At 62.7% G+C, this 55,469-nt stretch carries 54 protein-coding genes and 1 tRNA gene (2 of these 55 only partly in view); 28 read left to right on the top strand and 27 right to left on the bottom strand.

The window, feature by feature from the left end:
- The 3 genes from fumC to ACN5AZ_RS02130 all read left to right on the top strand — a co-directional run.
- On the top strand, positions 1-135 hold the end of the coding sequence (gene fumC, locus ACN5AZ_RS02140) for a class II fumarate hydratase (protein WP_419427196.1). It extends 1,263 nt beyond the left edge of the window; the window shows 135 of its 1,398 coding nt (coding positions 1,264-1,398); the start codon falls outside the window, past its left edge; the stop codon is at positions 133-135.
- A gap of 130 nt (positions 136-265) precedes the next feature.
- Positions 266-442 (top strand): DUF4169 family protein, encoded by a 177-nt coding sequence (locus ACN5AZ_RS02135; protein ID WP_419427195.1) that lies wholly within the window; start codon positions 266-268, stop codon positions 440-442.
- Positions 439-666 carry a ribbon-helix-helix domain-containing protein gene (locus tag ACN5AZ_RS02130; protein WP_419427194.1) on the top strand — a complete coding sequence of 76 codons (228 nt, stop codon included), beginning with the start codon at positions 439-441 and terminating at the stop codon, positions 664-666. The genes ACN5AZ_RS02135 and ACN5AZ_RS02130 overlap by 4 nt, the downstream gene beginning before the upstream one ends.
- On the opposite strand, the gene ACN5AZ_RS02125 is transcribed toward ACN5AZ_RS02130, so the two are convergent.
- The 4 genes from ACN5AZ_RS02125 to ACN5AZ_RS02110 form a co-directional block, all read right to left on the bottom strand.
- Complete coding sequence (locus ACN5AZ_RS02125) at positions 663-1,754, bottom strand: ABC transporter ATP-binding protein (RefSeq protein WP_419427193.1); 1,092 nt, start codon at positions 1,752-1,754, stop codon at positions 663-665. The genes ACN5AZ_RS02130 and ACN5AZ_RS02125 overlap by 4 nt on opposite strands.
- A gap of 84 nt (positions 1,755-1,838) precedes the next feature.
- Positions 1,839-2,384, bottom strand: a complete 546-nt coding sequence (locus tag ACN5AZ_RS02120) for an RSP_2648 family PIN domain-containing protein (protein WP_419427459.1) — start codon at positions 2,382-2,384, stop codon at positions 1,839-1,841.
- A gap of 5 nt (positions 2,385-2,389) precedes the next feature.
- Positions 2,390-3,601, bottom strand: coding sequence for an RSP_2647 family RNA methyltransferase (locus tag ACN5AZ_RS02115; protein ID WP_419427192.1), 1,212 nt, complete (start codon positions 3,599-3,601; stop codon positions 2,390-2,392).
- A gap of 57 nt (positions 3,602-3,658) precedes the next feature.
- The gene (locus ACN5AZ_RS02110; RefSeq protein ID WP_419427191.1) at positions 3,659-4,393 is read right to left on the bottom strand and encodes a DUF6778 family protein; all 735 of its coding nucleotides are present in this window, start codon (positions 4,391-4,393) and stop codon (positions 3,659-3,661) included.
- A gap of 234 nt (positions 4,394-4,627) precedes the next feature.
- Here ACN5AZ_RS02110 and edd point away from each other — a divergent pair, with 234 nt between their 5' ends.
- Together edd and ACN5AZ_RS02100 are read left to right on the top strand one after the other, a co-directional pair.
- Positions 4,628-6,433 (top strand): phosphogluconate dehydratase, encoded by a 1,806-nt coding sequence (gene edd / locus ACN5AZ_RS02105; protein WP_419427190.1) that lies wholly within the window; start codon positions 4,628-4,630, stop codon positions 6,431-6,433.
- Between the two features lie 82 nt (positions 6,434-6,515).
- Entirely contained in the window at positions 6,516-7,160 is a 645-nt protein-coding gene (locus ACN5AZ_RS02100) for a bifunctional 4-hydroxy-2-oxoglutarate aldolase/2-dehydro-3-deoxy-phosphogluconate aldolase (protein ID WP_419427189.1), read from the top strand.
- Positions 7,161-7,215: 55 nt separating this feature from the next.
- Here the strand turns inward: ACN5AZ_RS02100 and ACN5AZ_RS02095 are convergent, their stop codons facing one another.
- Both ACN5AZ_RS02095 and ACN5AZ_RS02090 read right to left on the bottom strand, forming a co-directional pair.
- Positions 7,216-7,485 carry a hypothetical protein gene (locus ACN5AZ_RS02095; protein WP_419427188.1) on the bottom strand — a complete coding sequence of 90 codons (270 nt, stop codon included), beginning with the start codon at positions 7,483-7,485 and terminating at the stop codon, positions 7,216-7,218.
- Entirely contained in the window at positions 7,478-10,246 is a 2,769-nt protein-coding gene (locus ACN5AZ_RS02090) for a glutamine-synthetase adenylyltransferase (RefSeq protein ID WP_419427187.1), read from the bottom strand. Before ACN5AZ_RS02090 ends, ACN5AZ_RS02095 begins: the two co-directional genes overlap by 8 nt.
- Positions 10,247-10,310: 64 nt before the next feature.
- Here ACN5AZ_RS02090 and ACN5AZ_RS02085 point away from each other — a divergent pair, with 64 nt between their 5' ends.
- The 4 genes from ACN5AZ_RS02085 to ACN5AZ_RS02070 all read left to right on the top strand — a co-directional run bounded on the left by ACN5AZ_RS02085 (position 10,311) and on the right by ACN5AZ_RS02070 (position 12,969).
- Entirely contained in the window at positions 10,311-10,904 is a 594-nt protein-coding gene (locus ACN5AZ_RS02085; protein ID WP_419427186.1) for an NAD(P)H-dependent oxidoreductase, read from the top strand.
- A gap of 167 nt (positions 10,905-11,071) precedes the next feature.
- Complete coding sequence (locus tag ACN5AZ_RS02080) at positions 11,072-11,506, top strand: DUF2852 domain-containing protein (RefSeq protein ID WP_419427185.1); 435 nt, start codon at positions 11,072-11,074, stop codon at positions 11,504-11,506.
- A 68-nt stretch (positions 11,507-11,574) separates the two neighbouring features.
- Positions 11,575-12,018 (top strand): RDD family protein, encoded by a 444-nt coding sequence (locus ACN5AZ_RS02075; RefSeq protein ID WP_419427184.1) that lies wholly within the window; start codon positions 11,575-11,577, stop codon positions 12,016-12,018.
- Between the two features lie 138 nt (positions 12,019-12,156).
- The gene (locus ACN5AZ_RS02070) at positions 12,157-12,969 is read left to right on the top strand and encodes an arginyltransferase (RefSeq protein WP_419427183.1); all 813 of its coding nucleotides are present in this window, start codon (positions 12,157-12,159) and stop codon (positions 12,967-12,969) included.
- Here the strand turns inward: ACN5AZ_RS02070 and ACN5AZ_RS02065 are convergent, their stop codons facing one another.
- The 5 genes from ACN5AZ_RS02065 to ACN5AZ_RS02045 form a co-directional block, all read right to left on the bottom strand.
- The gene (locus tag ACN5AZ_RS02065; protein ID WP_419427182.1) at positions 12,970-13,266 is read right to left on the bottom strand and encodes a hypothetical protein; all 297 of its coding nucleotides are present in this window, start codon (positions 13,264-13,266) and stop codon (positions 12,970-12,972) included. It lies immediately after the preceding gene.
- A gap of 217 nt (positions 13,267-13,483) precedes the next feature.
- On the bottom strand, positions 13,484-15,844 hold the full coding sequence (locus ACN5AZ_RS02060; RefSeq protein WP_419427181.1) for a TRAP transporter large permease: 2,361 nt from the start codon (positions 15,842-15,844) through the stop codon (positions 13,484-13,486).
- Positions 15,845-15,858: 14 nt separating this feature from the next.
- On the bottom strand, positions 15,859-16,764 hold the full coding sequence (locus tag ACN5AZ_RS02055) for a TRAP transporter small permease subunit (protein ID WP_419427180.1): 906 nt from the start codon (positions 16,762-16,764) through the stop codon (positions 15,859-15,861).
- Between the two features lie 107 nt (positions 16,765-16,871).
- Positions 16,872-17,957, bottom strand: coding sequence for a TRAP transporter substrate-binding protein (locus tag ACN5AZ_RS02050; protein ID WP_419427179.1), 1,086 nt, complete (start codon positions 17,955-17,957; stop codon positions 16,872-16,874).
- 166 nt (positions 17,958-18,123) lie between these two features.
- On the bottom strand, positions 18,124-19,011 hold the full coding sequence (locus ACN5AZ_RS02045) for a LysR family transcriptional regulator (RefSeq protein ID WP_419427178.1): 888 nt from the start codon (positions 19,009-19,011) through the stop codon (positions 18,124-18,126).
- A gap of 141 nt (positions 19,012-19,152) precedes the next feature.
- On the opposite strand from ACN5AZ_RS02045, the gene ACN5AZ_RS02040 reads away from it, so the two are divergent.
- Positions 19,153-20,565 (top strand): cache domain-containing protein, encoded by a 1,413-nt coding sequence (locus ACN5AZ_RS02040; protein ID WP_419427177.1) that lies wholly within the window; start codon positions 19,153-19,155, stop codon positions 20,563-20,565.
- A complete protein-coding gene (locus tag ACN5AZ_RS02035; RefSeq protein WP_419427176.1) occupies positions 20,562-21,209 on the top strand; it encodes a response regulator transcription factor in 648 nt (215 codons plus the stop codon). The genes ACN5AZ_RS02040 and ACN5AZ_RS02035 overlap by 4 nt, the downstream gene beginning before the upstream one ends.
- Before the next feature lie 9 nt (positions 21,210-21,218).
- Here ACN5AZ_RS02035 and ACN5AZ_RS02030 read toward each other — a convergent pair whose 3' ends face one another.
- On the bottom strand, positions 21,219-21,425 hold the full coding sequence (locus ACN5AZ_RS02030; protein WP_419427175.1) for a hypothetical protein: 207 nt from the start codon (positions 21,423-21,425) through the stop codon (positions 21,219-21,221).
- Positions 21,426-22,026: 601 nt separating this feature from the next.
- Between ACN5AZ_RS02030 and ACN5AZ_RS02025 the strand changes: the two genes are divergently transcribed.
- Both ACN5AZ_RS02025 and ilvN read left to right on the top strand, forming a co-directional pair.
- Complete coding sequence (locus ACN5AZ_RS02025) at positions 22,027-23,781, top strand: acetolactate synthase 3 large subunit (RefSeq protein ID WP_419427174.1); 1,755 nt, start codon at positions 22,027-22,029, stop codon at positions 23,779-23,781.
- Positions 23,782-23,857: 76 nt separating this feature from the next.
- A complete protein-coding gene (gene ilvN, locus ACN5AZ_RS02020; protein WP_419427173.1) occupies positions 23,858-24,418 on the top strand; it encodes an acetolactate synthase small subunit in 561 nt (186 codons plus the stop codon).
- A gap of 55 nt (positions 24,419-24,473) precedes the next feature.
- On the opposite strand, the gene ACN5AZ_RS02015 is transcribed toward ilvN, so the two are convergent.
- Positions 24,474-24,884, bottom strand: coding sequence for a SufE family protein (locus ACN5AZ_RS02015; RefSeq protein WP_419427172.1), 411 nt, complete (start codon positions 24,882-24,884; stop codon positions 24,474-24,476).
- A gap of 117 nt (positions 24,885-25,001) precedes the next feature.
- Here ACN5AZ_RS02015 and ACN5AZ_RS02010 point away from each other — a divergent pair, with 117 nt between their 5' ends.
- Entirely contained in the window at positions 25,002-25,508 is a 507-nt protein-coding gene (locus ACN5AZ_RS02010; RefSeq protein WP_419427171.1) for a hypothetical protein, read from the top strand.
- A 72-nt stretch (positions 25,509-25,580) separates the two neighbouring features.
- Here ACN5AZ_RS02010 and rnd read toward each other — a convergent pair whose 3' ends face one another.
- The 5 genes from rnd to ACN5AZ_RS01985 all read right to left on the bottom strand — a co-directional run bounded on the left by rnd (position 25,581) and on the right by ACN5AZ_RS01985 (position 28,969).
- The gene (rnd, locus tag ACN5AZ_RS02005) at positions 25,581-26,735 is read right to left on the bottom strand and encodes a ribonuclease D (protein ID WP_419427170.1); all 1,155 of its coding nucleotides are present in this window, start codon (positions 26,733-26,735) and stop codon (positions 25,581-25,583) included.
- 85 nt (positions 26,736-26,820) lie between these two features.
- The gene (purN, locus tag ACN5AZ_RS02000; protein ID WP_419427169.1) at positions 26,821-27,411 is read right to left on the bottom strand and encodes a phosphoribosylglycinamide formyltransferase; all 591 of its coding nucleotides are present in this window, start codon (positions 27,409-27,411) and stop codon (positions 26,821-26,823) included.
- 1 nt (position 27,412) lies between these two features.
- Positions 27,413-27,601: a hypothetical protein gene (locus tag ACN5AZ_RS01995; RefSeq protein WP_419427168.1), complete on the bottom strand. Its 189-nt coding sequence runs from the start codon at positions 27,599-27,601 to the stop codon at positions 27,413-27,415.
- 11 nt (positions 27,602-27,612) lie between these two features.
- Positions 27,613-28,656: a phosphoribosylformylglycinamidine cyclo-ligase gene (gene purM, locus ACN5AZ_RS01990; RefSeq protein WP_419427167.1), complete on the bottom strand. Its 1,044-nt coding sequence runs from the start codon at positions 28,654-28,656 to the stop codon at positions 27,613-27,615.
- Between the two features lie 97 nt (positions 28,657-28,753).
- On the bottom strand, positions 28,754-28,969 hold the full coding sequence (locus ACN5AZ_RS01985) for a DUF2945 domain-containing protein (protein WP_419427166.1): 216 nt from the start codon (positions 28,967-28,969) through the stop codon (positions 28,754-28,756).
- A gap of 98 nt (positions 28,970-29,067) precedes the next feature.
- Here ACN5AZ_RS01985 and ACN5AZ_RS01980 point away from each other — a divergent pair.
- Both ACN5AZ_RS01980 and ACN5AZ_RS01975 read left to right on the top strand, forming a co-directional pair.
- Positions 29,068-29,144: transfer RNA gene (locus ACN5AZ_RS01980), tRNA-Ile, on the top strand.
- 216 nt (positions 29,145-29,360) lie between these two features.
- Positions 29,361-29,627: a helix-turn-helix domain-containing protein gene (locus ACN5AZ_RS01975; RefSeq protein ID WP_419427165.1), complete on the top strand. Its 267-nt coding sequence runs from the start codon at positions 29,361-29,363 to the stop codon at positions 29,625-29,627.
- Between the two features lie 61 nt (positions 29,628-29,688).
- On the opposite strand, the gene ACN5AZ_RS01970 is transcribed toward ACN5AZ_RS01975, so the two are convergent.
- From ACN5AZ_RS01970 to ACN5AZ_RS01950, 5 genes are all read right to left on the bottom strand, one after another.
- Positions 29,689-30,600 (bottom strand): nickel/cobalt transporter, encoded by a 912-nt coding sequence (locus tag ACN5AZ_RS01970; RefSeq protein WP_419427164.1) that lies wholly within the window; start codon positions 30,598-30,600, stop codon positions 29,689-29,691.
- A complete protein-coding gene (locus tag ACN5AZ_RS01965; protein ID WP_419427163.1) occupies positions 30,591-31,247 on the bottom strand; it encodes a DUF1007 family protein in 657 nt (218 codons plus the stop codon). Before ACN5AZ_RS01965 ends, ACN5AZ_RS01970 begins: the two co-directional genes overlap by 10 nt.
- A gap of 43 nt (positions 31,248-31,290) precedes the next feature.
- A complete protein-coding gene (locus ACN5AZ_RS01960; RefSeq protein ID WP_419427162.1) occupies positions 31,291-32,334 on the bottom strand; it encodes a zinc ABC transporter substrate-binding protein in 1,044 nt (347 codons plus the stop codon).
- Positions 32,335-32,583: 249 nt separating this feature from the next.
- Entirely contained in the window at positions 32,584-33,057 is a 474-nt protein-coding gene (locus tag ACN5AZ_RS01955) for a phosphoribosyl-AMP cyclohydrolase (protein WP_419427161.1), read from the bottom strand.
- A gap of 14 nt (positions 33,058-33,071) precedes the next feature.
- The gene (locus tag ACN5AZ_RS01950; RefSeq protein ID WP_419427160.1) at positions 33,072-34,283 is read right to left on the bottom strand and encodes a GTP-binding protein; all 1,212 of its coding nucleotides are present in this window, start codon (positions 34,281-34,283) and stop codon (positions 33,072-33,074) included.
- A 443-nt stretch (positions 34,284-34,726) separates the two neighbouring features.
- Here ACN5AZ_RS01950 and ACN5AZ_RS01945 point away from each other — a divergent pair, with 443 nt between their 5' ends.
- Genes ACN5AZ_RS01945 through ACN5AZ_RS01935 form a run of 3 tightly spaced genes read left to right on the top strand, consistent with a single transcriptional unit; the run spans position 34,727 to position 39,055 of the window.
- Complete coding sequence (locus ACN5AZ_RS01945) at positions 34,727-36,838, top strand: TonB-dependent siderophore receptor (RefSeq protein ID WP_419427159.1); 2,112 nt, start codon at positions 34,727-34,729, stop codon at positions 36,836-36,838.
- On the top strand, positions 36,838-38,049 hold the full coding sequence (locus ACN5AZ_RS01940; protein ID WP_419427158.1) for an MFS transporter: 1,212 nt from the start codon (positions 36,838-36,840) through the stop codon (positions 38,047-38,049). The genes ACN5AZ_RS01945 and ACN5AZ_RS01940 overlap by 1 nt, the downstream gene beginning before the upstream one ends.
- Complete coding sequence (locus ACN5AZ_RS01935) at positions 38,042-39,055, top strand: siderophore-interacting protein (RefSeq protein ID WP_419427157.1); 1,014 nt, start codon at positions 38,042-38,044, stop codon at positions 39,053-39,055. Before ACN5AZ_RS01940 ends, ACN5AZ_RS01935 begins: the two co-directional genes overlap by 8 nt.
- A gap of 76 nt (positions 39,056-39,131) precedes the next feature.
- Here ACN5AZ_RS01935 and ACN5AZ_RS01930 read toward each other — a convergent pair whose 3' ends face one another.
- Together ACN5AZ_RS01930 and ACN5AZ_RS01925 are read right to left on the bottom strand one after the other, a co-directional pair.
- On the bottom strand, positions 39,132-40,193 hold the full coding sequence (locus ACN5AZ_RS01930; RefSeq protein WP_419427156.1) for an ABC transporter ATP-binding protein: 1,062 nt from the start codon (positions 40,191-40,193) through the stop codon (positions 39,132-39,134).
- 19 nt (positions 40,194-40,212) lie between these two features.
- Positions 40,213-40,998: an IclR family transcriptional regulator gene (locus tag ACN5AZ_RS01925; protein ID WP_419427155.1), complete on the bottom strand. Its 786-nt coding sequence runs from the start codon at positions 40,996-40,998 to the stop codon at positions 40,213-40,215.
- Between the two features lie 155 nt (positions 40,999-41,153).
- On the opposite strand from ACN5AZ_RS01925, the gene ACN5AZ_RS01920 reads away from it, so the two are divergent.
- From ACN5AZ_RS01920 to ACN5AZ_RS01880, 9 genes are all read left to right on the top strand, one after another.
- The gene (locus ACN5AZ_RS01920) at positions 41,154-42,389 is read left to right on the top strand and encodes an ABC transporter substrate-binding protein (RefSeq protein ID WP_419427154.1); all 1,236 of its coding nucleotides are present in this window, start codon (positions 41,154-41,156) and stop codon (positions 42,387-42,389) included.
- 83 nt (positions 42,390-42,472) lie between these two features.
- Positions 42,473-43,399, top strand: coding sequence for a carbohydrate ABC transporter permease (locus tag ACN5AZ_RS01915; RefSeq protein ID WP_419427153.1), 927 nt, complete (start codon positions 42,473-42,475; stop codon positions 43,397-43,399).
- 1 nt (position 43,400) lies between these two features.
- Positions 43,401-44,249, top strand: coding sequence for a carbohydrate ABC transporter permease (locus ACN5AZ_RS01910; protein ID WP_419427152.1), 849 nt, complete (start codon positions 43,401-43,403; stop codon positions 44,247-44,249).
- Positions 44,246-46,330: an alpha-galactosidase gene (locus tag ACN5AZ_RS01905; RefSeq protein ID WP_419427151.1), complete on the top strand. Its 2,085-nt coding sequence runs from the start codon at positions 44,246-44,248 to the stop codon at positions 46,328-46,330. Before ACN5AZ_RS01910 ends, ACN5AZ_RS01905 begins: the two co-directional genes overlap by 4 nt.
- Positions 46,327-48,036, top strand: a complete 1,710-nt coding sequence (locus tag ACN5AZ_RS01900) for an IlvD/Edd family dehydratase (protein ID WP_419427150.1) — start codon at positions 46,327-46,329, stop codon at positions 48,034-48,036. Before ACN5AZ_RS01905 ends, ACN5AZ_RS01900 begins: the two co-directional genes overlap by 4 nt.
- Before the next feature lie 42 nt (positions 48,037-48,078).
- Positions 48,079-48,984, top strand: a complete 906-nt coding sequence (locus tag ACN5AZ_RS01895; protein ID WP_419427149.1) for a 2-dehydro-3-deoxygalactonokinase — start codon at positions 48,079-48,081, stop codon at positions 48,982-48,984.
- Positions 48,981-49,586 (top strand): 2-dehydro-3-deoxy-6-phosphogalactonate aldolase, encoded by a 606-nt coding sequence (locus ACN5AZ_RS01890; protein ID WP_419427148.1) that lies wholly within the window; start codon positions 48,981-48,983, stop codon positions 49,584-49,586. Before ACN5AZ_RS01895 ends, ACN5AZ_RS01890 begins: the two co-directional genes overlap by 4 nt.
- Positions 49,583-50,605: an aldose epimerase family protein gene (locus ACN5AZ_RS01885; RefSeq protein WP_419427147.1), complete on the top strand. Its 1,023-nt coding sequence runs from the start codon at positions 49,583-49,585 to the stop codon at positions 50,603-50,605. The genes ACN5AZ_RS01890 and ACN5AZ_RS01885 overlap by 4 nt, the downstream gene beginning before the upstream one ends.
- A gap of 13 nt (positions 50,606-50,618) precedes the next feature.
- On the top strand, positions 50,619-52,535 hold the full coding sequence (locus ACN5AZ_RS01880; protein WP_419427146.1) for a beta-galactosidase: 1,917 nt from the start codon (positions 50,619-50,621) through the stop codon (positions 52,533-52,535).
- A 59-nt stretch (positions 52,536-52,594) separates the two neighbouring features.
- Here the strand turns inward: ACN5AZ_RS01880 and ACN5AZ_RS01875 are convergent, their stop codons facing one another.
- Positions 52,595-53,380: an FAD binding domain-containing protein gene (locus ACN5AZ_RS01875; protein WP_419427145.1), complete on the bottom strand. Its 786-nt coding sequence runs from the start codon at positions 53,378-53,380 to the stop codon at positions 52,595-52,597.
- Between the two features lie 116 nt (positions 53,381-53,496).
- On the bottom strand, positions 53,497-55,469 hold the 3' portion of the coding sequence (locus ACN5AZ_RS01870; protein WP_419427144.1) for a xanthine dehydrogenase family protein molybdopterin-binding subunit. The gene runs 397 nt beyond the window's last position; 1,973 of the gene's 2,370 nt are visible here — the last part of the coding sequence; its start codon lies off the right edge, out of view; the stop codon is at positions 53,497-53,499.

Raw genomic sequence — 55,469 nt, 5'->3', positions numbered from 1 at the left:
ACCAAAGTTGCCAAAACCGCCCATAAGAACGGGACCACCCTGAAGGAAGAGGCCATTGCACTGGGCTTTGTCGATGCAGAGACCTTTGACGCGGTGGTCCGCCCCGAAGAGATGATCGGCCCCAAATCCAAGTGACGGACCGGGGGTGTCGCACCCCCGGACCCCCGCGAGGTATTTGATCCAAGAAAAAGCATGGCGCGCGTCCTGTTCGTGGGGCGCGCGTTTTGTTATGTTTGGCACTGTGTTGGCAGATCGGGCGAGGCAGATGTCAAAGATCGTGAACCTCAGACAGATACGCAAAGACAAGGCGCGTTCGGAGAAGCGTGCCTTGGGGGATGCCAATGCGGCCAAACACGGGGTCAGCAAGGTCCAGAAACTGGCCGCGCGGCAGACCAAGGACAAGGCTGATCGCCATCTGGATGGGCATAAGACCGAAACATGAGCGGCCGGCCCGTCAAACATTCCCTGACCTTGCAGGGGCATCGTACATCGGTGTCGCTGGAAGAGGTGTTCTGGCGCGAGTTTCGCCGCATCGCGCAGGAGGAAGGTATGGCGATCAATGCCTTGGCTGCGGCAATTGATGAGGCGCGTGACCCGGATGTGGGGCTTGCCTCATCTATTCGGGTGTTTGTGCTGAACCGGTTGTTGGAGCAGCGGCGAGCTTAAGGCTCTGACGGGAAGACGAAGCAGCGGTCACGGCGCAAGCTGAGCCACAGCGGCGTCCCGACTTTGGGCAGGAAAACGTTGGGCACGGTGGCTTTGATCACGCTGCCGTCGTGGTCCATGTCGAATTCGATGAGGCTTTCGGCCCCCATGAAGCGCGCGCGCCGGACCACGCCGCGGGCGGGTGTGCCGGCGATGGCTGTGGGATTGGGGCCACGACCGCCACGGTCGAAGTCGATGCCCACGTGTTGTGGCCGGAATACGATATCCACACGCGCGCCGTCAGGCACCCCCGGTGCGAGGAATTGGCCGAAGGGGGTTTCGGTCAATGCGCCATTCACTGTGCCGCTCAAGACATTGACGTCGCTGAAGAAAGCCATTGCGCCCTTGTCCACCGGCGCGTTGTAAATGTTGAACGGCGCGCCCTGTTGCACGATCCGTCCGCCCCGCATCAGCGCGATTTCATCGGCCATACGCATGGCTTCCTCGGGCTCGTGGGTCACCAGAAGGACGGCGGTGCCCTCTTCCTTGAGCAGGTCGAGGGTTTCATCGCGAATCCCGTCGCGCAGCCGATTGTCGAGCCCGCTGAACGGTTCGTCCATCAGCATGATTTTGGGCTGGGGCGCGAGCGCTCGGGCAAGCGCCACGCGCTGTTGTTCGCCACCGGAGAGGTGATGCGGAAAGTGGTCGATGTAATGAAGCAGCCCAACCCGATCCAGAAGACGTTGCGCTGTTGCACGTTTGTCGGGTCCGCTGCGGCGCAAACCGAAGGCCACGTTCTCGCCAACCGACAGATGCGGGAACAGGGCAAAGTCCTGAAACATCAAACCGATGGAGCGGCGTTCCGGCGGGATGCGGAACATCGTGTCGCAAATGAGTTTTCCGTCGACATGAATGGTGCCCGTGTCTTGTATATCGACGCCGGCGATCATGCGCAGAGTCGTCGATTTGCCGCAGCCGGAGGGCCCCAGAAGACAGGTCACCTGCCCCGCCTCGATTGACAGAGACACGTCGTCGACAACGCGCTGGCCGTCGAACTGGCGGGTCAGGTTGCGGATTTCGAGCCTTGGGGGGCGTTTGGCTGCGCTCACAGCGGCCTCTTTGTCTTTGGGAATTACTCAGGCTTCCGGCGGAGGTATCAGGACGCGCGCTGCCCCGCAACCCACAGCGGCGGCTTAGGCCTGCGACAAAGCCTTCGCCAGTCGGGGGAGACGCGCTTTTTTCAGCAAAGGACGGATTTCCCATGGGGCGCCAGACAGCTGTTGCGCCGTGGCGAGGACACGGTCTGCCACAGCGGTGACGGTTTCGGGCTGGGCCTGCCAGAACCCCAGCAGAAAGGCGTCCGGGTCGACACGTGACAGCCCTTCCTCGGCCAGAGTGCCCCGGGGGAAATCCGAGGCATTCAGGGTCACGATCACATCGGCACTGCCCGCGATGGCTGCGGCCAGAACATGCACGTCAGCAGGATCGGGCAGCCACAGCCGGTCCTCCAGCGATGGCTTCCACGTGATTTCCGCCTTGGGCCATGCGGCACGCAGCAGGGCGATTTCGCCCCGCGCCTGCGCCTCACCCGTCGGGCCGATCTTGCGCGCGGCGTGGGCCCATTCCTCGAGAATGCGGGCGGACCATTGCGGCGTGTACAGCCCCTGCCCCGCCACGCCCACCAGCATTTCGCGCATCACCGTGGGAAACAACACGCAGGTGTCGAGAACCGCGCGCATCTGCGTCACAGCCGGAACACCAGCGCCTTGAGGTAGCCGCTTTCGGCAAGCTGCGGCAGCAGCGGGTGGTCCGCTCCGGCAGCGCCCGTGTGCAGCAGTTGCGCGCGACGGCCCGACCGTCCGATGCCGCGCAGGCAGGCCCCGGTAAAGGATGTCAGATCTGCCGCGTGGGAGCACGAACACAGCACGAGGTAGCCATCCTCCGCCACCAAGGGGGCCGCAAGGCGCGCGATGCGTTCATAGGCGCGCAACCCCTTGTCCGCCGCCTGTTTCGACGGGGCAAAGGCGGGCGGGTCACAGATCACCAGTTCGAATTTGGCCCCTTCGGTTTGCAGGGCTTCAAGCTGGTCAAAAGCATCCCCCTGACGCGCCGAGAAACGGTCAATCGCGCCCATGCGCCGCGCCCCTTCGGCGGCGAGATCAAGCGCTGCGGCCGATCCGTCCACACATGTGGCATGGGCCGCACCACCGGCAAGCGCCGCGAGGCCGAAACCGCCCACATGGCTGAACACGTCAAGGACATTCACGTCCCGCGCCAGCCGTGCCACAAACCCGTGGTTGTCGCGCTGGTCAAAGAACAGGCCGGTTTTCTGCCCGCCGGTCAGATCCGCCATATAGGTCGCGCCGTTCATCTCCACCGCGATGGGGGCATCGGGGGCCGCGCCCACCAGAACCGCATCATCGGCGTCCAGCCCTTCGAGCGTGCGACCGCGTCCGCTGGCGTTTTTCAACACGTTCGACACGCCGGTGACCTCTGTCAGCGCGGCGGTCAGCGCCTCCAGATGGGTGTCGACCCAAGCGGCGTTGGGCTGGATGACACAGGTGTCCCCGAAGCGGTCGATGATCAGACCGGGCAGACCGTCGCCCTCGGCGTGGATCAGCCGGTAGTACGGCCCGGCGTACAGACGTTCGCGCAGGCTCAGCGCCTTTGACAGGCGGGTCGCGAACCAAGCGGTGTCGATCACCGCCTCCGAGTCGCGGTCCAGCATGCGGGCCACGATACGGCTGTTGGGGTTGACCGCCACGGTGCCCAGCGGCTTGCGTTCATTGTCTTCCAGCGTGGCAATGGTGCCGGGCGCAATGGCTTTGGACCGGCGATCCATCACCAGTTCGTTGTCAAACACCCAAGGCGAGCCATGGCGGATCGCGCGGGCGTTCGCCTTGGGTTTCAGGCGTAAGGTGGGGCGGGCACCAACAGGTGAGGCGGAGGCTGTCATACCCCCGCCTTAGCGTTCTTTGTGATCGGTGAAAAGCGGCAGAACGCGCGCTTTGGATCAGATTTGGTCGATCGAGCGGCTCAGCGCGATGTCGCGACGGGTCCAGCCGCCCGGCTCTGCCAGTTCGGCCCGGATCACGCGGTCCAGATGTGCCTGAATGCGGACCTTCTGGGTCAGCCCCTGACGCTCGGCCTCGATGGCGCGACGCCCGCCCAGACCGTTCAGATCGGCACGGACCACACGGTTCGCCACCAGAACCTCTCCTGTCGTGGCATCAACCAGCGAGATGTTGAACCGGATCTCGTGCCAACCGCCGATGGTATAGCGGGTCTTTTCGGTGAGCGAATGGAATTTCTCCAGTGTCACGATGGCCTTGACATCGGTGCCGCCGGTGGCACCGCCGCGCGCCTTGCTCAGGCTGTTTTGAAAGATCGCCGCGATCTGCTGTTTACGGTTGCCATGGGCATCCCCGCGCCAGACGATATCGGCCACGGGATAGTACAGATTGGCCTCGGAGACGGTCAACTCCTGCGGGATGAGGATCTCATAGCTTACCAGATTGTAAGGATTGAAGACCGCAGAGGGCAGCTCACCTTCAGCCTGCGGGGCGCTGCTCAGCGACATGGCGGCGCGCTGCACCTCGGCGGACGGTGCCGTTGGCTGCGCGACCTGTGCGGCAAAGCCCAGCTCCTGCGGGACGCTTTCATACGGGGCCTTGCCAGACACGGCGCCGGAACAGGCGCTCAAGGATACGGTCATCATCAGTCCGGCGGCGATATGTTTCAGGCTCATGCTCTTTTCCTTCTGTCCCCCGCCCACTGCTCATCTGGGCTTCTGTCCGGGGTGTGGTTTGTTAACCATTTATTCGCCTCCGACTGCGGCATGATTGCGGCAAGGACGGGGAGTTTCAGGGGAAACCATTTGACCGGACATCCGAAATAAGACGGTTTACTGTTAGCGGTAACGCCTTTATGTCTGGCACCAGCAAGCAACCGCGCCCACGCAACTGTGCCAAGGAGGCCTCGCATGCCCCTCAACGACACCATCGCCCGCGTCACAGCCCGCATCGAAGACCGATCAAAGGATCTGCGCGCGACGTATCTCGACCGTATGGCCCGCGCCGCCGAAGACGGCCCGCGCCGCGCCCACCTGACCTGCGGCAACCAGGCCCATGCCTATGCCGCTATGGAAGGTGACAAAGGGCGGCTCGCCACGGAACGCACCCCCAACATCGGCATCATCAGCGCCTACAACGATATGCTGTCGGCGCATCAGCCGTTTGAAAAATACCCCGATCTGATCCGCGCCACGGCCCGCGCCAACGGCGCCACCGCACAGGTCGCAGGCGGCGTGCCCGCCATGTGTGATGGCGTCACCCAGGGTCAGGTCGGCATGGAGCTGTCTCTGTTCTCGCGCGATGTGATCGCATTGGCCGCCGGTATCGGCCTGTCGCACAACGTCTTTGACAGCGCCGTCTACCTCGGCGTCTGCGACAAGATCGTGCCCGGTCTGATCATCGCCGCCGCCACCTTCGGCTACATTCCGGGGATCTTCCTGCCCGCAGGCCCGATGCCCTCCGGCATCCCCAACGATGAAAAGGCAAAGGTCCGCCAGCAATTCGCCGAGGGCAAGATCAGCCGCGACGAACTGATGAAGGCCGAGATGGCCTCCTATCACGCGGCGGGCACATGCACCTTCTACGGCACCGCCAACACCAACCAGATGTTGATGGAGTTCATGGGCCTTCACCTGCCCGGCACCTCCTTTGTGCAGCCCAATACCCCGCTGCGCGACGCGCTGACAGAGGCCGGAACCCGCCGCGCGCTGGAAATCACCGCGCTTGGCAACGACTACCGACCCGTGTCGCAGATCCTCGACGCCAAGGCCTTTGTGAACGGGATCGTTGGGCTGATGGCAACCGGCGGCTCGACCAACCTTGTCCTGCACCTGCCCGCCATGGCCCGCGCCGCCGGCATCGCGCTGGAGGTCGAGGACTTCAACGACATCTCCGCCGTCACCCCGCTGATGGCAAAGGTCTATCCCAACGGTCTGGCCGACGTGAACCATTTCCACGCCGCCGGTGGCCTTCAGTTCATGATCGGCTCGCTGATGGATGCAGGGCTGCTGCACGAGGACGTCAAAACCGTCGTCGGCGACAGCCTGAAACCCTACGCGCAGGAACCCGTTCTCAAGGACGGCACACTGACATGGCGCGATGGCCCGACCGAAACACAGAACGACAAGATCCTGCGCCCCGCCTCCGATCCCTTCCAGCAAACCGGCGGGCTGAAAGAGCTGACCGGCAACCTCGGCACCGGCATGATCAAGGTCTCCGCCGTGGCGCCCGAACGCCACATCATCGAGGCCCGCGCCCGCGTGTTCCAAGATCAGGACTCCGTAAAACAGGCGTTCAAGAACGGCGAAATCACCGAAGACACCATTTTCGTGGTGCGCTTCCAGGGCCCAAAATCAAACGGCATGCCGGAGCTGCACGGGCTCACCCCCACTCTGGCGGTTCTGCAAGACCGCGGCCTGAAGGTGGCTCTTGTCACCGATGGCCGTATGTCCGGTGCCTCCGGCAAGGTCCCTGCGGCCATCCACGTCTCGCCGGAGGCCGCCAATGGCGGGCCGCTCGCCCGCGTGCAGGACGGCGATCTGCTGCGCCTTGATGCGGTCTCCGGCACGCTGGCCTGTCTGGCCGAAGACTTCGACAACCGCGCGCCGGTCACCGCCGATCTGATAGACAACGGACACGGCGTGGGGCGCGAACTCTTCGCCGCCTTCCGCGAAAACGTCGGTTTGGCTTCCAACGGCGCGGCAGTCGTGGTTTAACCGCTCACGGCGCGCGCACGGCCAGCCCGCGTGCGCGCCAACTCGCTTTTTCTTGGTATAAATACCTAAAAGGACACTTCCTATGACGCCCCAAGACGCCAGCATTCAAAGCGAAAAGCTGTGCCGCCTCGCCCCGGTCATTCCCGTTCTCGTCGTCGATGACGCAGCCAAGGCCAAGGGCCTCGCCCAAGCGCTGGTCACAGGCGGGCTTCCCGTGCTCGAGGTCACCTTGCGCACGCCCGCCGCATTGGACGTGATCAAGGAGATGGCCAGCGTCGAAGGCGGCGTTGTGGGTGCAGGCACCTTGCTGACCCCCGAAGACGTCCAGCGGGCCAAGGACGCAGGCGCAACCTTTGGTGTCTCGCCCGGCGCCACCGAGCGTCTGCTTGATGCCTGCGAAGAGGCCGATCTGCCGCTTCTGCCGGGCGTGGCCACTGCAACCGAGGCCATGCGCCTGCTGGAGCGTGGCTACACCGTGCAGAAATTCTTCCCAGCCGAGGCAAATGGCGGCGCCCCCGCGCTCAAGGGCATCGGCGCGCCGATCCCGCAGGTGCGCTTTTGCCCGACCGGCGGTGTGTCTATGAAAAACGTCAACGACTACCTCAGCCTGCCGAACGTGCTGTGCTGTGGCGGCTCCTGGGTTGCGCCCAAGGGGCTGGTTGATGCCGAAGACTGGGCCGGGATCGAAGCGCTGGCGCGCGAGGCGGCAAGCCTGTCGCGCGACTGATCGCACAATAAACGCCAAGATATGAAACGCGCGCCGCTGAGGCGCGCGTTTTCGTTTAGCCGCCGCGAGGGCGTGACCGCCAGCCGCCGCGCCGTTTCGGCTTTGCCTGGCTCTGCAACCCCTCGCGCAAGACTTGCGTCATCGGGTGGTCTGCCGCGCCATAGGTGTCGAGCAGCTCACCAATCATCGCAGCGCTGTCCGCATCCACCGGCACCGACAAAGCCCAATCAAGAAAGATCGACCGACATTCGGACAGGGTAATCCCCTCGATCCGGTAGGATTCGCGGATCAGCCCCTTGGGATCTATCAGTCCTGCATCATTCATCTTTGCCACCCATCGCCAAAGCCGCATCAATCGCCTTGGCCGCCGCAGCGGACTGCGCCTCCAAAGTGTCGCGCAGACCGTCCATATCCGGACACCCCGTCAGCCGCAGCAGAAAGGCACAGCCACCCTGCCCCAAGGCGTCCGGCTCAAGCGGTTTCTCACTGACCAGACGGGTGCCGATCTGCAGGGTCCACTGCGTCTCATAGGCTTTGATCAGCGCCGCACTGTCCAGCCAATCCACCGATCGCAGCGCGCGCGGCGTCTGGCGGATGGCCTGTCCGGACACCAGCGCTGCCGCCTGTGCGATCAGGTCGATTTCCTGCATGCGGCCCGCGCCGATCTTGGCATCCCATGGCCCTGTCGCGCCTTTGGCGGCGGCGATCCGCTCGCGCATTTCGCCGACGGCCTGCAGCACCCTACCGGCACTGTGGCCTGCGCCCAGCAGATCACGGCGAAAGGCCTCCACATCCGCGCCTAAGCCCGCAGGCCCCGCGATCACACGGGCGCGTGTCAGGGCGAGATGCTCCCAAATCCACGCCTCCTCACGTTGATAGCGGGTAAAAGCGGTCCAACTGGTGGCCACAGGCCCCTGATTGCCAGAGGGGCGCAGGCGCATGTCCACCTCGTACAGCCGCCCTTCGGACATGGGCGCGCTCATCGCGGTCACAAGCGCTTGGGTCAGGCGGGCATAATAGGTGCGCGCGGCCAAGGGTCTGCGCCCCTCGGACATCTCCTGATCCAAAGGGTCATATATCACGATCACGTCGAGGTCAGAGCGCGCATGCAACCGCCCCGCGCCCAGCGACCCCATGCCCACAACCACAGCCCCCCGGCCCGGAGCGGGCCCGTGTTTGCGCGCAAATTCCGCCTGCACAACGGGCCAAAGCGCGGCCAGAACCGCCTCTGCCAGATCGGCATAGGCCTTGCCCGCCTCATCGGGGGATTTCATGCCGCGCAACAGATGCACGCCCACGCGGAAATGCCACTCCTTGGCCCAGCGGCGGGCACGGTCGAGCTTGGCCTCGTAGTCATCCGCCTGCGCCAAGGTCTCGGCCAGCAATGCGGTCAGCGCCGCGCGCCCCGGCCACGGGCTAAAGAAATCGCCACCGATCACCGCATCAAAGACACTGGAATGGCGCGCCAGATACAGCGACAGATCCGGCGAGGTGCCGACGATATCCACCAGCAGATCCATCAGCTGCGGGTTGGCCTCGAACAGGGAAAACAGTTGAACACCGGCCGGTAACCCTTTGAGAAACCCGTCAAATGCCAGCAAGGATTCCTCGGGCCGGGCGGTCTCGGCCAGCCTGCGCAGAATTTCGGGACGCAACCTGCGCCACAGCGCCTGCGCCCGATCCGAGCGCAAACAGGGATAGGTCGTCCAGCGGTCCACCACCGGATGATCGTCGAACAGCGCGGGCGCGTCACAGGGCGCGCTGGCATCGGGGGCAAAGAAGCCTTCGGTCAGGCTGTGCACTTCGGTCAGCCGCGCGGCCAGATCACGCTCCATGTCCTCGCGCGAGACACCGCTGAGACAGGCCAGACGCTCCAACCCCTCGGGCGTGTTTGGCAGGTCGTGGGTCTGGGCGTCGTTGACCATCTGGATGCGGTGTTCCACCTCGCGGTGGGCGCGGTAATGCTGCGCCAGACGTGTGGCGGTGTCCTCGGCGATCCAGCCCTTTTGCGCCAGCATGGCCAGCCCGTCGACGGTGCCGCGCAGCCGCAGATCAGGGTCGCGCCCGCCCGCGATCAACTGGCGGGTCTGGGTAAAGAATTCGATCTCGCGGATGCCGCCGCGCCCCAGCTTCATGTTGTGACCGGGCAAGGTTATCTCGCCGTGAAAGCCTTTGTGTTCGCGGATGCGCAGCCGCATGTCATGGGCGTCCTGAATGGCGGCGAAATCCAGATGCTTGCGCCAGACAAAGGGCGTGATCGACTGCAAGAACCGCTCGCCGGCGGCAATGTCACCGGCGCAGGCGCGCGCCTTGATATAGGCGGCGCGTTCCCATGTGCGGCCAAAGCTCTCATAATAGCGTTCTGCCGCCTCCATCGCCATGCAAACCGGCGTCACAGCCGGATCGGGCCGCAGGCGCAGATCGGTCCGAAAGACATAGCCTTCGGCGGTCCGATCGTTGAGCGTGGCCGACATCTTGCGCGTGGCCCGCACAAGGCTGGAGCGCGCCTCGTGATAATCGTCGGGGTCAAAGCGGCTCTCGTCGAACAGCACGATCAGGTCGATGTCCGAGGAATAGTTGAGCTCGCCCGCGCCCATCTTGCCCATGGCCAGCGCCACCATGCCACCCGCCGTGGGAATGTCGTCCTCTGTCATGCCCGGCAGTTTGCCGCGCCGGATTTCATGGCCGACCGCCGCCTGCATGGCCTGTGCGGTGGCCTTGTCCGCCAGATCGCTGAGCGCGCCGGTCACCTTTTCCAGCGGCCAGACCCCGCCAAGGTCACACAGCGCCGTCAGCAGCGCCACCCGCCGTTTCGCCACCCGCAGCCCTGCGCCGACCTGATCGGGGGGCAGCCGGTCCAGCCCCGCCATGACGTCATCCAACGCCTGTTCCGGCGTATCAATGGCCGCCTCCAGCCATGCCTGTTCGCGCTGGATCAACCCGTTGAGATAGGGGCTGGACCCTGCAACCCCGTGCAGTAACTTGGCGGTCTGGCCTTGTGCCCAAGGTACGTGGCTGAGCGCTTCGGCGGCGCGGTCGGGGTCAAAGGCACGCGGCAGGCGGGTGATGCGATCGGTGAGTGTCATACCCCGCAGATGGACATGGCGCGCCACCCTTGGCAAGCCCCTCTGCCGCTGGCACAACGGCTCCATGCGCGTGACTTTGCTACTGGCCCACCCGGCCCCCGACAGCCTGACCCACCGGTTTGCGGATCATCTGCAAACCGATCTGGAACAACGCGGCCACGCGGTCACGCGGCGCGATCTATATGCCGAAGGCTACGCCCCCTTACGTGATCGCGACACCCACAACCGTTATCGCGCACAAACCCCGTCGCCCGACCAAAACGGGCTGTCTAAAACCGAGGGGCTGGTCATGGTCTTTCCCGTTTGGTGGGGCGGTCCGCCTGCGATCCTCAAAGGCTGGATGGACCAGGAACTGGCGCCGGGCGTGGCCTATCATCCGCCCGATCGCGCCGGTGGTCCGCTGCGCCCCGGACTAACCAACCTGCGCGCGGCCTTGGTGGTGACAACCATGGGGGCGCCTGCATGGTATGACCGGCTGGTGATGCGGCAGCCGCTGAGGCGGATCTTGCACAAAGGGGTCTTGCGCCCCTGCGCGCCTCAGGCCCGCTTTGACATGCTGTCGTTTCACGGGGCCGACCACCCCGCGGCCCACCGGCTGCGCGGCTTTGAAACCCGCCTGTCCCGCGCGTCCTCCCATCTGTTTCCGACCGAGGCTTAGGCGAAACCACCCTCGCGCGCAGGCAACCTATGCGGAAAACAAACACGAATTTCTCCATTTACGCGAACATGTGAAAATCCTTTACATTGACCCTTGAAACCGGACGGACCAATCCCGATCTCCTGCAATGTGAAAAGCATTCACATCAACCGATGGAGAGACCATAAATGACCACCGCCGCTTATCAGACCCCGTTGCCCGCCAATGCCGGCTGGCTGTCCCGGGCCGAGGCCTGGCTGGATCACAAGGGCAAAGGTGCCTGGATCGCGGCCATGGTTTTGGGCTTCGTCTTTTTCTGGCCCGTAGGCTTTGCCCTGTTGGCCTATATGATCTGGAGCAAACGCATGTTTGGCAAAGGCTGCACCCCCGCCCGCACGCAGACACCCCGCCACACCGCTTGGGCTGCGATGAAACCCTCTGGCAACCGCGCATTCGACGCCTACAAGGCCGACACCCTGCGCCGTCTCGAAGAGGAACAAGACGCGTTCGAGGCCTTTCTTGAGCGTCTGCGCGAGGCGAAAGACAAGACCGAGTTCGACCAGTTCATGGAAGACCGGGATCGTCGCGCTGCTGAAATGGCCAAATCCGCCGAAGAAGCGTAAGATACCCCATGGCGCGGGCCAGCCCCTTGGCCCGCTGCTGCTTTATCTTCTGTGACAAAGGACTGTCTATGTACTCCGCCCCTGTGAACCACCTGCCTGATCCCGAACGACAGGCGGCTTTCTACGATGGCGTCACGGTCAAGCGTGGCATTGCCTGGCTCATCGATGTGGTGCTGATCGCCATTGCGACGGCCATTGTCAGCGCCGTGACCATTCTGGGGCTGTTCTTTATCCCGATGATCTATCTGATGATCGGCTTTTTGTACCGCTGGGTGACCATTGCGGGCGGCTCTGCCACTTGGGGGATGCGCGTGATGGCGATCGAGCTGCGCAATGCCCATGGGGAACGTCTGGGCGCGGGCTTGGCCTTTATGCATGTTCTGGCCTATTCGGTCGCCATGTCGCTGATGCTGGTGCAGATCGGCTCTGTGATCTTGATGTTCGTGGATGAACGCGGGCGCGGTCTGGGCGATATGCTGCTGGGCACGGTCATGCTGAATCGTCGCGGCTGAACCTTCCCCTTGCCAGACAGAATTTAACCCTAAGTACAAAAAGGCCCCCGTAAGGGGGTCCTCCCCGTTTTAGGGGGGTTGGCGGTTGCCCGCTTCGTTGTTACCGTTTCGTTAAACAGCCTCGGATTAGCCTGACCCATGCGCCATTCGCTGCCGCTCGCTCCGCAGTTCTATGTCACAGCGCCCCAGCCCTGCCCTTATCTTGAGGGCCGGATGGAGCGGAAGCTGTTCACCGCATTGCAGGGCGATGCGGCACAAAAGCTCAATGACAGCCTGTCCAAGCAGGGGTTTCGCAGGTCGCAGAATGTGCTGTACCGCCCGTCCTGCGCCGATTGTTCCGCCTGTATGTCCGCGCGCATCGACGTGTCCCGCTTTACCGCCACACGGTCGCAAAAACGCGCGATGAAAAAGAACAACCATCTGGAACGGCGCGCGACCTCCCCCTGGGCCACCGAGGAGCAATACGATCTGTTCCGCCGCTACCTTGACCAGCGCCATGCGGATGGTGGCATGGCCGATATGGACGTCTTTGAATTCGCCGCAATGATCGAGGAAACCCCGATCCGCTCGCGGGTGATTGAATACCTCGACCGCGACAGCGGCGCGCTGATCGCCACCTGCCTGACCGATATGCTCGATGACGGGCTGTCGATGGTCTATTCCTTCTATGAGCCCGCGCAGCAAAAGAATTCGCTGGGCACGTGGATGATCCTCGACCACATCAAGATCGCGCAGGAAACCGGATTGCCTTATGTCTATCTTGGCTATTGGGTGCCCGGATCGTCCAAGATGGGATACAAGGCGCAGTTCTCCGGGCTGGAGATCTATCATCGCGGCCAGTGGCAGCGATTGGATGATCCTGCGTCGTTCCGCGCCGATGACCACCCGTTGTCAACCGCGCCCATCGCGGAACAGGTGGCCAATATCTCTATCCCCGACAGCCGAAGCTGATCAGCCCAGCCCCAGCGCCGAGGCGACGGCCGGAGACGACATCACGCTAGCGGCAAACAGAGCGGCGCCGCGCGCTAAGCGGCTGCGGCAGCTGGCGCGGTTGCGCGCCTGTGCCAGAAGCTCTGCCGCCGGATCGTCTGCATCAAGCAGCGCGGGATTGTGATAGCTGGGCCCTGCGCGATAGACGGGCCCCCGACCGCCTCCGCGCAACTGCCGCCAAGTGGGCTGTGGTTGTGGCTGCGGCACCCCTTTGCGCGCGGCCTGTCTGTTCATCGCCTGAAACCGGGTTTCGTGCATTGTTTGTCCTGTCTGTCCTGTTGCGCCATCCCCATGGACGCAAAAACAGCTTGGACAGCAAATCAGGTCGCAAAACGCTCAAGTTGGAACAAGTTTAAGGCGAATATGGCGAAAAGCGCGCGCTTGCCTGAATTTCACACATACATGCCGCAAACATACGAAAACGGGGCGGCCTGTTAAAGCCGCCCCGCCTTAATCCCCTATCCTTTTGAGCGTCTTAGCCGCCCAGAAGGTTCGGAACGATGGTGACGATGCTGGGGAAGGCCGCCAGCAGAATCAGCCCGACCACCTGGATCAGCACGAAAGGCAGCACACCACGGTAGATGTGACCGGTCGTGACTTCCTTGGGCGCAACACCGCGCAGGTAGAACAGCGCAAAGCCGAACGGCGGCGTCAGGAAGGACGTCTGCAGGTTCACCGCGATCATGATGGTCACCCACTTCGGATCGAAATGCGCGCCATAGATCACCGGCCCCACAATCGGCACCACGATGTAGATGATCTCGAGGAAGTCGAGAACAAAGCCCAGCACAAACAGCACCAGCATCACGATCAGGAACACCGTCCGCACATCGTCAAAGCTTTGCAGGAACTGCTGGATGTAATGCTCCCCACCAAAGGAGATCACCACAAGGTTCAGCAACTGCGATGCGATCAGAATGGTAAAGACCATCGACGTGACCTTTGCCGTCTCCCGCACCGCCGGTGTCAGCACCCCGTGTTTGTACAGGATCCAGCAGCTGAACAGCAGACCGAACAGGGCGTAAAGCCACAGCGCGTTGGCAAAGGTGAAGGCGATCCAGCTTTCCACAGACACGCTTTCGGTGTTCACCCGCAGGTCAAAGTTCACGCCAATAAGGATCAGCAGAACCACGGCCAGCGTCGACCACAGGATGATCTTGGGGCTTTCGCCGCGTTCACCCAGCTTGCGGTAGGCTGCAAGCATGATCGCACCCGCCGCACCAAGCGCCGCTGCCGGCGTCGGGTTGGTGATCCCGCCAAGGATCGAGCCAAGCACCGCCACGATCAGAACCAGCGGCGGGAAGACCACGCGCAGCAGATCGTTCTTGGACAGCAGCTTGAAGCCGTAGATCACCCCGTAGATCGTCAGCGCCCAAGGCAGGGCCATCAGGATCACGGTCAGACCGGCGGACATTTGCGGCGCGATCAGGAACCAGTCGACGACCAGACCCAGAACGATACCGGCGGCACCGATCTGCAACGGACGCGGGTTCGACGAGGGCGACACACCGCGGGCCACCGACAGGATCAGACCGAACATCACCGTCAGGATCGCGATGCCCGTGCCAATCGGCGGGGCGTTTGCGATCATCTCGGCGCGCAGGGTTGCGATTTCCTCGTCCGAGCGGCGCTCGCTTGTGGCGGCGGGTCCGGCGGCTGCGATCTCGGCCTGTTCGGCCACGGCAGTGTCCCAAGCGGACTGGCCGTGCAGCTCGATCATCGAGGCCTGACATTCCTCAGACACATTGGTGCGCAGTGAGGCGGTCTTGGCCTGATCCGAGAACGTGTCGACCTGCACCGACTGCGACCCGACGATCCCCACCTGACCCAGCAGCATCATGCCTGCAATCAGGGCAATCGGCACGCCGAGGTAGTAGGTGAAGGCCTCGCCACGGGTGACCGGCTCGCCATTGGCGGCGCCCAGTTCCACGGCAGGTGCCTTGGACGGGTTCAGCATCGCATAGCCAAAGGCATAGGCCGCATAAAGCCCCGCCAACAGGATGCCCGGCACCAGTGCTGCCTGAAACAGCGTGCCGACGGACACAACCGCAGGCTGGCCCAGATAGGTCAGCGCATCGGTACAGCCAGCGGCCTGTGCGCGCGCCTCTTGGGCCGAGGAGTACAGATCCCCCGCCAGCGTGCCCAGCAGAACGATCACGATGGAGGGCGGAATGATCTGCCCCAAAGTCCCCGAGGCCGCGATCACACCCGTCGCCAGCTCCGGCGAGTAGTTGTTGCGCAGCATGGTGGGCAGCGCCAGCAGGCCCATGGTGACCACCGTGGCCCCCACAATCCCGGTCGAGGCCGCAAGGAACGCGCCCACAACCACGATGGACACGGCCAGACCGCCGGGCAGCGGGCCAAAGACACGCGCCATGGTGGTCAGCAGGTCATTCGCGATTTTCGAACGTTCCAGCACGATCCCCATCAGGACGAACATCAACACCGCCAGCAGCGTCTCGATCGACTGGCCTGCGATGACACGCTCGTTGATCCGGTTGGTGATGCCCGCGATCACGCGCTTCATGCCGCCTTCCCAATCGCCTGCGGGGAACACCGATTCGGCGGCGACCCTTGGCAGATCGGGGTAGCGGAACATCGAAATGGTCTTTTCGTTCACGCCACTGGCCAGCAGCGCACGATAGGCATCGGACGAAGTGTCCAACGCCTGGTGGATCAGGATCCCCGCACTGTCCAGCGCGGCAATGATCCCGAAGGAAATGACCCCCGCGCCCCCGATGGCAAAGGCCACCGGAAAGCCCGACAGGATCGCGGAGAAGAGCGTCAGAAATACGATGATCAGGCCGATCTCGACGCCATCAAGTCCAAACAACATCTGTGTCAGCCTCTTTAGAGTTCTGCTTGGTCATAGGGCTCTTCGCCCTGTTCCAGCACGTCACGGTCGAGGTACTTGCCCTCGCTTTCGGGGCCTTCTTTCCACTCAAGGAACGAGCGGTAGAAAAACGCCCATGCCTGAATGAAGATCAGCGCGACCATCACCACCATCAGCACCTTGAACAGGAAGTAGGCGGTAAAGCCGTTGGGCGAGAACCCGATGGTTTCCACGTTCCAGCGCAGGATGCGCGCCTTCATCACCAGACGGTCCAGCGGATCGGTCGGGTTGACCGGCGGCACGATCAGCGAACGCCACATGAAGAACCACGTGTACATCCAGATCAGCACGGCCATCGGCAGCATGAAGATCATCGATCCGATCATGTCGATCATACGCTTGGCGCGGAAGGACACCGCCGAATACACCAGATCGACGCGCACATGGCCGCCTTGGATAAAGGTGTAGGTCAGGCACAGGGTCACAACCATCGCGTTGTAAAGCTTCAGCTCTTCGGACCACCACGACACGTCATATTGCAGCGGCAGGCCAAAGCCGAACACGATGTCGGGCCGCGCAAAGATACGCTGCATGAAGACGATGACCACCTGCTGCAGAACCATCAGCAAGCCGGCCCATGCAAACAGCCGTCCGATAGAGTTGCCGAACCATTCCAGCCCGCGCACCACGCCCCACAGGAAGCTGTTCTTCCAGACGCCGATGGCGAAGATGATCACGAAAAAGGTGAAGGCGATAAAGAAAAGCTCCACCGATGCGCCGTAATAGACAAAGCGCATGAGCGATGCCTTGTCGCTCCAGTCCAGCCATGTGGCGGGATGGGTGATCGCATAGCCAAGGTTATAGAATGCCAAGGCAAAGTTTTTCAGGATCCAGACAATCCCGAAGCCGCTGCTCTCGTCCATAAGGGTCCCCCGTTTTGCCGGTGCGGGCCGTGCGTGCGGCGCGCCGGTTCTGTCATTGCGAAAGGCCCCCGCTTGATACGGGGGCCTTTGCCTGTTGGCGGGTCAGATCAGGCGCGCAGAACGCGCTCGCGCTGTGCGACATAGGCCGCGTCGGAACGCTGGATCCACTCCGAGGACTTCTTGAGGCTGTCCTCGAAGGAGCCACGGATTTCCGCGTACATCGGATCGTCCATGTAGCTGTCCATCGCCTCGACGGAGGCGCGACCGAACAGATCCCAGACGTCGTCGCCGAATTGCATCAGCTTGACGCCCTGGCTTTCGATCCGCTTGAGCGCGGCACCGTTGTTGGCGATGCCCTGCGTGTGCGACCACTGGGTGGTAGCGATCGACGCGATCTCGATGATCTTGCGGTGCTGGTCGGACAGGTCGTTCCAGACGTCGAGGTTGAAGGCCGCGCAGAGCGCCGAACCCGGCTCGTGGAAGCCCGCGGTGTAGTAGTAGTCGCAGACTTCCTGGAAGCCGAGACGCTCGTCCGCGAACGGGCCGATCCACTCTGCGCCGTCGATGGCACCCGAGGACAGCGCCTGATAGATTTCGCCGCCCGGAATGGACTGCACGGAGGCACCGGTGTTGCCCAGAGCCTGACCGCCCAGACCCGGCATGCGGAACTTCAGACCGTTGAAGTCATCGGCAGAGTTGATTTCCTTGCGGAACCAACCGCCCGGCTGCAGGCCGGTGGTGCCGGTGAGGAAGGACTTCAGGTTGAAGATCTCGCCCAGCTGGTGGTGCAGCTCGATGCCGCCGTCCTGATAGTACCATGTGGACAGCTCGGTCGCGGTCGCGCCGAACGGCACGGCGGTGAAGTAATAGAAACCGGGGTGGTTGCCGCCAAAGTAGTAGTCGGCGGAGTGGTAGCAGTCTGCTTGACCGGAGGAGACAGCATCGAACACTTCGAAGCCACCGACGAGTTCACCGGCTGCTTTTTTGTCGATGGTCAGCGAGCCACCGGACATCGCGTTGACGGCTTCGGCGAAATAGACAGCCGCGTCATCGAAAACGGCAAAGCCGTGCGGCACGGATGTGACCATGGTCAGGGTGCGCTGGCCTTGCGCCAGAGCCGGAGCCGCCAGCGAAGACGCGGCAGCTGCACCCGCGCCCACAGTCGAGGCGCGCAGGAAAGAACGACGATCCATTATGGAATCCTCCCAGATTCGTTTTATGTACACGGGACTCCCCATCCCGTGCTTCCTCAGTGGAGTGACCCTAGAAAACGAATCCTGCCGTGGGAATACCCAATGCTACGGAGGTGGTGCGGAAATTTGACCAAACAATCGTGTTTACACAATCATAAAGTGCGTTTTACTCGCCCGCTTCGCGGATTGAGTGAGGGGCTTGCACAAATTCAGGGCGCGCGCGCAGCCAGTCGATCACTTTTGCCGTAGCGTCATGGGCCGGTTTGCCCACCGGTACACCGAGTCGGTAGGACTGCCCCGTTGACAGGGCGCCCGGCTCGACTTGTTCCAAAAGCCCCTGTTCGATCATTGGGGCTGCCAGCAGATAATCAACCAAGGCCGCGCCCTGCCCGGCCTGTGCGGCGGCCAGCGCCTCTGTCTGTGTGGCAAAGCGTAGCCCGCCCAAACGCTGCGGCCTTGGCCGCCCCATGACGTAGCAGATATACTGCGGCCACAGATCTCGTGGATCATGCAGCAAATGTGCCCCCGGCGCGCCCAACGCCTTGGGCCGCGCCACGGGAATACAGCGGATCGCGGCCAAAGGCGCCTGAGTGGATTGGAAACCTGCCGGCAGATTTTCTGCACTCAGCACCAGATCCGCATCCTTAGCGCCTGTCGTGCTAGTCTTCAGCACCACATCCGGCGCGTGACGCGCCCAATCTGCCGACCAAAGCTCCCCCCAGACCTCGACCAAGGCCGCATCAACCGCCAGACGGAAAGGCACGGTCTCTTCCTTCAACGACCCCACGGCCTCTTGCAGCAGCTCAAAGGCCTGCTGCACACGGGCATGCATCCGCCAGCCCGCTTCTGTCAGCCGCACCCCACGCGGATGGCGCTCAAACAGTGGTGCGCCGAGCTTGTCCTCCAGCCCGCGCACATGTTGGCCGACCGCCCCGTTGGTGATGCCCAAGGCATCCGCCGCCGCGCGAAAACTGCCCAACCGTCCCGCGGCCTCAAAGGCACGCAGGGCATTGAGTGGCAATTGATCGACCTCTGTCGCCATGATCCGTGTCACACTCCGATCTGTGGACAGCCTATCAGATAACCGCAGTTTTGCTGCATCATAGTTAAAATGGTGTTGAGATCCGCCAAGTCCGCGCGCAGAAACACCGCAGGCCAACTTTCCAAAGGGTAAATTTCTGCGGTAATAGCAGGCATGCCCTGGCCGCGACTCCATATATCCTATGCGCAGAAATTGTTTTTGCTGGCCTCGGTCCCGCTGGTGCTGACGGTGACGGCAATCGCGCTTTTGGTGGCAGGTCAGGCACGCACCCTTGCGGAACGCGAAATCGCCGGGCTGGAACATCAACTGCTGGAGGCCAAAAAGCGCGAGCTGCGCAACTACGTCACACAGGCGCGCAACGGGTTCTATTTCATCTACGGCTCCGCCGCCCCCGACGATGACGCTGCGAAACGGCAGGTGATGCAGATCCTCGCGGCGATGATCTATGGCGATGAGGGGTTCTTTTTCGTCTACGACTATGACGGCAACAATCTGGTGTCCCCGCGCCAGACCGACATCATCAACACCGATCAATGGGACCGCCGCGATGGCGAGGGCACCTTTGTGGTGCGCGATTTCATCGACACCGCGCGTCAGGGCGCGGGTTATGTGGAACATCTGTGGCCCAAACCCTCGACCGGAGAAGAGGCGCGCATGATCACCTATGTGACGTCCTTTCCGTCGTGGCGGTGGGCCGTGGGCACGGGCGTGTTCATCGATGACGTGCTGGACACGGTGGCCGCCGCCCGCGCCGAGACGGAGGCCCGCGTGCAGCGCACCTTTGGCTGGATCGCGGTCATCACATTCGGGTCGCTTTTGCTGGTGTTCCTGTCAGGGCTGGTCATCAACATCCGCGAACGGCGTCTGGCCGATGCCAAGCTCAAGGAGCTGACCCAGCGCGTTCTCGACACGCAGGAAGAGGAACGCGGACGCGTCGCCCGCGAGCTGCACGACGGGATCAGCCAGTTGCTGGTGGGGGTGAAATACGCGCTCGATATCGCCCGCCGCCGTCTGGCCAATGACGATCCGCGCGCAAAGGACACGTTGGAGACCGGAGCGCAGAACCTTGGCACCGCGATCCAGGAGGTGCGGCGCATCTCGCGCGATTTGCGCCCCGGCGTGCTGGACGATCTGGGGCTGGGTCCCGCGCTGAAGGCGCTGACCGATGATTTTCGCACCCGCACACAGATCGAGACGCATTTTGAAACCGTGGTCTTTCGCAACCGGCTAAGCCAAGAGGCGAAGATCGCCCTGTACCGCATCGCCCAAGAGGCGCTGACCAATGTCGAACGCCACGCGGGCGCGACACAGGTGAAACTGGATCTGCGCGGCCATCGCACCGGCGCGACCTTACGCATTGCGGATGACGGGCACGGCATGGCCGACCGCCCCCGCCCGCACAGCGGCATCGGCCTGCGCAATATGCAGGAACGGATGGATCAGCTTGGCGGCGCGCTCAGGCTGCTTTCCACCCGCAGCGGAACTGTGGTAGAGGCGCAGGTTCCACTGTCCCATCTCTTGCCGCCACAAGAAGGCAGCCCCAACACAAAAAGGCCCCCGGCATGACAATACGTGTCGTAATCGTTGACGATCATCCGCTTGTGGCCGAGGGCATCGAGGCCATTCTTGACAGCTATGATGATATAACAGTCATCGCCACGCTGGGCGACGGGCAGCAGATGATCGACCGGCTGGACGAACTGTCGCCCGATGTGATCGTGATGGATCTGAACATGCCCGGTCTGGGCGGGCTGTCGGCCACGGAGATGATTTTGGAGCAGCGGCCGGACACGCGGGTGCTGGTGCTGTCGATGCATGACACGCCGGAATATGTCTCGACCGCGCTGAGCCATGGGGCCAGCGGCTATGTCCTCAAAGACGTGCCGACCGAAGAGATCAAGGAAGCCATCGACACGGTGATGCGCGGCGAACGCTACCTGTGCACCGGGGCCGAAGGCGCGCTGACCCCGATCAACACCGGCGGGCGCGATCCGTTGACCACGCGGGAACAAACGGTGCTGTTGCAATTGGCGCAGGGAAAGTCGAACAAGGAAGTGGCGCTCGCGCTGGATATCTCTGTGCGAACGGTGGAAACCCACCGCAAGAACATCAAGCGCAAGCTGGACATCGCGACGACCGCAGGTTTGACCCGCTACGCGATGGAACACGGCGTTCTGCAGGGGACAAACGTCACGCTGTCCCCACGCTGAGCGACCGGCTTACAGGTCGATCCCGCAGCGGTCCTTGCACAGGGTTGTCTTCATCTCGAAGGACACCGGCATGATTTCTGCGTCGACGGCGGGCGCCTCGGTCAGCAGGGTCGCTGCCTTGGGCACCCCGCCCAAAGCGCAGGACATGCCGATCAGACCCATCAGGGCCACTGCCTTGGCCAAGGTGAAATCGCGGTAAAAAATGTTGCGTGCCATGTCTGTCCCTCCTCGGGGGTATGATGTCATTTGGCGTTGCGGCTCTGGTTCTTTTGTACCGCCAAGGGCTAATCCCGATCAAATCACTAAATTGCGCGCGAATGTTGCAATCGCGTCACGGCTGACAGGTGGGCGGGTTTGGCGGTAGGCTGCATACATTGATATCGCGGCGAAAATTCAAGGTTGGCGCATTTTGACGCGGCTTTTGGTGCGCACACGCACATCAGATGTGTTGAGCCGATATCGGCGCGTACTCGCACGGCAAAACCCATCACGACAGAGTTAAAATTCCGCGCAAAGCACCTCCCACGCAATAAATGGAAAAATAATCGCGGAAAAACGCGGTTTCGGGCGGTTTCGCATGTTGACGCCCCTGCCCGCCCGACATAGTGTCACCCGCGCATCAAGGAGCTTTCGGGATGAACATCCTAGTCGTCGTCGTACAGGAACAGCGCATGGGCCGGTAACGGTTTCCCTGAACAGGACCCCATGCGCCCCCGTCACCCGACCGGGGGCTTTTTTATGCCCGCAGCGCGACTTGCGCAGCAAAAGGAATCCAAGGCGGCAGCGACCGTCCAAGTGTCGAAGATCGGAGACAGTTATGACACGTCAGATGACCGGAGCGAAAATGGTGGTTCAGGCCCTGAAGGATCAGGGTGTGGACACGGTATTCGGCTATCCCGGTGGCGCTGTGCTACCGATCTATGACGAGATCTTTCAGCAAAACGAGATCCAGCACATTCTGGTGCGCCACGAACAGGGTGCCGTGCATATGGCAGAGGGCTATGCCCGATCTACCGGCAAGCCGGGCGTTGTGCTTGTGACTTCGGGGCCCGGTGCGACCAATGCGGTGACCGGCCTGACCGATGCGTTGCTGGATTCAATCCCGCTGGTGGTGCTGACCGGACAGGTGCCGACCTTTATGATCGGCTCTGACGCCTTCCAGGAGGCGGACACCGTGGGCATCACCCGCCCCTGCACCAAACACAACTGGCTGGTGAAAGAGACAGAACAGCTGTCGAAAACCATCCACGAGGCATTCCATGTCGCCACCGCAGGCCGCCCCGGCCCGGTGTTGATCGACATTCCCAAGGATGTGCAATTCGCCTCCGGCAGCTATCAGCCCAAACCGGCGGTCTCGACCCGTCACTACCAGCCGCAGCTTAAAGGTGACATGGACATGATCACCGAACTGGTCGAGGCGATCGAGACCGCCGAGAAGCCCGTTTTCTACACCGGCGGCGGTGTCATCAACTCCGGCCCCGCTGCCAGCCAGCTGCTGCGCGAACTGGTGGAGGCCACAGGCTTTCCCATCACCTCGACCCTGATGGGTCTGGGCGCCTATCCTGCGTCGGGCAAGAACTGGCTTGGCATGCTGGGGATGCACGGGCTGTATGAGGCCAACTTGGCCATGCACGGCTGTGACCTGATGATCAACCTCGGCGCGCGCTTTGACGACCGGATCACGGGCCGTCTGGATGCCTTCAGCCCCGACAGCCGAAAGGCCCATGTGGACATCGACCCCTCGTCCATCAACAAGGTCATAAAGACCGATATCCCGATTGTGGGCGACATCGGCCATGTGCTCGAAGACGTGCTGGCGCTGTGGAAGTCGCGCGGCCGCAAGGTCAACCGCGAGGCGCTGGCCAAATGGTGGGCACGGATCGAGGAATGGAAGGCCGTGGACTGCCTCGGCTACAAACCGTCAGAGACCACGATCAAGCCGCAGTATGCGCTGCAACGCCTTGAGGCGCTGACCAAGGGCATGGACCGCTACATCACCACCGAAGTGGGACAGCACCAGATGTGGGCGGCGCAATACCTTGGCTTCGAGGATCCCAACCGCTGGATGACCTCGGGCGGTTTGGGCACCATGGGCTACGGCTTCCCCGCGTCGATTGGCGTGCAGCAGGCGCACCCTGACGCGTTGGTCATTAACGTCGCCGGTGAGGCCTCCTGGCTGATGAACATGCAAGAGCTGGGGACTGCCACGCAGTTCAACCTGCCGGTGAAGCAATTCATCCTCAACAACGAACGCCTCGGCATGGTGCGCCAGTGGCAGCAGCTGCTGCATGGCGAGCGGTATTCGCACTCGTGGTCGGAATCGCTGCCCGATTTCGTCAAGCTCGCCGAGGCCTTTGGCTGCAAGGGGATCTCCGTCTCTGACCCCAAGGATCTGGATGATGCGATCATGGAGATGATCAAATACGACGGGCCTGTGGTCTTCGACTGTCTGGTGGAGAAGCACGAGAACTGCTTCCCCATGATCCCGTCGGGCGCACCGCACAACAAGATGCTGCTGGGAGACGCCAAGGCCACAAACGCCATCGCCGGCGACGGCGCGGTGCTGGTCTGATCTGGGTTGCGGGGGGCCACGCCCCCTGCCTTGCGAACGAAAAGGCGTAGACGCGCCAAACAACAGGGTCATTCACATGTCCGCTCTAAACATCAAAAAAGGCTCGTCGAAGCACTCCGCCTACAACCTGCGTCCGAACTTTTCGGATGTGACCGAAACCCACACGCTGGCCGTTCTGGTTGAAAACGAACCCGGCGTGCTGGCGCGGGTGATCGGGTTGTTCTCTGGCCGTGGCTACAACATCGAAAGCCTCACCGTGGCCGAGGTCGACCATCAGGGCCATCTGTCGCGCATCACCATTGTGACCAAAGGCACACCGCAGGTCATCGAACAGATCAAGGCGCAGCTTGGCCGCATCGTCAGCGTGCGCGACGTGCATGACCTGACCGTCGAAGGCGCGTCGGTGGAACGTGAACTGGCCCTGCTCAAGGTCCAAGGCGCGGGCGACAAACGGGTCGAGGCACTGCGACTGGCGGATATCTTCCGCGCGCAGGTGGTGGATTCGACACTGGAAAGCTTTGTCTTTCAGCTGACCGGCACGCCGGACAAGATCGACGCCTTTGCCGACCTGATGCGCCCGCTGGGCCTGATCGAGGTCGCGCGCACCGGCGTGGCGGCACTGGCCCGCGGCGCATAAAACCGGCGCTAATGCAAAGACTGGCCGGGGGACATCGGGTCTCCCGGCCGTTTTGTTAACCGGCCTCTGCGGCGGTTTCCCGGATGCGCTCGATCATGGCGCGCAACCCGTTGGAGCGCTGCGCCGACAGGTGATCGTTCAGCCCCAAGCGGCCCAATTCACCCTTGGCATCCACCTGCGGCACCTCGGCTATGGGCAGCCCGTCATACAGCCGGTGCAGCAGCGCAATCAGCCCTTTGACGATCATCGCGTCGCTGTCGCCCTGAAAATGGAACTGGCCGTTTTCCGGCGCGATATGCAGCCAGACCTGACTGGCGCAGCCTTCGACCTTGGTGGCCGGAACCTTGAGCGCCTCGGCCATCTCGGGCATGTCCTTGCCCATTTCGATCACCATGCGATAGCGGTCTTCCCAATCTTCGAGAAACTCGAAATCCTCGACCACGTTTTCGAATGCCGCCTGTGCCATATCCGTCTCCTTGCTTGCGGCACAGGTAGGCGGATGAGGGGCAAAGGTCCAGCCCTACAGGCTTTTCAAGCGTTAAGCTTTGCGATACTCCGGTGGCAATCAGGCAAGAGGCGCGCAATGCAAAAACCGATTTCCGTACTGGTGCTGTCCGCAGTGATCCTGTCAGGCTGTGGCGCTGTTCGCGATTCCCGTGCGAACCCGTTCAACTGGTTTGGCAATTCCGCGCCCGCCGCTGACCGAGTCGAAGGGGCGAGTGGCAATTCGCTGATCCCGCCACAGCGCCGCAGCATTTTCCGCGCCTCGCAGGACGACGCTTATGCGGGCAGCGATGTCGAGGCGGTGACCGGCCTGTTTATCGAACCCCGCCCCGGTGGGACGCTGGTGCGTGCGCGCGGCCAGACCCGCTATCAAGGGGCGCATGAGGTCCGGCTGGTCCAGACCTCGCCCGCGGGCAGCGATGTGTTGACCTTTGCGCTTCAGGCGGTGGATGAGCCGCGCTTGGGCGGCGGCTCCGCCACGGCCCGCACGGTCAACGCCGCCGTTTGGGTGACAAACAACGAATTGGCGGGCGTGTCGACCATCCGCGTCACGGGGCGCAGCAACGCGCAAACCGCGCGGCGCTGAACCGCTCCCCTAGAACGCAAAAGGCCCGGAACGTGCGCTGCGTTCCGGGCCTTTTGCTGACATGGGATGGGGTTACAGCTCGATCACCTGAACGGTTTTGCCCTTGGCGGCCAAGGCGATCCGGCCCTGACACAGACGCAGCGCATCCTCGCCAAAGACCTCGCGCCGCCAGCCCGACAGTGCCGGTACGTCACGCAGTCCTGCGGCAATGGCGTCAAGATCGCTGGAAGGCGCGATCAGCTTTGACGCGACGCCCGATTGTTCGGTCTTGGCCTTGAGCAACACACGCAACAGATCGGCAAGCGCAGGGTTCACCTGCAGACGGTCCCGGCTGTCCTCGACCTTGGGCAGGTCCTCTTTCGGACGGTCGACACCGGCCTTCACCGCCGCCAGAATACCGTCCGCAATGGCGCCTTTGCGCGCTTCACGCAGCAAAAGGCGGGAGCGTCCCAGATCACCGGCATTCTGCGGCTTGGTCGAGGCAAGTTCGACCAAGGCGTCATCCTTGAACACGCGGTTGCGGGGGATGTTGCGTTCCTGTGCATAGCCCTCGCGGAAGGCCGCCAGCTCTTGCACGATGGCCACGAAACGCGGGCTGTTCGACCGCGTCTTGACCCGCTTCCACGCGTCTTGCGGTTTGGTGACATAGGTGGCGGGATCGGTCAGCACGGCCAGTTCCTCGTGCACCCAACGGGCGCGGCCGCTGGCCTCGAGCTTGCCGGACAGGAATTCGTAGATCTGGCGCAGGTGCGTCACATCCGCCAGCGCATATGTCTTTTGCGCCTCGGTCAGCGGGCGGCGCGACCAATCGGTGAAGCGGCTGGATTTGTCCAACTGCTGGCGCGCAATCTTTTTCACCAGCGTCTCGTAGCCCACCTGTTCGCCAAAGCCGCAGACCATCGCGGCCACCTGCGTGTCGAACAAGGGCGCAGGAATCACACCGTGATCGATAAAGAAGATCTCGAGATCCTGACGCGCCGCGTGGAACACCTTGACGATGGTTTCATCGCGGAACAGATCCATCAGCGGATCAAGCGACAGCCCCTCGGCCAGCGGATCGACCAGAACCGCCTCGCCATCGGCACCGGGCAAGGCCAGCTGCACAAGGCAGAGTTTGGAATAATAGGTCCGTTCGCGCAGAAATTCGGTGTCAACGGTCACATAGGGCTGGCCTTTGGCACGGTCGCAAAACTGGGCAAGATCGTCTGTCGTCAAAATCGTCTGCATGCGCAGGGTAATCCGTTCTTATGTTCATCGCACGGCGGTTTGCCCGTTCTAGCGCATTTGCTGCGCGGGGGAAACGGGGTGCGATCTACGGCAAATAAAGCGTGTCCCGCGTGCCCTCGACAAAGCGGCGCAGCACCGCCGGATAAAGCTGATGCTCCATCCCCAGCACGCGCTTGGCAAGCGTGTCGGGGGTGTCGGAGGCCGCTACCGGTACGCGGGCCTGCCCTAGAACCGGCCCGTCGTCGAGCTCGGCGGTGACCTCGTGCACGGTGCAGCCCGCCTCGGTATCGCCTGCTTCCAACGCGCGGGCGTGGGTGTGCAGGCCCCGATATTTCGGCAAAAGCGAGGGATGGATGTTCAGCATCCGCCCTTCCCAAGGGGTGACAAAACCCGCAGTCAGCACCCGCATAAACCCGGCCAGACAGATCAGATCGGGTTCGAACGGGGCCAGTGCTTCCTGCAAGGCGGCCTCAAAGGCGGGGCGGTCTTTACCAAAGGGTTTGTGATCCACCGCCACCGTCGGCACGCCCATGTCGCGGGCGCGGAGCAATCCACCGGCATCAGGCTGGTTCGACAGCACCACACAAGGGCGCGCGGGGTGATCGCCGGTCATGCTTTCGACCAGCTTCACCATGTTGGACCCGCCGCCCGAGACAAAAATCGCCACTTTCGTCATGTCAGTCCTGTCGGAACGGCAAGGCGCGCGGCGTCAGATCACGCGGCGGCTGCGGGGTGTCGGGCCAATGGATCGGCGGCATCACCGCCAGAACGGGCGCGCCTTGGGTGTTGAACACCACTTCCATCTCTGCCGAGGCGGGAAGAGGTTCCACAGGCCAGTTGACCGGCATGACAGTCGGGTTCTGCATCGACGCGCCCCTTACAGCGCGCCGCTGTAGGTGACGCCGCTGCCCGCGGTGACATGGCCCAGACGATAGACGGTCTCGCCCTCGCCGCGCAGCAGATCGGTCAGCGCGTCCGCCTGATCGGCAGAGACCGAAAGGATCATGCCGACTCCGCAGTTGAAGGTTTTCAGCATTTCCGCCTCTTCGATGCCCCCGACAGAGCGCATCCATTGGAAAATGCCCGGAAGCTCCCAAGAATCCAGATCGATCTGGGCACCCAGACCTTCGGGCAGCACGCGTGGCAGGTTCTCCGTCAGACCACCGCCGGTGATATGGGCCAGCGCATGCACGCCCCCTGCCCGCACAGCCGCCAGACATTGTTTGACGTAAAGACGTGTCGGGGCCAGCAGTTCCGCGCCCAAGGTCTCACCACCCCAGGGGCAAGGGGCGTCCCAGCCCAGACCCGAGACTTCGACAAGTTTGCGCACCAGCGAATAGCCGTTGGAATGCACCCCGTCCGAGGCCAGCCCCAGCAGCACGTCGCCTTCGACCACGCCATCGGGCAGCGCCGTGCCGCGTTCCATCGCGCCAACCGCAAAGCCCGCCAGATCGAAATCACCGGCCGGGTACATGCCGGGCATCTCGGCCGTCTCGCCACCGATCAGCGCCGCACCGGAGCGTACGCAGCCTTCGGCGATGCCTTCGATCACCCGTGCGGCCGTGTCGGTGTCCAGCTTGCCCGTCGCAAAATAGTCGAGAAAGAACAGCGGTTCCGCCCCTTGGCAGACCAGATCGTTGACGCACATGGCCACCAGATCGATGCCCACACCGTCCACATGACCGGTGTCGATCGCGATGCGCAGCTTGGTCCCCACACCGTCGGTCGCGCCCACAAGGATCGGGTCGTTGTAGCCCGCATCCTTGAGATCGAACAGCGCGCCAAAGCCGCCAAGCCCCGACATCACGCCAGAGCGGTTGGTGCGTTTGGCGGCGGGTTTGATCCGCTCCACCAGCGCGTTGCCCGCGTCAATGTCCACGCCCGCCTGGGCATAAGTGAGACCGTTCTTTGCGTCGCTCATGGTGCTCTCCGAAACCGCGTTGCAGGGCGATTACCGCAAAGGCAGCCGCGCTGCAACGTCCTCGAGGCATGCAGGACGCACTGTGGCGCACAAAGTCTCAGGCCGCCGAGAGTTCGGAACCTTTCTTGAGCACCTCATCCCCGTCATCCTGTTTGATCTTGTAGGCGGGGTTGTCGTCATCGGCGTCGCGGGTGACCTCTGTTCCCTTGATCTTGAGCGTGATCTTTTGCGTGTATTTCTTCTGAACGGTGCCGGTGCCTTCGCCGTTGCCCCATTCCCATTTCACGCTGTCGCCTTCGTCGAAGTGTTTCATATCGGATCTCCTGTGTCTGCAGGGTCAATGCAAGGCCCGGGGGATGCGTTCCACATCTTGACGTTGCCGCATCTGCGCCCTACTCAAGCCGGTACGGTGGGCCTGTAGCTCAATTGGTTAGAGCAGGGCGCTCATAACGCCTTGGTTGCGGGTTCAAGTCCTGCCGGGCCTACCAGACATCTCTCCACGTCCGATTTGGTAACGTCGCCGCCGCACAAGCCTCCCCTGCCCTACGCCTCTCATCCCGGCGAAGATTGCGTTTGCCTGTGCGCCCTGTTTGGCCATCCTTTGCCGACGCGCTGCGCCAACGCACAAACGCACCGCCATTGATTCTGCCCCGCCGGTTGCGCTAGGGCGAAGCATCACCCCCGCTGCATCAGGAGCCACCGTCATGACTGCCATTTCTCCCGAACGGCTGACCGAAATCCGCAAACTGCGCGGCATCGGTCGCCCCAAGCTTGCGAAACTCTCGGGCCTGTCTGAACGCCAGTTGTCGCGGCTCGAAGGCGCTTTGCCGATGAAAGACGCCCCCACGCCCGAGATGCTGACCAAGCTGTCGGCGGCCCTGCGCGTGCGTGCCGCGGCATTCTCCGGCGACGCGCCGCTGACCGATGACGACTTTGATTTCTCGCACGGCACATCCTGTAGCTGCTGCTGATCGTAGCCCCGCCTTTATAAGGCGGGGGTAACCGCTCGGCCTGTTTGCCGGAACGACGCCTTCAGGCCAGCAGGAATGGCCGCAACATTACCGCAGCCGCCAGCACAATCAGGGACCCGGCAAAGATCTGCATCACGGGCGCGGCAAGGCTCAACTTGCCGTTCGGGTCCAGACGCACCGCCAGCCGGCCAAGTCCCAAGCCCGCCCCGGCCACCCCAAGGTTCAGCACCGCCGTCCCCAGCCCCATGGCAAGGGTCGCCAAGATCCCCGCTGGCAAAATCCCCAAATGCCAGCAGATCACCAACAGAAACAGCGCGCCGGAACAGGGTCGCATGGCAATGCTGATCACCAGCGCGGCCATTTCCCGCAGGCTCATGTCCTCGCGAATGTCGGACAGCTCCGGCCCGTGGGCATGACCGCAGCCACAGCTGCCGTGTTCATGGGCATGGTCGTGGTCGTGGTGATGCGTCACAGACCGCAGGCCCCACAGCGCGCGCATACCGCGATATGCCAGCCAAAGCCCGATCGCCCCGATGAAGGCAAAGCTTACAGGCGCCAGCGCCTCCTCGGTGACGTCCACCAATTGCGTGCTGGTGACGCGGATCAGGCCAACACCGATCAACACCAGCAAGATCGCCGTCAGCGATTGCCCAAGGCTCGACAGCAGGGTCAGCACTGCCAGCCGCCGCAGCCGCGCGCGGTTGGCCAAGGCCGTGCCGCCCAGCAGCACCTTGCCATGTCCGGGACCGAGGGCATGGACCACACCATAGGCAAATGTCAGACCGCACAGCGACAACAGCGCGCCAGCATCGCCGCGCTGCACCGCGCGTACCCCTGCGGCCATGGTGTTCTGAATATCCCGCTGCGCCTGCGCCGCCCACCACGTCAGCCGCGAGGTGTCGACCTGCGTCCACAGAACAACAACGGCGGCCAGAACGGCCAGCAGAACAACGGTGATGCGTGTCAGGGACATGTCAGCTCTAGCTTCTCGGCGAACAGCGCGCCGACATTGGGGTCCTCGGGGATCGCCTCGCGCGACAGCGCCTGAAGCTGGCGCTGCAGCTTGGCGGTCTCGGCGTCGGGATCAAAATGGACGATGTCAAAGGTGCATTCCCCCAGTGGCCCGTCCACCGCGCTTTGGTCTGTGACCGTGTAGGCGTAGTAATAAATCGGGTCGTAAAGCTCGAGCACCGCCGTTTTGCCCGCCATGTCCACAGGCGCGTCCAGATACAGGGTAAAGCCCACGCCGATCTGATCACCCGGCGCTTCGGCCCATGGTTCTTGCGGGCGGGACAGGGGCATCTTTTCGCCGCCGATCCGCAAGTAGGTATCCCCCTCGTACTCCGGCGCCCAATCGGTTTCCCCCGCAATGATCCGACTGAAATCGGCCACGTCGAAAACACCGTCGCGGTCGGGATCAAGGCCCAGGTTCTGGACGGCCACAAGGGTGGTGAAGGCATCGTAGAGCCAGTGGATTCGCACGGCCTCGAGCTGTCCGGCCTCGTTCATCACGAACAGCCCCGTCACATCGACAAAGACATGCGGATGCGCCTCTGTGCGGGATGGGAGGTATGTCACAAAAGACGTCACGAGGAGGGTCAGGGGAATGAGATGTCGCATGATCGCCAGATGGGGGCGCCTTCGCGCCCCCGTCAAGTCACGCTCAGCTCTCGCCCAGACAATCGGCAAGATTTGACCCGAGAGTGCGGATCAACTGGGGGTATAGGTCGGCCCCAAGCTCCAGATCAGCGCCCAGCGGATCAAGGATCCCGACGGTCGCCTCGGACCCGCGAAAGACGGTGTCGATCATGTTGGGATTATACTGCGGCTCGGAGAAGGCGCAGGTGATGCCCAGTTCCTCAACCTTGTCGTGGATCTCGCGGATGCGGGTCGGGCTGGGATCAGAACTGTCGCCCACGCGGATCGATCCGGCGGCCGGAATGTCAAAGCGCGCCTCGAAATACTGGTAGGCGTCGTGGAAGACGACAAAGTCCTTGCCGCGCACCGCTTCGAGACTGGCGAGAACATCGTTGATCGCCCCGTCGATCTGTTCCTGACCAAGGGCCGCGTTTGCGCTGTAGGTGCTGGCGTTGTCAGGGTCGATTTCCGACAATTCAGCGGCAATCACACCTAGCCAGAGCCGCGCATTTTCCGGGTCGAGCCAGGCATGCGGGTCAGGCCCGTGATGCGCGTGGTGGTCGTGTTCATCTTCATGCTCGGCGTGGTCGTCGTGATCCGCGTGGTCTTCATGATCGTCATGATCATCATGATCAGCGTGGTCGTCATGATCGGCGTGGTCATCGTGACCGTTGCCATGATCTTCGTCTTCCCCATGGCTATGCTTTTCAAAGGTCGCGCCTTCGCGAACCGCCAGTTCCGTAGTGCCGTCGACCTCTGTCAACGCGATGATATGCGCGTCCGAGCCAAGCGACTCCAGTGGACCTTCCAGCCAAGGCTCCAGCCCCTCGCCGATCCAGAAAACCAGATTGGCAGCATCCAAGGCCTCGGCCTCGGAGGGGCGCATCGCATAGCCATGCGGGGAGGCACCGGGCCTAACAAGCAGATCAGGGCTGCCAAGCTCCCCCATGACCATCGCCACCAGTGAATGCACCGGCGCGATATCGGCGGACACTCTGGGCACCTGAGCCGTGGCGGCGGTGGCAAGGCCAATGGCCGATACAGTTCCGAGAATCAGTTTGCGCGACATGGTGAACTCCTTGGGTAGCTTACGAGTCCCTCTATATGTTATTTTATAACGTTACAATTAAATTCTCGAAAGACCGGCATAACGCCCCGCTGCGCCCCTCGCTTACCCCGCCAGCATCGCCTCAAGACGCGTTCGGAATACGACCAGAACGCGCGATACCGCAGGCATGGCCCTCCTCCCAATTGCCGACGTCGAAACGATCACCTGTCCCATAGGGGCCCGCGCTGTGTTCCAGCGCACTCCCGCTTGTCAGGGTTGGTAAGGCAGCGACGAATGGTGCAGTACGATGCGAAGGACGCCCTCGGCATCGCGTTTGTAGCCAAAGCTTTTGTCCACCTTGGTCACCTGCCCCGCCTTGTCCGTGAGGCTGACCCAGCCCATCCACATGGCGATATCGCCCTGAATGAATTCTGCTGCTGTTTCACTGTGCATCGACCGCCACCCTTGAATGGCAAAGCCCGCATCGAGCGGGTAGTCGTCGGAATGGCCACAGAAATAGGCCAAGGCCCCAGCCTTTGTCGGGCGGAACGTCTGCGCGCCGCTGGCCATGGTGGGTTTGAACAGAACAGGCCCGAGCGCGTAGCCATAGTAGCTGTCAAGATTGGCATTGGCGGTCTCGCGGGCCGCATCAATGCCGCCCTCGTCAAAGGCGCGTGAGATCGCGATTTTGCCATTGCCCCATGTTTGCAGGGCCCGGGCGATGTCGGTCGAAGTGATATCCATGAAAGATGTCTCCATTACGCTGCCTGTTGGCGGTTCATGCGCGGGAACGGGTCTGGCAGATCGGCCCATTCCTCAGGCGTGAATTCCTCAACATCCATCAAGGCCGCGTTAAGTTTGGCGCAAATCGTCTCGCGCTCCAGCCCGACACCGATAAAAACGATCTCTTGTCGGCGGTCGCCCCAAGGCTCGGCCCAAAGCCGCGCGATCTCTGCCTGCGCGTCGGGGTGCGTGGGCAAGCGGTCTTGCGGCACCGCAGCCCACCACCAGCCCAGCGGTTTGACCGAGGACATCGCCCCCGCGAGCGAGAATTCCATCGCCCAGTTGGGCTGTGACGCGATCCAGAAATGCCCCTTGGCACGGATGGTGCCCGGCAGCGTGCCATTGAGCACAGCGTGCAGGCGTTCGGGGTGGAACGGCGCGCGGGCGTTGTAGACAAAAGAGGTGATGCCGTATTCCTCGTCCTCGGGGACGTGGTTGGCGAAACCATACAGCTCCTTGGCCCACATCGGGTGTTCATGCGCGGTGTCGAAGTCGAACAATCCGGTGTCGAGGATCGCCTCTGCCGGAACCTCGGAATGATCGGTCTCGATGATCTTGGCATCGGCATTGAGCGCGCGGATGATCTTGCGCGCCTTGTCGGTCTGGTCGGGCCCTGCATCGGTGACCTTGTTCAGGATCACCACATCGGCAAATTCGATCTGCTCGGTCAGCAGGCTGACAAGGCTGCGGTCATCCTGATCGCCAAGGCTCTCGCCACGGTCGGTCAGGAAATCATGGCTGGAATAGTCGCGTAGCAGGTTCACCGCATCAACAACCGTCACCATTGTATCCAGCCGCGCCACGTCCGACAGGCTTTGCCCGTCCTCTTCGCGGAAATCAAAGGTCGCAGCCACAGGCAGCGGCTCCGAGATGCCGGTGCTTTCGATCAGCAGATAGTCAAAGCGGCCCTCTTCGGACAGGGCGCGCACCTCTTTCAGCAGGTCATCGCGCAGGGTGCAGCAGATGCAACCGTTGGACATCTCGACCAGCTTTTCTTCAGAGCGCGACAGCTCGGTCCCATCACGCACCAGGTCGGCATCAATGTTCACCTCCGACATGTCATTGACGATCACCGCGACGCGGCGGCCCTCGCGGTTGTTGAGTACGCGGTTCAGAAGCGTGGTCTTACCGGCGCCGAGGAAACCGGACAGGACAGTGACGGGCAAACGGGTATCGATGGCGGACATGGTTTTCTCCTATATCGGGGTGCGGGTCGCGGCGGGGGATGACCGCGGGAGTGGAAAGGGTGCGGCGTGACGGGCCGGATCGCAGTGCCCTGCCCTAACCGCGGATATGCGGGCCTTTGGCTGCGCTTTACCGGCGTTGTGCAGTGGTGCGATGCGGATGATCTGCACGGTGTTTTCAGATGGCTTGGTCACGGGAACTGCTTTTGATCGGTCGCGAAGTTGTAACGCAATGTTATACTGTAACGCAATCGCTATTTGCGACGCAGCTGAGCCTTTCCGTGCGGCGGGCGCTGCGACGGATGCGCTGCCGAACAAATCCGCCCCCTGTGACGCCACGATATTATCTGCAGACCATTGACCGCATCTGGTAAAATCTGAGCGAATCTGTCAGATATGCGCAAACGCCTCAGCCACCGATCAGCCAAGGCACTGATGGAGGCCACATGCTTGTTTCCCGTATTGCCCTGATCGCAGGGCTCACTGCCGTTTCTTCGACCGCTTGGACCACCGCTGCGCGTGCGCAGGACAGCAACATCCAGGATCTTGGCACGCTCACGCTGGAATCCGAGAGCGATGACACCCTCGTCCAGAATGGATATGTCGCGCAAAGCGGGCGTCAGGCCACGCGCGTCGACACGCCGATCCGCGATATCCCGCAGGCAATCAGCACGGTGACCCAAGACCAGATTGAGGATCAGGATCCGCGCACCCTGCTGGAATCGGTCGGATATAACGCAGGGGCCAACACCACCAACTTCGGCTTTGACAGCCGGTATGACGCGATCTACCTGCGCGGTTTCTCCAGCTATTATGACGGGCTGTTCCGCGACGGGTTGCGTCAGGTCAATGGCCCCTCCGCGTGGTATCAAAACCACCCCTACAGCATGGAGGCGGTCTCGCTGCTCAAGGGGCCATCGTCCTCGGCCTATGGGGTCAGCGGATCGGGCGGCATCGTCAATGTGGTGTCCAAACGCCCCAAGGACGTAGCGTTTAACGAGGTCAAACTGACCTTTGGCACGGATGACTATCAGGAACTGGCCTTTGATGTCTCTGGGCCTGTGGGTGATGACGGGCGGCTCAGCTATCGTGTGACCGGCGTGACCCGCGATGCCGATACGCCGCTGGACGGCTACAGCGACGATCTGAACATGATTGCCCCTGCCCTGACCTATGAGCTGACAGAGCGGACCACGGTCACGCTTCTGGGCGAATACGCCAAATCGACGCGTGGCGGGACGGCGAGCTATTACAACTCTGCCTATGGCGAAGCCTCGGACATCTATGTTGGTGACCCCGACTACAACGATTTCGTCAACGAGCAGTGGCGCATCGGCTACGAGGTCGAACACGAACTGGCCGATAACGTGACCCTCCGCCAGAACCTGCGCTACTCCGAGGTCGACGCCGATCTGGAATTCAGCGGAATTTACGCCGCAGGCAACGGCTTTGGCCGTTACTGGGGGCATTACCTAGAGAAATCTGAAAACCTCAGCGTGGACACGAACGTCGAGGCGCAGATTGCCACCGGCGCTGTGGCCCATACGCTGGTGGGTGGTTTTGATTTCACCCGCGCATCTTATGACGCCTACTACGGGGGCGTGGGTTATGTGTCTGCGGATGCGACCGACGCCATAGACCAGCCCTATTCCGGTGGGCAGGAGAGCGAACAATACGGCATCTACCTGCACGACCAGATGGTGGCAGGCCCCTGGACCGTCTTCCTCAGCGGGCGCTATGACTGGGTCGATACCACCACCTATGACGCCGCCGAAACCGGCACCGACAGCACCGCCGAAGGGTTTTCGGGACGCCTCGGCGTCAGCTATGCGGTCAACACCGAGCTGTCGGTCTTTGCCAACCTGTCCAGCAGCTTTGTGCCGACCACAGGTCTGGTCTATGACAGCAGCACCGATCCCGACAGCGGGCGCGCCGGTGACCCCACGCGCGGTCTGCAAAAAGAGATCGGGATCAAATACCAGCTGCCCGGCACCGAAAGCCTGATCACCGCCTCGCTGTTTGACATCAAACAGGAAGACGGCGTGGTGTTCCAGACCGTCGATGCCACGGTGTTTGGCGGGCTCAATCAGGTTCAGGTGCCTTATGATCTGCGCTCCCGAGGGGTCGAGGTCGGAGGCCAGTTCAACCTTGCCAATGATCTGCGCATGACCGCCGCCTACACCTACCTCGATATGGAAATCGAAAAGGGCGCCACCGGCACCGAGGGCAAGACCCTGTCCGCCACGCCAGAGCACACCGCCTCGATCTGGGGCTTTTATGAACCCACCGAGGGCGCGCTGAAAGGCTGGGGCTTTGGCGCGGGCCTGCGCTATGTCGGCGAAAGCTGGGGCGACGACCAGAACACCTTCAAGAATGACGAACAGTTCTACACGGATCTGGCGGTGTCTTACGACTTTGGCGAGGTCGGGATGGACAATCTGGCCTTGCAGGTGAATGTCAAAAACGCCTTCGACAACACCGATCAGACCTGCTCTGCCGGGTATTGCTACCGGACCGAGGGCCGCACGGCCACGGCAAGCATCGCCTACCGTTTCTGATGCGGGAGACGGTCAAAACATGGGGCGTCATCGGGTCGATCGGTGGCGTCTACATCGCGCAAAGCGTGATCGGTGGCGTGACATGGACCGGGCTTCCGGGGGTGTTGCGCGCGCAAGAGCTGCCGCTGGATCGCATCGGATTTATCTCTCTTCTGGTGTTGCCATGGGCGTTGAAGTTCCTCTGGGCGCCACGGGTGGAACGGTTCCGGCTGCCCGATGGCGGGCGGGATCGCTCTGCGGCGATTGTTCTGGCGGGCGCGGCCATCGTGGTGGCGGCTCTGCTGTGTGTCGGGCTGATCGGCCCCTTTCCTGTCCTGCCGCTGCTGGTCGTTCTGATGGTCGCGGCCTTTGCCACAGCGACGGTGGACATTGCCTGTGACGGCTACGCGGTCGAGGCTTTGCGCCACACGCACTACGGCTGGGGCAATGCGGCGCAGGTCGGCGGGGCCTATCTTGGCGCAGCGATTGGGGGCGGTGTGTTCCTCGTCCTCGTGGATCAGGCGGGATGGCGCCTGGGCGCGTGGTCCATGGCCGCGACGATTGCGGTTCTGTGCATTCCTTTCGCGTGGCTTGCGCGCGCCTCACTGGCCACGGCCCGCCCGCATCAGCCCAGCCTTCGGGCGGCATGGGCGCGCCCCGAAGTCCGTCAGGGCCTTGTGATGGCCGCGCTCTATGTGGTCGCGCAAAAGACCGCGATGGGCATGTTTGGCCCCTATTTCATTGATGCCGGATATGATCTTGCGCAATTGGGCATCCTCAGCGGGGTCGGCAGTCTGGCCTTGGGCTTTGCCGGTGCGATGGCAGGCGGCGGGTTTGTCCGCCGCTATGGCACGCGTGCGGTTCTGGTCGGGGCGGTTGCGCTGCAGTCGCTGATCTTGGCCCTTGTGGCCTTGTCCGCCGGCGATTTGGTCTTGCCCGCCAGCACGGTTGCCCCCGTGGCCATGGTGTCCAGCGCCGCTGTGATGGCCTTTGGCTTTGTCGCGCTATACGGGCAATTCATGAACTGGTCGGATCCCCGTCAGGGCGGCGTCGATTTCACCCTGTTCCAATGTATGGACGCTGGCGTGTCTATGGTGGCGGGGACAGCCGCCGGCGTCGTTGCCGAGCATTTCGGCTACGGCGTGTTCTTTGCCGGGGCCTGCGCTGTCTCCATCGCGGTGATCCCGTTTTTGTGGCACGTCGCATCGCAAAAGGCGCCCGGTCATGTCTGAGACTATAGCCAAGGCCATGATCCACGGCCTGCCCTTTGCCTTGATGCGGCAAGCAGCACTGGCACAAGCGCAGGAACACGACATGCCGGTTGTGTTCGATGATGCGCGGGGCACGGCTGTGCAAACCTACTACGGGCGGGTGTGTTTTGCGCCCGCCGAGGATGGCCTTCAGGCCGAGATCACCGCCCCCCACGCAGATTACCTGCAGGTTCTCAAGGACGCGCTGGTCGATCAGATCGGCGCGCAGCACCCGCAACTTGCCGAAACGATCCGTTGGAACGACGCGACGACCACAGCGCAACGTCCCGCAAATATCGTCGACCTAACGGTGACGGATCGTGCGCATCTGAACTGCGGGTTTATCCGGATCACGCTTGCGGGGGATGTCTCGCGCTTCTCCGATGAGGCGATCCATTTCCGGCTGTGCCTGCCGCCCGAGGGGCGTGATCCGGTTTGGCCGACGCTAGGGCCGAATGGCGCAACCCAATGGCCCAAGGGCGAAAATAAACTGCATCTGCCCGTCTACACCGCGCGTCATGTGGACCCCGCCGCTGGCACTGTCAGTTTTGATGTGATGGAACATGACGGGGGCTGCGCGACAAGGTGGGCGCGGCAGGTGGCGATGGGGGTGCAGGTCCTGACCACCGCGCCGGGCGGGGGTGGCTGCCGGATGTCAGGGCAGATCGCAGGGTTTGGTGATGAGACCGCCTATCCGGCTGTGGCCCGCATTCTCGAGGCCAATCCGGATCTGACAGGGTCGTTCACGCTGTACCCGTCAAAGCCCGGCCCGCTTTATCCTTTGCCCGATCACCCGCGTGTTAAGGTTACCTTTGCTGAGGCCGGCGCGCAGGCGCAGATGGCAGAGCAGGCGATCGCCGCCATGACCGCCACGCCGCAGGCCTATCTTTGGTGTGCGGGGGAGCGCCGCATCGTTGCCGATGTCCGCGCCGCGTCAAAGGCGATGGGCCGCCCAGCGGCTCAAAGCTATATCACCGCTTTCTGGTAAGGTCACGGGACCCACCAATCACGACAAAAGCCGCCCCTAATGGGGCGGCTTTTGCGTGCCTTCGCAGCGCTTCCAATTAACGCAGGCGCGCCTCGGTTTTCGCGTCAAAGAACATCGCATCCACGTCGTCGAAATCGACCGACACTTTGGTGCGCTCCGGAATGGCTTCGTCGCCGCGGGTTTCCGCGACAATGCGCTCGCCGGTGGGGGCGATCAGATAGTCATAGGCCACGCCGCCAAGACGCTCGCGAATGTCGATGGTCACGTCAGAGCCACCTTCCGAGACGCGCAGATGCTGCGGGCGCAGACCTACGATGACCTCGGACCCTTCGGCGGGCAGGGCCACGGATGTTGCCACCTTGCGACCACCCAAAGCAGGGATCACCACCTGACCGCCCTGCACCGTGCCTTGCAGGAAGTTCATGCTGGGCGAGCCGATAAAGCCCGCCACAAAACGGTTGTCGGGGTCTTGGTACAGCTCCATCGGGCTGCCGACCTGTTCGATATGACCCGCGCGCAGCACCACAATCTTGTCGGCCAGGGTCATCGCCTCGACCTGATCATGGGTCACATAGATCATCGTCGCGCCGATTTCCTTGTGCAGGCGCGCGATCTCGACCCGCATGTCGACGCGCAATTCCGCATCAAGGTTGGACAGCGGCTCGTCGAACAAGAACACCTCTGGCCCGCGCACAATGGCGCGACCGATGGCGACCCGCTGGCGTTGACCGCCCGACAGCGCCTTGGGCTTGCGCGACAGGTAATCATCAAGCTTCAGGATGCGGCTGGCCTCGGTGACTTTTTCCTTAATCTCGGCCTTGGGGTGGCCGTTCATCTTCAGCCCGAAGCCCATGTTTTCCTCGACCGTCATATGCGGGTAAAGCGCGTAGGTCTGGAACACCATGGCCACGCCGCGTTCGGCGGGATCGGCGCGGGTCACATCGCGCCCGCCAATGGAAATCTCACCTTCGGATGTCTCCTCCAGCCCTGCGATCATGCGCAGCAAGGTGGATTTGCCGCAGCCCGACGGGCCGACAAACACACAGAATTCACCGTGTTCAATTTCCAGATCGACCCCGTGGATCACCTGAACCTGACCGTAGCGTTTCACGGCCTGCCGCAGCGCGACACCTGACATAGCTTTCCTCCCTCAGGAATTATTGCGCGACCGGATAGGGCCAGACCGCCCCCTCGCGTCCGATCTGCGTGGCGGTCCACAACAAGGCGGGCCGGAATTTCTCCAAATCTTCAAATGTTGTGCGGATCGTCGAGGTTACCACCGACACCGCCCCGATCACCAAGCCGCCATTGCCCCGAATGGGCGCGGCGATGCTCAGGATTCCCTCTTCGTGTTCTTCGCGGTCAAAGCCCACGCCCTCGGCGCGAATCTGTTCCAGCTCGGGCAGAAGCGACGCCGGCCCAACATGGGTGTTGGGGGTGAACTGTTCGTAACTCAGCGTGTCCAGCACAGCGGCGCGGCGGCGGTCGTCCATAAAGGCCAGCATGACCTTGCCCACGCCGGTGCAATGGGCGGGCGAGCGCCGACCGGGGCGCGCCATGGTCTGAAACCCTGCATCCGGTGTCGCCTTATCGATAAAGACCACCCTGCCCCGTTCCATCTGCGCCAGATGCACCGTCTCGTTCACATCCCGCGCCAGCGATTCGACAAAGGGCATGGCCAGCGGCGCGAGCGAGGATTGGTTCCACGCATGACGCCCCACCCGCACCAGCCGCATGCCGGGCAGATAAACGTGCCGCTCCTCGTCATAGGACAGCATCCCCTGCGAGGTCAGCGTCTGCAAAATACGATGCAACGTGGCCTTGGGATAAGACGACACTTCGAGGATCTCGGTAAAGCGCACAGCCCGGCCAAACGCCATCACGCTGTCGAGCACATCCAGTGCCTTGCCCACCGTTCCGTCCGAAGTCGCCTGCTTGTTCATGTCGTCCCGTAACTTTCTTGCGCAAACGGGGCGTTTCCCGCAGCAACTGTTGACAGGACTAGCAAGATGGGACTACCAAATCAATATGTGAAATCTTTGTTCCACTATTTGGGACAAACTGCTTCACACAATATAATCGGGAGGAGGAACCGCAGATGTTCCAACGCACAAAATTTATGGGCGCCATTCTCGCGTCCACCATGCTGTCCACCACGGCATTCGCTGGTGAGCTTGTCATCAACACCGACACATCCGACCCCGCGCCCAAGGCCGCGTTCGAGGCGCTGATCGCAGGGTTCGAGGCGGAAAACCCTGATGTGACGGTGAAATGGAACCTGTTTGACCACGAGGGCTACAAGACCTCGATCCGCAACTTTCTGACTGCGGATGCGCCGGATCTGGCCAACTGGTACGCGGGCAACCGTATGCTGCCCTATGTCAACGCGGGCCTGTTCGAGCCGGTCGATGATGTCTGGGAGGAAAACGGCCTGAACGAATCGCTGGCCTCGGCCAAGGGGTCGATGACCATCGACGGCAAGATCTGGGGCGTGCCCTACACCTACTACCAGTGGGGCGTCTACTACCGCAAAGACATCTTCGAAGAGCAAGGCATCGCGGTGCCCGAGACTTGGGAAGATTTCAAAGCCGCAGGCGCCAAGCTGACGGAGGCAGGCATCACCCCGATCACCATCGGGACCAAGTACCTGTGGACCGCGGGCGGCGTCTTTGACTACCTCAACCTGCGCACAAACGGCTATGACTTCCACATGGCGCTGACCAAGGGCGAAGTCGCTTGGACCGACGAGCGCGTCGTGGCTACCATGAACAACTGGAAAGAGCTGATCGACGCGGGCTTCTTCCTTGAAAACCACGCAGCCTACAGCTGGCAAGAAGCTCTGGCCCCGATGGTTCAGGGCGATGCCGCGATGTACGTGATGGGCAACTTCGCCGTGGCGCCGCTGCGCGAGGCAGGCCTGACCGATGATCAGCTGGGCTTCTTCCAGTTCCCGCAGATCAACCCGGACGTGCCGATGGCCGAAGAAGCGCCCACCGACACCATCCACATCCCCGCCAATGCAAAGAACAAAGAGGACGCGAAGAAATTCCTCGCCTACCTCGCGCGGGCGGACGTGCAGACCCAGATCAACGAAACACTGGGCCAGCTGCCGATCAACAAGGACAGCTCTGTCGGTGACGACAAGTTCCTGCAGGCCGGCTACGAGATGCTGTCGAACACCGATGGCGGCATTGCGCAGTTCTTTGACCGTGACGCCCCCGCCGAGATGGCGAAGGCTGGCATGGAAGGCTTCCAGGAGTTCATGGTGAAGCCCGAGCGCATGGAGCAGATCCTCGAGCGTCTCGAGAAGGTCCGCGCGCGCGCCTACAACTGATCCAGACCGAACCGAGCGCCCCGCCCGATCCCTATCTGGCGGGGCGTTTTCCGCAGTCCACGCATGTCCGAGGAAGGCACGTCATGACGGCCCCCACGCTCCCCGATCCGCATCCCCCCGTGCACCGCAGTTGGTGGAAGGAAAACCAGCAACGCCTAGCGCCGTGGCTGTTCCTTGCCCCCGGTATTTTCATGTTCACGGTCTACGTGATCCTGCCGATCTTTCAGTCGATTGGCCTGTCTTTTTACGAATGGGACGGTCTGGGCGATAAGACATGGGTCGGCACGGCAAACTATGCGGAGCTGATGGATGACGAGGCGTTCTACACCTCGCTGAAAAACAACGTCATCTGGCTGGTGCTTTATATGCTGGCAATCCCGATGGGGCTGTTTGTGGCGCTGTTTCTGAACCAGACCGTGCGCGGCATCCGCATCTATAAATCGCTGTTTTTCTTCCCCTTCGTGATCTCGCAGGTCGTTGTGGGTCTGGTCTTTGCGTGGTTCTATGACCCCAGCTACGGCTTGATGAATATTGCGCTGGGATGGTTCGGGATCGAACCCATCGCCGTGCTTGCCAACGAAGATTACGTCACCTACGGCATCATCGCTGCCGGTCTTTGGCCGCAGACGGCCTATTGCATGATCCTGTATCTAACCGGCCTGAACGCCGTCGATCCCGAACAGATCGAGGCCGCGCGTCTCGACAATGCCAAGGGGCTGAAGATGCTGTGGTATGTGATCCTGCCGCAACTGCGTCCCGCGACCTTTATTGCCATCGTGGTCACGGTGATCGGGGCGCTGCGGTCGTTTGACCTGATCTCTATCATGACCGACGGCGGACCTTGGGGCAGCTCGCGGGTTCTGGCCTTCTACATGTATGAACAGGCCTTCAGCGAATACGGCTTCCGCATGGGCTATGGCGCGGCCATCGCCGTGGTGCTGTTCCTGATCATGATGATCTATATCACCGGCTTCCTGTGGAAGATGTACCGCGACGAAAGAGGCGCCTGAGATGTTTCCCACACCTATCGAAAAGACCTCGCCGCTGTCGCAGACGATCTACAAGATCGCCCTGCCCGTGGCCCTGATCGTCTGGCTGCTGCCGCTGATTGCCGTGGCGCTGACCTCTGTCCGCTCGGCGGGCGACATCACCGCGGGCAACTACTGGGGCTGGCCCACCAGCTTTAACCTGCTGGAAAACTACACCGCGATCTTCAAGCAGACGCCGATTGGCAAATATATCCTCAACAGCTTCAAGGTGACGATCCCCACGGTGATCGGTGCTGTGGCCATCAGCTGCATGACCGGCTTTGCGCTGGCGGTCTACAAGTTCAAAGGCAACTTGCTGATCTTCTTCATGTTCATCGCGGGCAACTTTGTGCCCTTCCAGATCCTGATGGTGCCGGTGCGCGATCTGACGCTGGATCTGGGCATGTACAACACGTGGTATGGTCTGGCGCTGTTCCACATCGCCTTTCAGGCGGGGTTCTGCACGCTGTTCATGCGCAACTTTATCCGCGCCCTGCCCTATGAGCTGATCGAGGCCGCCCGCGTCGAAGGCATCAGCGAGCTGCGCATCTTCTGGTACGTGGTGATGCCGCTGATGAAGCCTGCGCTGGCCGCGCTGTCGGTGCTTATCTTCACCTTCATCTGGAACGATTACTTCTGGGCGACGGTGCTGACGCAGGGCGCCGATCAACAGCCGATCACCGCCGGTCTGTATTCGCTCAACGGCCAATGGGTCGCCGCGTGGCATCTGGTGTCGGCAGGCTCCATCGTGGCGGCGCTGCCGCCGGTGCTGATGTTCTTTCTCATGCAGCGCCACTTTATCGCCGGTCTGACCCTTGGGGCGGTGAAATGATCCAGACATGGCGCCTTGATACGGTGGGTCAGACCTTGGTGCTGGCCAGCCATGACAGCCGCATGGCCTGCGTCACCTATTGGGGCGCACGGCTGCCTGACGGCGAAGACCTGACGGCATTGGCAGAGGCATCGGTGCTGGATGTCACCGGCGGGATGCTGGACGCCAATCCAGACCTGTCGATCTGTCCTGACGCGCGGCATACCTTCCCCGGCCAGCCGGGTCTGGTGCTGCACGATCAGAACGGCGCGCAGGTGCTGCCCGATTTCCGTCTGTCTGACGCGCAGCAGACCGACACGGCGCTGACGCTGACCTACGCCGATCCGGCTTTGGGGGTCCGCTACACCGCGCGGTTTGTGGTCCACGCCAAGACCGGCATACTGGAAGCACAGTCGCACCTGCAATGCGATCACCCCATGCGGCTGCATTGGCTGGCCGCCCCCGTGATGCCCGCACCGCAGCTTGCGGACGAGATGATTGATTTCACCGGTCGCTGGATCGGAGAATTCCAGCCCAACCACACGCCATGGACCGCTGGCATCCGCCTGCGCGACAACCGCACAGGCCGCACCGGTCACGAACATTTCCCCGCGCTGATCCTGCCTTGTCGCGGTGCGACAAACACCGGCGGCGAGGCCTACGCCCTGCATTACGGCTGGTCCGGCGGGCACCGCATGATCGCCGAAGAGCTGTCCGATGGCCGCCGTCAGGTCCAGTTCGGCCACGCGGGCGGGACCGAGCTTGCCCCCGCGACAGAGTTCACAAGTGCCAAGCTCTATGCCGTCTACTCCGCCAGCGGGCTAAATGGCTGCGCCGTGGCGTTCCAGCGGCATCTGCGTGATCACGTGGTGCAATGGCCCGATCCCGATCGCCCGCGCCCGGTGCATTACAATTGCTGGGAGGCGATCTACTTTGATCATGACCTTGATGCGCTCACCGCCATCGCGGACCGCGCAGCGGCGCTTGGGGCGGAACGCTTTGTGCTGGATGACGGCTGGTTCGGGTTGCGCGATGACGACACCACCAGTCTGGGCGACTGGCAGATCGACCGGCGCAAATGGCCCGATGGTTTTACCCCGCTGATCGACCACATTCACGGTTTGGGTATGCGTTTTGGCCTGTGGTTCGAGCCGGAGATGGTGTCGATGGACAGCGATCTGGCACGGGCGCATCCCGACTGGATCCTTGGGCTGCCCGACCAGATCGAAGGCCGCCAGCAGCGCGTTCTGGACATGGCCCGCGCGGAGGTGCGCGATTACCTGTTCGACGCCATCGCCGCGATCCTGTCCGCCTACGACATCGATTATATCAAATGGGACCACAACCGCGTGTTGCCCACGCCCGACGCCGCACAGGCGCGCGGCTTTTATGCGCTTCTTGACCGGCTGCGCGCGGCCTTCCCCAAGGTCGAGATCGAAAGCTGTTCCTCTGGCGGGGGGCGGATCGACTTTGGCGTCTTGGAACGGACGCACCGCGTCTGGCTGTCCGACAGCAACGACGCAGTAGAACGTCTGCGCATGCAGCACGAGGCGGCGCTGTTTTTGCCTTTGGCTGTGACCGGCAGCCACGTGGGCCCGCGCAAATGCCATACCTCGGGGCGGATGATCGACATCCGCTTTCGCGCATGGGTCGCGGCGCAGCGGCACATGGGGTTCGAGATGGACCCGCGCGAGCTGACCGACGAAGAGGGCCGTGTGCTGACAGAGGTGACCACCTGGTGGAAGGCCAACCGCGACTGGATGGCCACGGCGGATATCCTGCGCCTCGACAGCGCGGATGCGTCGGTGATGGCAGAACTGCAACTGGCCCGTGACGGCGCGCAATTCGTGGTCTTTGCCGGAAAAGCCACCACAGGCGCGCAAACCGTGCCGCGCCCACTGCGCCTGTGCGGGCTGGACCCTGCGGCGCGCTACCGCATCGCGCTGGTCAACCGCGCGGATGCCAAGGGGCTGTCGCGCGGGCACCAGATGATCAAGTCCGCAGCACTGGAGCTGTCCGGCCAATTCCTGATGTCGCACGGTTTGACGCTGCCGTGGGATTTCCCCGAAACCATGTGGGTCGTCAAAGGAGACCGCCTATGACCAAGGACCGCCGCAGCAGCAACTGGTACGGGATGATCGACAAGGACGGGTTTATCCGCCGCTCGTGGATGAAAAATCAGGGCTTTCCGGACCATGCCTTTGATGGCCGCCCTGTCATCGGCATCTGCAACACGTGGTCAGAGCTGACCCCGTGCAATTCCGGCCTGCGCGATCTGGCCGAGGCGGTGAAACGCGGCGTCTGGGAGGCAGGCGGCTTTCCGGTGGAATTCCCGGTCATGAGCCTTGGCGAGACGCAGATGAAGCCCACGGCCATGCTGTTTCGCAACCTTCTGGCCATGGACGTCGAGGAATCCATTCGCGCCTATGGCATCGACGGCGTCGTTCTGTTGGGCGGCTGTGACAAGACCACGCCGGGGCAGTTGATGGGCGCGGCCTCGGTCGATCTGCCGACGATTGTTGTCTCCTCCGGGCCAATGCTGAACGGCAAATGGAAAGGCCGCGATCTGGGCTCGGGCACCGATGTGCGCAAGTTCGCCACCGCGGTCAAAGCGGGCGAGATGACGCTGGCCGATTTCATGGCCACTGAAAGCGGCATGAGCCGGTCCAAGGGCGTGTGCATGACCATGGGCACCGCATCGACCATGGCCTCCCTGACCGAAGCGCTTGGCATTGCGCTGCCCACCAACGCAGCCCTTCCGGCGGTCGATGCGCGGCGCGGGGCGCTGGCGCATATGACAGGCCGCCGCATCGTCGAGATGGTCGAGGAAGATCTGAAACTGTCCGATGTTATCACCCGCGAAAGTTTCGAAAACGCGATCATCGCCAATGCCGCCGTGGGCGGGTCGACCAATTCGGTGATGCATCTGCTGGCTTTGGCGGGGCGCGTCGGGGTGGACCTCAGCCTCAAGGATTTCGAGCTGGGCAGCGATATTCCCCTGCTGGTCAACTGCATGCCGTCGGGCAAATACCTGATGGAGGATTTCTGCTACGCCGGTGGCATGCCCGCCGTTCTGGCGGAAATTGCCCATCTGCTGCGGCCTGCGCGCACCGTTCTGGGCGGCGATCTGTCCGTCTATCACGACGGCGCGGAATGTTATAACCGCGATGTGATCTATCCGTTTGATGCGCCGCTGAAACCGGCCTCCGGTCTGCGGGTGCTCAAAGGGACGCTTGCGCCGCGCGGGGCCATCGTCAAACCCTCGGCGGCCACCGATGCCCTGCTTGAACATGAGGGCGAGGCCTTTGTTTTCGAGACCATCGAGGACCTCAAGGCCAATATCGACCGCGAGGATCTGCCGGTGACGCCCGACAGCATTCTGGTGCTCAAGGGCTGCGGCCCCAAGGGCTATCCCGGCATGCCGGAAGTGGGTGACATGCCCCTGCCCGCCAAGCTGGTCAAACAGGGGCTGCGGGATATGGTGCGGATCTCTGACGCGCGCATGTCCGGCACGGCCTTTGGCACGGTGATCCTGCATGTAGCACCCGAGGCCAACGACGGCGGGCCGCTGGCGTTGGTGCAGACCGGCGACCGCATCCGCGTCTCCGCCCGCGACGGCGTGCTGGACCTGCTGGTGCCCGAGGCCGAGCTGGCCGCGCGCCGCGCCGCATGGACCCCGCCTGAACCGCATTACACCCGTGGCTATGCCAAGATGTATGTCGATCACGTGTTGCAGGCCGATCAGGGCGCCGATCTGGATTTTCTGGTCGGAAAGGACACCCGCCCCGTGACGCGCGAAAGCCACTGATCTAAGTCTTCCCGCGGGACAAGGCACAAAGGACTAACCAAGATGACGACGACACAGGCCGATTGGCTTGCCATGGATTGGGGCACCTCGAACCTGCGGGTCTGGGTCATGGGCGAGGATGGCGCGGTGCGCGCAGCGCTCAGCTCTGATCAGGGGATGGGGCGTCTGGCCCCCGACCAGTTCGAGACAGCCTTGCTGGATCTGGTCGCGCCCTATCTGCCGGACCACCGCATCCCCGTGCTGGCCTGCGGCATGGTCGGCGCGAAACAGGGCTGGGCCGAGGCGCCCTATCGCAAGGTGCCGTGCAAGGCGCCGCGCGCCGCGCAGGCCATCCGTCCACTGGTGCGCGATGACCGGCTGGATGTGCGCATTCTGCCCGGTCTGAAACAAGCCAGCCCCGCAGATGTGATGCGCGGCGAAGAGACACAGATCGCCGGATATCTTGGCGCGGACCCGCAGTTTGACGGTGTGATCTGCCTGCCCGGCACCCACAGCAAATGGGTCCACATCAGCGCCGAGGAAATCGTCAGCTTTCGCACCTTCATGACCGGCGAGATGTTCGACCTGCTGTCTGGCCAATCGGTGCTGCGCCATTCCGTGACATCTGACGACTGGGACGAGGCCGCCTTTGACGAAGCTCTGGCCGACGCCATGGGCGCGCCGCAGCGGTTTGCTGCACGGCTGTTCGGTCTGCGCGCCGCTGGCCTTTTGGACGGTCTGTCCCCGGCCACGGCCCGCGCCCGCCTGTCGGGCATGTTGATCGGGCTCGAACTTGCAGGGGCCAAGGAATACTGGCTGGGTCAACAGGTCGTTTTGATCGGCGCGCCACGGCTGCAGGCGCTCTATGGCCGCGCGCTCAAGGCCCAAGGCGTAGAGGCGCGCGGGGTCGATGGCGCAGATATCGTTCTGGCGGGGCTGACCGCCGCCTACAAGGAGACCACCCAATGAGCCGAGAGATCATTGCCATCCTGCGTGGCGTCACCCCCGATGCGGTGCTGCCCATCGGCGAGGCGCTGGTTACGGCTGGCATCGACGTCATCGAGGTGCCGCTGAATTCACCAGATCCGCTGCAATCGATCGAAACGTTGGCCAAAGGGCTGGCGGGACGGGCGCGCATCGGCGCAGGCACGGTTCTGACCACCGCCGATGTCGACGCGGTGCATGCAGCAGGCGGCACGCTGATCGTATCGCCCGATTGCAACCCCGACGTCATCGACCGCACCAAGGCGTTGGGGATGGCCTCCTATCCCGGTGTGGCCACGCCCACGGAATGTTTCACCGCCCTGCGCCATGGCGCGGACGGGCTGAAGTTCTTTCCCGCACTTTTGCTGGGCACCAAAGGGCTGTCGGCGATCAAGGCCGTGCTGCCGCCCGCGGCGAAAACCTATGCTGTGGGCGGTGTCGGCCCGTCCGATTTCGCGGACTGGTTTGGCGCCGGTGTCACCGGCTTTGGAATGGGCACGGGGGTCTACAAACCGGGCATGTCTGCCGCCGAAGTTTCCGCCCGCGCCCAGGAGATCGTCGCAGCCTATGACGCGGCCAAAGCGTGACAACGGCGGTCTTTGGTCATCTGCCCTGCGGGCGCGCTGTGGAGCGGCTGACCATCACCAACGCGGGGCTGACCGCCCATGTGCTGACGCTCGGAGCCATCGTGCAGGATCTGCGCCTGTCGGGGCATCCGCATCCTTTGGTGCTGGGCAGCCCCACGCTGGACGCCTATCTGGGGCCGATGCGCTACTTTGGCGCCATCGTGGGACGTTTCGCCAACCGGCTTCGGGGCGCGCATCTGCAGATCGACGGCACCCTCCACCACCTCGCCGCGAATGAGGGCAGTGGCAACTGCCTGCATGGTGGGCCTGACGGCTGTCACGCGGCGCTTTGGTCCGTCGCCGCGCATGAGCGCGCCTTTGTGACCCTGACCTTGCATCAGCCCGACGGGCACATGGGGTTTCCCGGCGCGCTGGACATCACCGCACAGCTGTCGATCACCGATCAGGCCGCCTTGCGCATCGCGCTGTCAGCCACCTGTGACGCGCCCACCGCTGTGTCACTGGCCCATCACGGCTATTTCACGCTGGACGGCGGCGACTGCGTGGATCACCACCTGCTGCAAATCGCCGCCGACGGCTACTTGCCCACCGATGCCAACCAGATCCCGACCGGAGAGATCGCGCCCGTGGCCGGAACACGTTTTGACTTTCGCCGCGCCCGCCCGATCGGCGCACAGTTGATTGACCACACTTTTTGCCTTGCCCGGCAGACCGTTCCTTTGCGCCCGATTGCCCATCTGCAGGCCCCGGGCGGTCAGGTGACGCTACGTGTCTCTTCTACTCAGACGGGTGTGCAGGTTTATAATGCAGCGCATTTGCAAGCCACAGGGCTGTCAGGGCTGGACGGTCGCCGGTACGGGCCGCGCGCAGGACTTGCGCTGGAAACCCAATGCTGGCCCGACAGCCCCAACCAGACGGGCTTTCCCGACGCAATTCTGCGTCCCGACGACCGCTATCACCAGATCACGGAATACCGCGTGATCCACTCCCAGACTGTCTCTGCGGCGCAGAGCAATTGACCACGGAACCGACATGAAACGCACCCTTGGCACCTGCTATTACCCTGAACACTGGTCCCGCGACATCTGGGAAGACGACGCCCGCCGCATGGTCGAAGCCGGTCTGACATGGGTGCGGATCGGTGAGTTCGCATGGTCGCGGCTCGAACCTTCGCCGGGCCAATACCGCTTTGACTGGCTCGATGACGCGATCGAGGTGCTGGGCCGCGCGGGCCTTCGCGTGGTTCTGGGCACCCCGACGGCGACGCCGCCGCGCTGGATGCTGGACCGGCACCCCGATATGCTGGCCCGCGACGCAGAGGGGCATCCGCGCAAATTCGGCTCGCGCAGGCATTACTGTTTCAGCCACGAAGGCTATGCCCGCGAATGCGACCTCATCGTCACGCGGCTGGCAGAACGGTATGGCCAGAACCCGCATGTGGCGGCATGGCAGACCGATAACGAATACGGCTGCCACGACACGATCCTGTCTTATAGCAACGCGGCGCGCCAAGCGTTTCGCAACTGGCTGCGGACGCGCTACGCAGGGGATGGCAACGATGGCGACATCGACGCGCTCAATGCCGCCTGGGGCAATGTGTTCTGGTCGATGGAGTACGACAGCTTTGACCAGATCGACCTGCCCAACCTGACCGTGACCGAACCCAACCCGTCACATCTGCTCGACTTCCGGCGGTTCTCGTCCGATCAGGTGGTGCGGTTCAACCGCCGTCAGGTGGACATTCTGCGCGGCTATTCCACCGCGCCGATCGCGCATAACTACATGGGGCGGATCACCGATTTCGACCATTTCCGCGTGGGCGACGATCTGGAAATCGCCAGCTGGGACAGCTACCCGCTGGGTTTCCTCGAGGACCGCATCGACGCCCCGTCCGAGCATAAACGCCGCTACGCGCGCCAAGGCGATCCCGATTTTCAGGCGCTGCACCACGATCTGTACCGCGCGGTCGGGCGGGGCCGCTGGTGGGTGATGGAACAACAGCCCGGACCGGTGAACTGGGCGCCCTACAACCCCGATCCGCTGCCCGGAATGGTGCGCCTGTGGTCGTGGGAGGCCTTCGCCCATGGGGCCGAGGCTGTGTGCTACTTCCGCTGGCGTCAGGCCCCCATGGCCCAAGAGATGATGCACGCAGGCATGCTGCGTCCCGACAGCGCCCCGGCCCCGGCCTTGGCCGAGGCACGTCAGGTCGCCGACGAATTGGCTCAGGCGCCGGATGTGACCCCCGTTCAGGCGGATGTCGGATTGTTCTTCGATTACGAATCCGATTGGGCATGGTCGATCCAGCCGCATGGCGCGGGGCTAAGCTATTTCGACCTCGTGCTCGACACCTATCGGGCCTTACGCAAACTGGGTCTGTCCATCGACATCCTGCGCCCCGGTGCAGATCTGACGGGCTACCGCATGATCTGTGTGCCCGGCCAGATGATCCTGAGCGATGAAGACAAGGCCGCGCTGGCCGCCTGCGGGGCCGAGGTCGTCATCGGCCCGCGCACGGCAGCCCGCAGCGCAGACATGCAAACGCCGGTGCCGCTGCCGCCTGCCATGCCGGGTCTCGACGTCACGGTGGCCCGCGTCGAAAGCCTACGCCCCGATATGCCCATCGCCAGCGACGGCGGCCATATCACCGGCTACCGCGATGTGATCGAAACCACCCTGACCGATCTGACCCGCGCCAGCGACGGCAGCATCGTCACCGCCCGGTCGCACCAGATCACCTACCTTGCGGCTTGGCTGGACCAGCCAGCCCTGATCCGGGTGATGGAGGGGATCGCAAAACGCGCCGGGCTGGACACCATCACCCTGCCCGAAGGCGTCCGCCGCCGCCGCACCGCGACCGAGGTCTTCTGGTTCAACCACGACACCACGGAACATGAGGTCGCGGGGCAACGGCTTGCGCCACTCGCCGTGCTGCGCCAGCCTATCGCCTGAACCAACGGGCCGCCCCCGGATCTCCCAAGGGCGGCCCGAACCTTTCCTCTACAAGCGCCTCAGGCTTGCGCCACCGCTCGCTTCGTCAACACCTTGACCAGATGCGCACGATAAGCGCCGCTGCCGTGCAAATCGCTGATCATATCCCCGGCGTCAGGCACAGCCACCCCGTCCAGCGCATCCGCTCCAAACGACGAAGACAACGCACTCTCCGCGGCCTCCCAACGGAACACCCCGTCATTGGACGCGCCCGTCACTGCGACCCGCACGCCGTCAGAACTCTGCGCCACAAACACGCCCACCAGCGCAAACCGCGACGCCGGCTGGTGGAACTTCACATAGGCCGCGCGTTCAGGGATCGGGAATTTCACCGCAGTGATGATCTCCCCCTCTTCCAAAGCGGTCTCGAACATCCCGCAGAAATAGGCATCCGCCGCGATCTCACGACGATCCGTCACAATCACCGCCCCAGATGCCAGCGCCGCCGCCGGATAACAGGCAGAGGGATCGTTGTTGGCCAGCGATCCCCCGATGGTCCCGCGATTGCGCACCGCAGGGTCCCCGATCTGCCCCGCAAGCGCCGCCAGCGCCGGATAGGCCTGCGCCTCCCGCGCCACCTGCGCATGACAGGTCGCGCCACCGATGGTCAGAATATCCCCGTCCGCCGTCACCCCCGTCATTCCGGCAATGCCGGACAGGCTGACCAAGGACGACGGCATCGCCAGCCTCTGCTTCAACGTAGGGATCAACGTCTGCCCGCCCGACAGCGGCTGTGAATCCTCCTGCACAAGACAGGCCACCGCCTCTTCGACTGAATCGGGGCGCAAAATTTCGAATGAATACATCATATCCTCCCGTATTATGGAAAAAACCGCCCTGGTTTTTCCTTGGGTCAAATACCTGAAACCGGACCGCTGCCGTGCGCACCAAACCGCGGGGTGGCACGCAGCGGCCCGATCACTCAGCCCTGCATGGCGTCCCAGACACGCGCCGGAGACAGCGGCATATCGATGTGGCTCACCGCATGCCCCCCCGATTGCAGCGCATCTATCACCGCGTTGACCACCGTGGGCGGCGACCCGATGGCCCCGGCCTCACCACAGCCCTTTACCCCAAGCGGGTTATGCGTGCAGGGCGTCTGGCAGGAATGGTCTACCACATAGGCGTCAAGCATCGGCAGATCGCTGGCCCGTGGCATGGCGTAATCCATATAGGACGCGCTCAGCAGCTGGCCGTTCTCGTCATAGGCGGCGTTCTCCAGCAAGGCCTGACCGATGCCCTGCGCGATCCCGCCATGCACCTGCCCTTCGACGATCATCGGGTTGATGACATTGCCGAAATCATCCGCCGAGACGAATTTTTCAATGCGCACTTCCCCGGTTTCCGGGTCAACCTCCACCTCGCAGGCATAGGCCCCGGCCGGATAGGTGAAGTTCGCCGGATCATAGAACGCCGTCTCCTCCAGCCCCGGCTCTATATCCTCCAGCGGGTAGTTGTGCGGCACATAAGCCGCCAGCGTCACATCCCCCCAAGCCACGGATTTATCCGTGCCTGCGACCGAAAACTGGCCATCTTTCAGCTCGATATCCCCGTCAGAGGCTTCGAGCATATGGGCCGCGATCTTCTTGGCCTTGTTGATGATTTTCTCTGTCGCGCGCACGATGGCCGATCCGCAAACCGCCAGCGACCGCGACCCGTAGGTGCCCATGCCAAAGGGGATCTTCGAGGTGTCGCCATGCACGATGTCGATCAGGCTTTCGTCGATGCCCAGCATCTCGGCCACCACTTGCGGGAACACGGTCTCATGCCCCTGCCCGTGGCTGTGCGCGCCCACCATGACGCTGATCGATCCGGTCGCGTTCACGCGCACGGTCGCCGCATCATACAGCCCCGCGCGGGCGCCCAACTGGCCCACAAGGTTCGACGGCGCGATGCCGCAGGCCTCGATGAAACAGTTCACCCCCAGACCACGCAGCTTGCCGCGGGCCTCGGACGCAGCACGGCGGGCCGCGAAACCGTCCAGATCCATCAGCTCTTCCATCTTGTCCATGGTGGCGTGATAGTCGCCAGTGTCATATTCCACCGCCACCGGCGTGGCATAGGGGAAGGACGTGATAAAGTTCTGCCGCCGCAGTTTGATCGGATCAACCCCCAGCTCCCGCGCGGCTTTGTCAATGACGCGTTCAAGCTGATAGGTCGCCTCGGGCCGGCCTGCCCCGCGATAGGCATCCACAGGCACGGTGTTGGTGAACACGGCCTTTACGTTCACCTGCACCGCCGGCGTGCGGTAGTTGCCCGCCATCAATGTGCCATGCAGCCATGTGGGCGTGCAGGACGCGAAGGTCGACAAATAGGCCCCCATATTGGCATAGGTGTCCGTGCGCAGCGCGATAAAGTTATGCTCCGCATCCAGCGCCAGTTCGATCTTCGAGACATGGTCGCGGCCATGGGCATCGGACATAAAAGCCTCGGACCGGGTCGAGGTCCATTTGACAGGCCGGTTGATCTGCCGCGCGGCAAAGGTGCAAAACGCCTCCTCCGCGTAGTGAAAGATCTTGGTGCCGAAACCGCCGCCCACATCCGGGGCCACCACACGCAGCTTGTGTTCGGGGATGCCCAGCACAAAGGCCCCCATCAGCAGACGGATCACATGCGGGTTCTGCGAGGTGGTGTAGAGCGTGGATTCATCATTGGCACGGGCATAGTCCCCCACGGCCACGCGCGGCTCCATCGGGTTGGCCACCAAGCGGTTGTTCACCAACTCCAGCGTGGTGACATGCGCAGCCTTTGCAAATGCCGCATCGACCGTGTCTGTGTCCGTCCCGAATTGCCAATCGAAACACAGGTTATCGCCCAGATCGTCATGCACCAGAGACGATGCCTCGGTCAGCGCGGCCTTCATGTTGACCACGGCAGGCAGCTCTTCGATGTCGA

Origin of the sequence: Sagittula sp. SSi028 (genome assembly GCF_048553715.1) — a bacterium.
Taxonomy (GTDB): domain Bacteria; phylum Pseudomonadota; class Alphaproteobacteria; order Rhodobacterales; family Rhodobacteraceae; genus Sagittula.
This window is presented reverse-complemented; position numbering and strand designations above follow the sequence as displayed.

What these genes read in the sequence shown, in the direction of transcription:
- purN (WP_419427169.1), bottom strand. Translation starts at nt 27,411, where the DNA reads ATGACGAAAGTGGCGATTTTTGTCTCGGGCGGCGGGTCCAACATGGTG.
- ACN5AZ_RS02040 (WP_419427177.1), top strand. Translation starts at nt 19,153, where the DNA reads ATGCCCTGGCCGCGACTCCATATATCCTATGCGCAGAAATTGTTTTTG.
- ACN5AZ_RS02010 (WP_419427171.1), top strand. Translation starts at nt 25,002, where the DNA reads ATGCAAAAACCGATTTCCGTACTGGTGCTGTCCGCAGTGATCCTGTCA.
- ACN5AZ_RS01940 (WP_419427158.1), top strand. Translation starts at nt 36,838, where the DNA reads ATGCGGGAGACGGTCAAAACATGGGGCGTCATCGGGTCGATCGGTGGC.
- ACN5AZ_RS02115 (WP_419427192.1), bottom strand. Translation starts at nt 3,601, where the DNA reads ATGACAGCCTCCGCCTCACCTGTTGGTGCCCGCCCCACCTTACGCCTG.
- ACN5AZ_RS01910 (WP_419427152.1), top strand. Translation starts at nt 43,401, where the DNA reads ATGTTTCCCACACCTATCGAAAAGACCTCGCCGCTGTCGCAGACGATC.
- ACN5AZ_RS01935 (WP_419427157.1), top strand. Translation starts at nt 38,042, where the DNA reads ATGTCTGAGACTATAGCCAAGGCCATGATCCACGGCCTGCCCTTTGCC.
- ACN5AZ_RS02035 (WP_419427176.1), top strand. Translation starts at nt 20,562, where the DNA reads ATGACAATACGTGTCGTAATCGTTGACGATCATCCGCTTGTGGCCGAG.
- ACN5AZ_RS01985 (WP_419427166.1), bottom strand. Translation starts at nt 28,969, where the DNA reads ATGAAACACTTCGACGAAGGCGACAGCGTGAAATGGGAATGGGGCAAC.
- ACN5AZ_RS02100 (WP_419427189.1), top strand. Translation starts at nt 6,516, where the DNA reads ATGACGCCCCAAGACGCCAGCATTCAAAGCGAAAAGCTGTGCCGCCTC.
- ACN5AZ_RS02090 (WP_419427187.1), bottom strand. Translation starts at nt 10,246, where the DNA reads ATGACACTCACCGATCGCATCACCCGCCTGCCGCGTGCCTTTGACCCC.
- ACN5AZ_RS02110 (WP_419427191.1), bottom strand. Translation starts at nt 4,393, where the DNA reads ATGAGCCTGAAACATATCGCCGCCGGACTGATGATGACCGTATCCTTG.
- purM (WP_419427167.1), bottom strand. Translation starts at nt 28,656, where the DNA reads ATGAGCGACGCAAAGAACGGTCTCACTTATGCCCAGGCGGGCGTGGAC.
- ACN5AZ_RS01915 (WP_419427153.1), top strand. Translation starts at nt 42,473, where the DNA reads ATGACGGCCCCCACGCTCCCCGATCCGCATCCCCCCGTGCACCGCAGT.
- ACN5AZ_RS01880 (WP_419427146.1), top strand. Translation starts at nt 50,619, where the DNA reads ATGAAACGCACCCTTGGCACCTGCTATTACCCTGAACACTGGTCCCGC.
- ACN5AZ_RS01920 (WP_419427154.1), top strand. Translation starts at nt 41,154, where the DNA reads ATGTTCCAACGCACAAAATTTATGGGCGCCATTCTCGCGTCCACCATG.
- ACN5AZ_RS02015 (WP_419427172.1), bottom strand. Translation starts at nt 24,884, where the DNA reads ATGGCACAGGCGGCATTCGAAAACGTGGTCGAGGATTTCGAGTTTCTC.
- ACN5AZ_RS01930 (WP_419427156.1), bottom strand. Translation starts at nt 40,193, where the DNA reads ATGTCAGGTGTCGCGCTGCGGCAGGCCGTGAAACGCTACGGTCAGGTT.
- ACN5AZ_RS01950 (WP_419427160.1), bottom strand. Translation starts at nt 34,283, where the DNA reads ATGTCCGCCATCGATACCCGTTTGCCCGTCACTGTCCTGTCCGGTTTC.
- ACN5AZ_RS01900 (WP_419427150.1), top strand. Translation starts at nt 46,327, where the DNA reads ATGACCAAGGACCGCCGCAGCAGCAACTGGTACGGGATGATCGACAAG.
- ACN5AZ_RS01890 (WP_419427148.1), top strand. Translation starts at nt 48,981, where the DNA reads ATGAGCCGAGAGATCATTGCCATCCTGCGTGGCGTCACCCCCGATGCG.
- ACN5AZ_RS02060 (WP_419427181.1), bottom strand. Translation starts at nt 15,844, where the DNA reads ATGTTGTTTGGACTTGATGGCGTCGAGATCGGCCTGATCATCGTATTT.
- ACN5AZ_RS02135 (WP_419427195.1), top strand. Translation starts at nt 266, where the DNA reads ATGTCAAAGATCGTGAACCTCAGACAGATACGCAAAGACAAGGCGCGT.
- ACN5AZ_RS01945 (WP_419427159.1), top strand. Translation starts at nt 34,727, where the DNA reads ATGCTTGTTTCCCGTATTGCCCTGATCGCAGGGCTCACTGCCGTTTCT.
- ACN5AZ_RS01960 (WP_419427162.1), bottom strand. Translation starts at nt 32,334, where the DNA reads ATGTCGCGCAAACTGATTCTCGGAACTGTATCGGCCATTGGCCTTGCC.
- ACN5AZ_RS01975 (WP_419427165.1), top strand. Translation starts at nt 29,361, where the DNA reads ATGACTGCCATTTCTCCCGAACGGCTGACCGAAATCCGCAAACTGCGC.
- ACN5AZ_RS02095 (WP_419427188.1), bottom strand. Translation starts at nt 7,485, where the DNA reads ATGAATGATGCAGGACTGATAGATCCCAAGGGGCTGATCCGCGAATCC.
- ACN5AZ_RS01875 (WP_419427145.1), bottom strand. Translation starts at nt 53,380, where the DNA reads ATGTATTCATTCGAAATTTTGCGCCCCGATTCAGTCGAAGAGGCGGTG.
- ACN5AZ_RS01970 (WP_419427164.1), bottom strand. Translation starts at nt 30,600, where the DNA reads ATGTCCCTGACACGCATCACCGTTGTTCTGCTGGCCGTTCTGGCCGCC.
- ACN5AZ_RS02030 (WP_419427175.1), bottom strand. Translation starts at nt 21,425, where the DNA reads ATGGCACGCAACATTTTTTACCGCGATTTCACCTTGGCCAAGGCAGTG.
- edd (WP_419427190.1), top strand. Translation starts at nt 4,628, where the DNA reads ATGCCCCTCAACGACACCATCGCCCGCGTCACAGCCCGCATCGAAGAC.
- ACN5AZ_RS02055 (WP_419427180.1), bottom strand. Translation starts at nt 16,764, where the DNA reads ATGGACGAGAGCAGCGGCTTCGGGATTGTCTGGATCCTGAAAAACTTT.
- ACN5AZ_RS01905 (WP_419427151.1), top strand. Translation starts at nt 44,246, where the DNA reads ATGATCCAGACATGGCGCCTTGATACGGTGGGTCAGACCTTGGTGCTG.
- ACN5AZ_RS01995 (WP_419427168.1), bottom strand. Translation starts at nt 27,601, where the DNA reads ATGCAGAACCCGACTGTCATGCCGGTCAACTGGCCTGTGGAACCTCTT.
- ACN5AZ_RS01955 (WP_419427161.1), bottom strand. Translation starts at nt 33,057, where the DNA reads ATGGATATCACTTCGACCGACATCGCCCGGGCCCTGCAAACATGGGGC.
- ACN5AZ_RS01895 (WP_419427149.1), top strand. Translation starts at nt 48,079, where the DNA reads ATGACGACGACACAGGCCGATTGGCTTGCCATGGATTGGGGCACCTCG.
- rnd (WP_419427170.1), bottom strand. Translation starts at nt 26,735, where the DNA reads ATGCAGACGATTTTGACGACAGACGATCTTGCCCAGTTTTGCGACCGT.
- ACN5AZ_RS02070 (WP_419427183.1), top strand. Translation starts at nt 12,157, where the DNA reads ATGCGCCATTCGCTGCCGCTCGCTCCGCAGTTCTATGTCACAGCGCCC.
- ACN5AZ_RS02065 (WP_419427182.1), bottom strand. Translation starts at nt 13,266, where the DNA reads ATGCACGAAACCCGGTTTCAGGCGATGAACAGACAGGCCGCGCGCAAA.
- ACN5AZ_RS01965 (WP_419427163.1), bottom strand. Translation starts at nt 31,247, where the DNA reads ATGCGACATCTCATTCCCCTGACCCTCCTCGTGACGTCTTTTGTGACA.
- ACN5AZ_RS02075 (WP_419427184.1), top strand. Translation starts at nt 11,575, where the DNA reads ATGTACTCCGCCCCTGTGAACCACCTGCCTGATCCCGAACGACAGGCG.
- ACN5AZ_RS02080 (WP_419427185.1), top strand. Translation starts at nt 11,072, where the DNA reads ATGACCACCGCCGCTTATCAGACCCCGTTGCCCGCCAATGCCGGCTGG.
- ACN5AZ_RS01925 (WP_419427155.1), bottom strand. Translation starts at nt 40,998, where the DNA reads ATGAACAAGCAGGCGACTTCGGACGGAACGGTGGGCAAGGCACTGGAT.
- ACN5AZ_RS02025 (WP_419427174.1), top strand. Translation starts at nt 22,027, where the DNA reads ATGACACGTCAGATGACCGGAGCGAAAATGGTGGTTCAGGCCCTGAAG.
- ACN5AZ_RS02085 (WP_419427186.1), top strand. Translation starts at nt 10,311, where the DNA reads ATGCGCGTGACTTTGCTACTGGCCCACCCGGCCCCCGACAGCCTGACC.
- ACN5AZ_RS02130 (WP_419427194.1), top strand. Translation starts at nt 439, where the DNA reads ATGAGCGGCCGGCCCGTCAAACATTCCCTGACCTTGCAGGGGCATCGT.
- ACN5AZ_RS02050 (WP_419427179.1), bottom strand. Translation starts at nt 17,957, where the DNA reads ATGGATCGTCGTTCTTTCCTGCGCGCCTCGACTGTGGGCGCGGGTGCA.
- ACN5AZ_RS02120 (WP_419427459.1), bottom strand. Translation starts at nt 2,384, where the DNA reads ATGCGCGCGGTTCTCGACACCTGCGTGTTGTTTCCCACGGTGATGCGC.
- ilvN (WP_419427173.1), top strand. Translation starts at nt 23,858, where the DNA reads ATGTCCGCTCTAAACATCAAAAAAGGCTCGTCGAAGCACTCCGCCTAC.